This is a genomic window from Rahnella sp. EDr1-12, from assembly GCF_049206505.1.
In the GTDB taxonomy this organism is placed as follows: domain Bacteria; phylum Pseudomonadota; class Gammaproteobacteria; order Enterobacterales; family Enterobacteriaceae; genus Rahnella; species Rahnella rivi.
This window is the reverse complement of record NZ_JBLZNY010000009.1, coordinates 1-57,671: the sequence shown is the minus strand read 5'-3', so window position 1 is coordinate 57,671 and position 57,671 is coordinate 1. Positions and strand designations below refer to the sequence as shown.

The following is a 57,671-nucleotide window of genomic DNA, read 5'->3' as shown; positions in this document are numbered from 1 at the left end:
AAACAGGAGGAATAGAGAATGGCATCGTCCATACCCAGAAAATCTGCCAGACGATGTTCGAGCTCTTTATGGGTATCTTGTGTGCCGCAAATAAAACGCACCGAAGCCATGCCGAAACCGTGGCTGTCAAGACCGGCCTTGGCGGCCCGGATTAATTCAGGATGGTTCGCCAGCCCGAGATAGTTATTGGCGCAAAAATTAATGACCGGCTTTCCACCCGCGACCGAAACTTCGGGCTGCTGCGGAGTGGTCAGAATACGCTCTTCTTTAAACAGCCCTTCAACCCGCGCCTGATCGAGCTGATCTTCCAACTGGCGATAAAACGAAACAGACATACAGTATTCTCCTGAAATGACTCATTCACGGAATACATTACTAATCTGCATATGAAATAACGATGAAAACGCTCACAAAATCTTCATTTTGCAGCATACTTCACGCCTTACGCTCTGAAACATAAGAATGCGTGATATCGGACACCTTCCCAATGTGAGCTTGATAATGAAGTGTTATGATATTGCCAACTGTATAAATCACGCATGGTGCGTGATTTTAAAATGATTAAAGGTGAGTCCCATGATAATCGTCACTGGCGGCGCTGGTTTTATCGGCAGCAATATTATTAAATCGCTCAATGATATGGGATACCGCGATATTTTAGTGGTCGATAACCTGAAAGACGGTACCAAGTTCGTCAATCTGGTTGATCTGGATATTGCGGATTACTGCGACAAAGAAGATTTCATTGCCAGCATCGTCGCGGGTGATGATCTGGGTGATATCGACGCGATCTTCCATGAAGGCGCCTGCTCTTCCACCACCGAGTGGGACGGCAAATACATGATGGATAACAACTATCAGTATTCGAAAGATATCCTGCACTTCTGTCTGGACCGGAGCATTCCCTTCCTTTATGCCTCTTCCGCCGCCACTTACGGCAGCCAGAGCACCAGCTTTGTGGAAGAGCGTCAGTACGAGCAACCGCTGAACGTTTACGGCTACTCCAAATTCCTGTTTGACCAGTATGTTCGCGAAATTCTGCCGCATGCTGAATCGCAAATCTGTGGTTTCCGTTACTTCAACGTGTATGGCCCGCGTGAAGGCCATAAAGGCAGCATGGCCAGCGTTGCGTTCCATCTGAACAACCAAATCAACGCCGGTGAGAATCCAAAATTATTCTCCGGCAGCGAAGGCTTCAAACGCGATTTCATCTATGTCGGTGACGTGGCCGCAGTAAACCTGTGGTTCTGGCAGAACGGCGTATCCGGTATTTTCAACTGCGGGACTGGCCGTTCAGAATCTTTCCAGGCCGTGGCAGATGCCGTGGTGGCTTACCACAAGTCGGGCGATATCGAATACATTCCGTTCCCGGAAAAACTGAAAGGTCGTTATCAGTCCTTCACTCAGGCTGATATGACGGCTCTGCGTAAAGCAGGCTACGACAAACCGTTTAAAACGGTTGCCGAAGGTGTGACGGAATACATGAGCTGGCTCAACCGCACAGTCTAAGAACCGCACATTGAGGAATGGATTAACGGTATGAAAATACTGGTAATTGGGCCGTCATGGGTCGGTGACATGATGATGTCACAAAGTCTTTACCGCACCCTGAAACTGGCGCACCCGGATGCACAAATTGACGTGATGGCGCCTGCATGGTGCCGTCCGCTGCTCGACAGGATGCCAGAAGTGAATCGGGCATTGTCGATGCCGTTGGGTCATGGCGCTCTGGAACTGGGTGAGCGCCGCCGTCTGGGCCTTTCTCTGCGCAAAGAACAGTATCAACGCGCATACGTTTTACCCAACTCGTTTAAATCGGCGCTGGTTCCCTTTTTTGCGCGCATTCCTCAACGTACAGGCTGGCGCGGTGAAATGCGCTATGGTCTGCTGAATGACGTGCGCGTTCTGGATAAAGCAGCCTTTCCGCTGATGGTTCAGCGCTATGCCGCGCTGGCTTACGATGCTCCACGCATTAAAACAGCCGCCGATCTTCCGCAGCCCATTTTGTGGCCGAAATTGCAGGTTAGCGAAGCTGAAATCGCCGCCGTCACCGCCTCGTTCAATGTCGATAACGCCCGCCCGCTGATTGGATTCTGTCCAGGCGCGGAGTTTGGCCCGGCAAAACGCTGGCCGCATTATCATTATGCCGCGCTGGCGGAAAAGTTGATCCACGAAGGTAATCAGGTGGTGCTGTTTGGCTCGGCGAAAGACCACCCTGCCGGAGAACAAATCCGCCTTGCTCTGTCTGAGAGTGCGCAGCCTTTCTGCCTCAATCTCGCGGGAAAAACATCTCTGGATCAGGCCGTCGTCATGATTTCTGCCTGTCACGCCGTAGTCAGTAATGACTCCGGTCTGATGCACGTCGCGGCTGCGCTGGATAAACCGCTGGTGGCGCTCTACGGGCCAAGCAGCCCTGATTTCACGCCGCCTCTCAGCCGTCAGGCAAAAGTTATCCGTTTGATCACCGGCTATCATAAAGTCCGTAAAGGCGATGCTGAAGAAGGTTATCACCAGAGCCTGATTGATATTCAACCAGAGCAGGTTTATCAGGAATTAAATCAGTTACTGTGCACAAGGAAGGAGCAGTAATGCGGGTTCTCATCGTCAAAACCTCGTCAATGGGCGACGTATTGCACACGCTTCCTGCGTTAACGGATGCCATGAGGGCTATTCCTGGGATCCGCTTTGACTGGGTCGTGGAAGAGGGATTTGCACAGATCCCTGGCTGGCACCCTGCCGTAGACCGGGTGATCCCGGTCGCCATAAGACGCTGGCGTAAAAACTGGTTCGGTTCTGAAACCCGTCAGCAGCGCTGTGATTTCAAACGTGAAGTGCAGTCTCAGACCTATGACGCCGTGATCGACGCACAGGGCCTGATGAAAAGCGCGGCATTGGTCACCCGTGTCGCTAAAGGCGAAAAACACGGTCAGGACTGTAAAAGTGCCCGTGAACCTTTTGCCAGCTGGTTCTACAACCATCGCCATGAAATCGATAAAAAACAGCATGCGGTAGAACGTACCCGGGAGCTATTTGCAAAAAGTCTGGGCTATGAAAAACCTGCGACTCAGGGTGATTACGCCATTGCAGCACGATTCCTGTCACACCTTCCCGCCGATGCGCACGAGTATTTGGTGTTTCTCCATGCAACAACCCGCGCGGACAAACACTGGCCAGAATCACACTGGCGTAAACTGATTGAACTGCTGAGCGCGCAACACATCCGCATCAAGCTTCCCTGGGGAGCAGAGCACGAATATCAAAGAGCATTACGTCTGGCAGAGGGCTTTCCTGATGTCGAGGTTTTACCAAAACTGAGCCTGGAAAATGTGGCGGAGGTTTTAGCCGGTGCCAAAGCAGTCGTGTCTGTCGATACCGGGTTGAGCCATCTGACGGCTGCACTTGATCGGCCTAATATCACGCTCTACGGACCGACGGATCCGGGATTGATCGGCGGCTACGGGCAGAATCAGTTCATTCTCAAAGCACAGAACAATTCGCTGGAAAACCTGACGGCCGAGCGCGTATTTAAGCAACTGAATGAGATGATCTCCGCGGAAAAGGAAGCGAGCAAAGTATGAGCTACGTGATAATTTTTATCTTGCTGTGGCCATTCAAAATGCTAATGAAACCTTTTCATCGAAGCACTGGCCGCAATCTGGTTATCCAAACCGCCAAGATCGGGGATTTCGTTAATATCACCCCGCTGCTGAAGCATTTAAAAAAATCTGACGTGCTGATCAGTAAAACGGTGTTACCGCTTGCCGCGCACGATACGACGATTGAATCCATTTATCTGATTGAAGATTATAAAAAATCTTTATTCTCCAAGATCCGTCTGGCGTTTCATTTTCTGAATCGCTATGACCGCGTTTTTTTACTCCAGCCAAACAGCGTGAATGCTTTTTATGCCGCCTTCTGCAATGCCAGTTATAAAGCGTTTCTGATTGCCTACACCCGTAAGTGGTACCACGGCATTTTTTATCAGACGGCAGATGTGGTCAGGGTGCACCGAAAAACCGACTTCACTCTGGAAAGCTATCTGAAGCTGGCAGATCCTGTTCTCACCGCTGAAAGTTATAAAAAACATGCCACCTGGCCGCTTTATGTGCCGGAAGAAAACCTTCCTGAACTCGCTATAAAAGAAACGATAAGAATAGGCATCAGCATTTCAGCGGGAAATAAGGCAAAAACTATCCCAACCGACGTCTGGATAAAAATACTCGATTGCCTGAAGGGTCTGCCTTGTCAGTTTTATGTTTTTGGCCCTGAGAACGAACAGCCCTATCTCGACCAGTTGCTGAAAAAACGGAATGACAATAAAAACATCACCAGCCTGATAGGTAAGCTGAAATTGCATGAAGTGCCGTATGCCATTTCGCAGATGGATGTGTATATCGCCTCCGACTCGGGCAATATTTATATTGCCGATGCCGTCGACGTCCCGGTGGTGTGTCTCGCGGGCCCTTGTGATTTGGCCGAGCAACATCCAACCTTTGCTGCATTAATTTTATCGCCGGAAGATGAAAGCCTTTCGCCGGAATCCTTTATATTCTCTGCACCTTACACGTTCAGACACAGTGCGGAACAACTGTTTTCGCTGAGTGATTCACAGCTAAACCAGATACGTTCTTTTGTCGTCAGTAATACAAGTCAGGAACAGCACCATGCCTAATCAGGAATACCTGAGTTATCTTGAGCAGAAAGAAGAGCTCGTTAACAATTTAGGGTTTTCAGACTTGCCGGTTGTCCATATCGCGTTCGGTATTAATAACGCGTATGCGCGCGGCATGGGGATCACTGTGTTTTCAGTTATGGAAAATAATCCTGACTTAGCTTTCCACATCCACGTGTTTGGCAGTCCGCTTGATGAGAAGTCAAAATCATTACTTCTCGAACTGGCCGCAAATCGTCCTTTAGCCATCACCTGCAATGTTTTCAAAGAATCGGCTTTTACCGACTTGCCGCTGATAGGGCGTTACCCACAGGCGATTTATTATCGTTTGTTTATTCCCTATCTGCTTGCTGATGTGACATCAAAATTCATTTATCTCGATGCTGATACATTGTGTGTAGGCAGCTATAAAGAGCTGCATGAAAAAGATATAAGCCGTTACACACTGGCGGCGGTGAACGATACCGAAAGAGCTCGCAATAAACTTTGCCCCCATTTAGGGCTGACCAGCGGGAATTACTTCAACTCTGGATTTTTATATATCAACATCCCGATGTGGATTGAGAAGAAAACGACGGAGAGAATCATTCAGACGCTGGCAATTCATGGCACAGAACTCAGGTTTCCGGATCAGGATGCACTCAATATTGCTCTGGAGCATGAGGTATTACTCCTGCCTAAAAAATATAACCTGGTGTGCGATATCATCCTGAACAAAGTCGGTAAAAAAACACCGGTGCCTGAAGATGCAATCCTGATTCATTACACAGGTAAATGTAAACCATGGCATCGCTGGGGTATGGGCGAATTAGCCAGTCTCTATGATCAGTACTATGCAAAATCGCCATGGCATGACGTTCCACATGATATGCCTGTCTCTTACAAAGAGATGAAGCGTTATGCGCAGGCACTTTGGCATGAACATCAATATGTGAAAAGCTTAAGTTGGATGTTTAAATACATGAACACTAAAATCTTCAGGAAGCACTCTTCATGATCAGGAACTGGCTATCGGCGATTAAGCAGTCATCAGTTGATGATAAGCTTGCTGCTGTGTTCTTCTTATTTACGGCAATATCTGTTTCGTTTTTCATGTATTCCGGTGAAGTGACGCGTAACTTCTTTTATATCATTACTTACATCGCCATCATTTACTTCCTGTACATCACATTTAAAAAAGAAAAGAAAATCCATTTCTATATTTTCGCCTGGGCCGTGTTTATTTTAGGTGTCAGTAAATTACTTTGGGTTGCGTTAACCACCAATGAACAGTATCCGTTAATTGCCTACCATTATCAGATCAGTGGTAAACGCCTGATACTCGCCGCCTTTGTTCTGTACGCCATTGAGCACAATGTGAAAAAGTGGGAAATCTCCACGTTAACGATGCGCACCGGTGTGACCATCATGACGGTGCTTTTCATTATTATCGCCGTTACCCATATCGCGGTTTACCTGAAAACAGGCGACCGGATAAAAATTAACTCTGATGCCTCCACATCAGGAGCCTATACCTTCACCATTTTCTCATTACTGGTCATGTACAGTCTGAAATATTATGCACTTAAGCATTACAGACTACCGTGCCTGATTATTATGACGATGACTTTTGGTGTTCTTGCTGCAACAGAAACACGCTCAGCCATTATGCTGTTCACCTTATTCAGCGCAGTGAGTATTCTTTATGATTTCGCAAAGAGTTCGCATACCTCGAAAATAATTTACGGCTTTGCGATTGGCGGTTTAATTTTAGCTGCGGTGATTTCAGGTCACCCTTATTATAATCGTGTGGTAGAGCGTATCGATAATCTCCAGCACGAAGTGAATTCTTACAGTCAGGGGGATCGTAATACTTCCGTTGGTGCCCGTTTTTCAATGTGGCGTGCCGGCATAGAGGTATTTAAACAGCATCCGCTGGGCCAGTCGGCTGACAGCCGTAACGCGCTGGCGACCCAATATATTGATCAACATGAAGGTGGCAATCCGGAGGCAATCCGTAATTTATCCTTCCACCTACACAATGACATTCTCGACAGCCTTTCCCTGCAGGGGATTTTCGGCGGCATTATCATGGTGATGTTCTTCGCGGTGTTGCTACTTTATCCCTTTAAGCTGGTGCCAAAAGGTTACGAATTTTTACTGCTCTCCGTTCCGGTGATTTTTTTCAGTCAGGGCGATACCCAGTTCTACAACCGTGAATCGCCGTACTTTATTGTACTGGTGTTCGGTTACCTGCTGATGCTGAGAATGTGTGACCGCTCTTCGTCAGTAAAACAGTGATTTTTACGGGGAAGTGAACCACACTGATTCCCCGTTTATTGCCATTCTTATCAGTGGAAATTGTGGAAATGAACCCGACAACGGTGCCCGAAGACATCAGGCTTAGCGCGATCATCCCCTTGTACAATGCAGGAGAGATGTTCAGAAACTTTATGGATTCGCTCGTCGCGCAGACCCTTACCCGCCTGGAAATCATCATTGTGAACGATGGGTCAACGGATGGCTCAGATCTGGTCGCTCAGGAGTACGCGGAAAAATATTCACATATCACAGTGATCAGTCAACCTAACGGAGGGGTTTCCCTCGCACGTAACACCGGGCTCGCTGCCGCCAAAGGCCGCTATGTCACCTTTCCCGACGCAGATGACATTCTTAATCCTGATATGTATCAGACGCTGATCGACATGTGTGAACAGGATGATTTGGACGTCGCGCAGTGTAATGGCGAGCGTTATTTCGTCGGAACGAAAAAAGTAAAACCTATCATTCCTGCCGATCGATTATCCTCGACGCCTGTTTTGGATGGCGCCACCTGGCTGAAAACGGCACTGGCAACCAATCGCTATTTGCATGTGGTTTGGCTCGGTGTATATCGGCTGGCATTGATTAAAAAGCATCAGCTCTATTTTGAACCCGGTTTACATCATCAGGATATTCCCTGGACGACTGAGTTTATGTTTAACGCGCAACGCGTGCGGTACACGCAGACAGTGCTGTATCGTTATTATATTCATGGTCTGTCCATCAGTAATCAGAAACGCACCGGAATGAAAAATGTTGAATATCAGAGACATTATCTGAAGATTGCTAAAATGCTGGATGATCTGAACCGGCGATATAAAGACCGGGTAAAAATCTATGCCGAATTTCCGCGCCAGGTCACACGTGAAGCCTTAACGGTATGCCACTCTGTGCGTCGTGAGCCCGATCCGGCAGCGCAAAAGGCCATGATTGAGGATATTTATACCAGCGGAACGCGCCAGATTATGCTGCGCAATGCGCGTGGAATTAAGCAATGGTGGCAATTATTGTTGTGGCTGAAACGCCTCCACACGCTGCGTAAACGTCTTGCCTGAAATGTTTCAGAAAGGGATGATTCTTTTACGTCTGTAACTCCGTTATAACTCATTCATAAACGAAGTTATTTATCTTTCTATATCAGCCAGATAAATAGCTTCACAGCATCCTGTTCTTCACCTAGAATCAACTCACTATCTTCTAAATCAGATAATAGAATGCCTAACACTGAAGCCAAATATGCAGCGTTCACCCCCAGAAGAATTCTGCTGGTCAAACTCCGTCATCACGGAGATATGGTACTGACAACGCCGGTGATAAACAGGCTTCACCAGCATTATCCTGATGCTGAAATTGACGTGCTTTTGTATAAAGAAACACGGCCTATTCTGAGTGAACATCCTGCCATTTCAACGATTCATGTCATTGACAGAACATGGAAAAAACAAGGTATTCGGCATCAGCTGAAGCAGGAGTTTCTGTTACTTAAAGCGGTACGTTCCCGGCATTATGACCTGGTTATAAACCTCGCCGATCAGTGGCGCAGTTCACTGCTTTCGATGCTTTCAGGCGCGAAGGTCAGGCTGGGATTTGACTATAAAAAACGTCGCTCATTTATCTGGCGTGCCGGTCATACCGATTTAGTGACAACGGAAAACCACGGCAAATTGCATACCGTTGAGCAAAATATGTCGATCCTCACCGCGCTTGGCCTTTCTGTCGAAAATGCCCAAACGTCGATGCATTATTCAGAAAGTGACAAAGCATTTTGCCAGCAGCTGCTGGAAACAAATCAGGTGAGTGGCGAATACATTGTGATTCAGCCAACCTCTCGCTGGATTTTCAAATGCTGGGATGACGACAAATTTGCCAGCGTAATCGACGGTCTGAGTGATACCGGCATGGCTATCGTCATGACGTCCGGCCCCGATAAAAAAGAGCTGCAGATGGTGAGCAAGATCCAGGATCTGACCCATAACCCTCAGGTTATTTCCGTCGCCGGACAGTTATCGCTGACACAACTTGCCGCCATGATTGACGGCGCGAAACTGTTTATTGGGGTGGATTCGGCGCCAATGCATATGGCCGCTGCACTCAATACACCTTGTGTCGCTTTGTTCGGGCCAACGAAAATGCAGCACTGGCGTCCATGGGGCAACCATAACACCACGATTTGGGCGGGCGATTACGCGCCGCTGCCCACCCCTGACTCTATTGATACGAAAACCCAGCAGCGATATCTGCATGCTATCCCGGTCAGCGACGTGCTGGATGCCGCCCGGAGCTATCTGCATGGCTGATTTGAAAACTATCCGGCTGGCGATCGTCAGACAAAAATACCGCCCGGATGGTGGCGCGGAGCGTTTCATCTCCCGCGCACTGGAAGCGCTGGACGATCAAAACATCGAGCTCAATATCATCACCCGCCAGTGGGAAGGCAAACCTAATCCGAAATGGAAAATTCATCTGTGCAATCCGGCCAAACACAGCCGGGTGTCACGGGAGAAAGGCTTTGCAGCGGCCGCGCAAACATGCTGGAAAGCGGCTCAGTTTGATATTGTTCAAAGCCATGAACGTATACCGGGTTGCGATATTTTTCGCGCAGGCGATGGCGCGCACCGCGTCTGGCTTGAACAACGCGCGCGCATTATTTCTCCCGCCCAGCGTCTGCTGACACGCCTCAGTCCGTATCATAGCTATGTGCTCCGCGCCGAAGAAGCGATGTTTCATTCGGCGGAATTGAAAAAAATCATCTGCAATTCAGAGATGGTGAAACGTGACATCATGCGTTGCTACGGCGTTGATGCGTCACGTTTTAGCGTTATTTATAACGCCATTGATGCAGAAAAATTTACGCCTGCGACAGATGAACAACGTCGTGAATCGCGGGCGAAGATGGCGATCCCGGAACAGGCTGTCGCGCTGATTTATGTGGGCTCAGGCTTCGAGCGCAAAGGGCTCAAACCGGCTATTCAGGCCATTGCCTCCAGCGACCGCTATCTCATCGTCGTCGGTCAGGATAAGGCGCAGAAGAAATATGAATCTCTTGCGCGTCAGTTAGGGTGTTTTGAGCGAATTCGGTTTATGGGCGTTCAAAATAATGTGCTGCCCTATTACCACGCGGCCGATGGCATGATCCTGCCAACACTGTATGACCCGTTTCCTAACGTGATCCTTGAAGCGATGGCCTGTGGTCTGCCGGTGATCACCAGCCAGACCTGTGGCGGCGCGGAGTTCATCACCGAAGGGCAAGAGGGTTTTGTTTGCGATGCTTTGGATATCGTAAAACTGGCCGAATTTGTAAAAAGAATCCCTTCCCGCCTGGAAAATTCTCTGATGAGCCATGCGGCAAGAGAACGCATATTGCCTTATTCTCCAAAAAACCTTTCACAACAGCTGGTGGCGCTGTATCACTCGCTGCTTATCTGATGACGTTTACGCAGGCATGATGAGTCGATAGCACTTATCTGATACCATGTGCCTATCTAACCGCCGGGATTATGCTCACTCTATGAAATTGACTTTCCCTAACGCAATGCCTCCTAAAAAATGAATATTTTTTACAATATAATCATATATTTGATTCAGCCATTAATTTGGATCCGTTTACTGTTACGCAGCCGTAAATCACCGGCCTACCGTAAACGTTGGGCTGAACGTTATGGCTTTTGCAAAGGTAAAGTCGTCCCTGGCGGCATCATGCTGCATTCTGTCTCTGTGGGCGAAACCCTCGCTGCGATCCCTTTGGTTCGCGCTTTGCGCCATCGCTATCCTTCATTGCCGATCACCGTCACCACCATGACCCCGACAGGCTCTGAACGCGTTCAGTCCGCCTTTGGCAAAGGTGTGCATCACGTCTATTTACCTTACGATCTGGCAGGATCGGTCAACCGATTCCTCGATGAAGTGAACCCGAAGCTGGTCATCATCATGGAAACCGAATTGTGGCCAAACCTCATCAGCGCGCTGCACCGCCGTAAAATCCCGCTTGTCATTGCCAATGCCCGGCTTTCCGCGCGTTCTGCAAAGGGCTATCAAAAACTCGGCAAATTCATTCGTACTATTTTGCAACGCATCACACTGATTGCTGCGCAAAATCAGGAGGATGGCGAACGCTTTCTCTCGCTGGGGTTGAAACGCAATCAGCTCGCCGTCACCGGCAGCCTGAAATTTGATATTTCAGTCACTCCCGAACTGGCTGCCAAAGCCATCGCACTGCGCAGCCAGTGGGCATCGCGGCGTCAGGTGTGGATTGCCACCAGCACGCATGAAGGTGAAGAAACGCTGCTGCTGGAAGCGCATAAAGAATTACTGAAAAACCATCCGACGCTGCTGTTAATTCTGGTACCGCGCCATCCGGAACGTTTCCCGGTTGCCTGTGAACTCACCCGTAAAGCCGGGCTGACATTCACTCAGCGCAGCACTGGCGAAGTGCCGTCCTCAGGCACGCAGGTGGTGATTGGCGATACCATGGGCGAATTAATGTTGCTGTACGGCATCGCCGACCTGGCCTTTGTCGGCGGCAGCCTGGTGGAGCGCGGCGGGCATAATCCGCTGGAAGCCGCCGCACACGCAATTCCGGTTCTGATGGGGCCGCACACCATAAACTTCAAAGACATTTGCGCCAAACTGGCTCAGGACGATGGCCTGATCACCGTGACGGATACCGCATCGCTGGTGAAAGAGATTTCCACGCTGCTGACGGACGAAGATTATCGACTGTACTACGGGCGTCACGCCGTTGAAGTTCTGCACCAGAACCAGGGTGCGCTGCAACGACTGCTGCATTTACTGGAGCCTTATCTGCCTGTCCGGGGTCATTAATGGCTGACAAAAAGCGCTTATCTGTTGTACTGATTGCACGCAATGAAGCCGGTTTATTGCCGGAATGTCTGGAATCGGTGGCCTGGGCTGATGAGATTGTTCTGCTCGATTCCGGCAGTGAAGATGAAACAGTAGAGGTCGCACGCAGTTTCGGGGCTCTGGTCTTCCGGAACACTGAGTGGCCGGGTTTTGGTAAACAGCGACAGCTGGCACAAAGCCATGCCACCGGCGATTACATTTTGATGATCGATGCTGATGAGCGGGTATCTCCCGAGCTTCGTCAGTCGATTGAAAATGCTCTCAAGGATCCGCAGGAAAACACCGTTTACAGTCTCGGACGCAGCAATTTATTCCTCGGGAAATTTATGCGTCACAGCGGCTGGTATCCGGATCGCGTGAACCGTCTTTATCCGGCACATTTTCGTTATAACGATGATTTAGTTCATGAATCCCTTGAAACTGACGGGGCACGCGTCCTCCCGCTTCAGGGTGATCTGCTGCATCTGACATGCCGCGATTTCTTTGCCTTTCAGCGTAAACAGCTCGGCTATGCGCAAGCATGGGCTACCCAGCGTCATCAGCAAGGACGTCGCTGCAGTTTCTTCTCCGTAATATCCCATACGCTGGGCGCATTCGTGAAAACCTGGATCCTGCGCGCGGGTTTTCTGGATGGAAAGCAGGGTTTGATTCTGGCGGGCGTCAATGCCCAGTATACTTTCAATAAATATGCCGCCTTGTGGGCATTCAGCCAACCTCTGCAGAAGTGAGCCAGCATGACCACTAAAGCAATTTATCCCGGTACTTTTGACCCGATGACTAACGGGCATCTCGATATTGTCACCCGCGCGGCACTGATGTTCGATCACGTGATTCTGGCCATTGCCGCCAGCCCAAGCAAAAAACCCATGTTTACGCTCGATGAACGCGTTGCACTGGCAACCCAGGTCACCTCGCATCTGAATAATGTCGAAGTGATTGGATTCAGCGATTTGATGGCGAATTTTGCCAAAGCACAGGGGGCGAACGTGCTGGTACGTGGATTACGCGCGGTATCAGATTTTGAATATGAGATGCAACTCGCCAATATGAACCGGCACTTACTGCCGACGCTGGAAAGCGTGTTCATGATGCCATCGAAAGAATGGTCGTTTATCTCCTCTTCTCTGGTGAAGGAAGTGGCACGCCACGGTGGCGACATCACGCCTTTCCTGCCGCAAGAGGTCACTCAGGCACTGATGGAAAAAATCAGCGCCTGAAACCGGATCCTACCGCTGACAGCGCGGGCAGAAAAATGTGGTGCGTTGAGCATGCTTTTTACTCTCAATCAGCGTGCCACATACCCGGCAGGGTTCCCCCGCGCGGCCATAGACCTGGAGCTCCTGCGCGAAATACCCCGGTTTTCCATCAGACTGTAAAAAGTCTTTCAGCGTTGTTCCTCCCTGCTCAATTGAACGTAACAGAACAGCTTTGATTGTGCTGACCAGCAACGCCGTTTCTTCCCGTTTCAAAGAGTGCGCGGGTCTGTCCGGTGAGATGCCTGCAACAAAAAGGGATTCGCTGGCATAAATATTCCCGACACCGACCACCAGTTTGTTATCCATCAGCCAGGGCTTGATCGGCGATTTCCTGGTGCGTGACTTTTCAAACAGATAATCAGCGGTGAAATCCTCACTCAGCGGTTCCGGGCCAAGGTGGGCTAAAACGTTACTGCCAGCCAGATCGGCTGACCATAGCCATGCGCCAAAACGACGGGGATCGGTATAACGAAGCACATGGCCGGTATCCATCACCAGATCGACGTGATCGTGTTTGCCCGGCTCAGTCTCTTCCGGCAACACCCGTAAACTGCCAGACATTCCCAGATGAATGATGATCCAGCCCGTGTTGAGCTCAACCAGCAGGTATTTTGCGCGACGTTGAATGCTGAGAACGGGCTGATCGCTTAATGCCAGAATTTCCGCAGAGACGGGCCAGCGTAATCGCGCATTACGCACCACGGCGTGCATAATCGTGTGGCCTTTAAGATAGGGCTCAATCCCCCGGCGGCTGGTTTCAACTTCAGGTAATTCAGGCATATCCTCTCCCGTAACAGAATCGAAATCTGAGTGTGTCGCAGACAACCGTCTCAGGCAAACAAAAGACGCCCGGAACCCGGACCTCAAATTTCAGGCAATAAAAAACCCGGCCGGAGCCGGGTTTTATTAATCCACTAAAATTATTTAATTTTAGCTTCTTTGTAGATCACGTGTTGACGGACAACTGGATCGAATTTCTTCAGTTCCAATTTTTCCGGCTTAGTACGCTTGTTCTTCGTAGTGGTATAGAAGTGACCAGTACCAGCAGAAGAAACCAGCTTGATCTTCTCGCGAACACCTTTAGCCATGATTCAGTTCCTTAATACTTCTCACCGCGGGTACGCAGATCGGCCAAGACCGTCTCAATACCCTTCTTATCAATAACACGCATACCTTTAGCAGATACGCGCAGAGTTACAAAGCGCTTCTCAGCCTCAACCCAAAAACGGTGTGAGTGCAGGTTTGGCAGAAAACGGCGTTTGGTCGCGTTCATTGCGTGGGAACGGTTGTTACCGCTCACCGGGCGCTTGCCAGTAACTTGGCAGACTCGGGACATGTCTATATCTCCAAAAATCAAATCAGCTCGAGCTTCGTATAGGGTATGGCCGCCTCGTCAGGCTTTTAGAGCCCATCTCAGCAAACTCCACTGAGAACCGACTCACTGTCGTCGGGTAAAAACCATTTCATCAGGTATGAAACCTGCTGAGATAGGCTCTTAACGCCAAACCCAAGATTCTCAAAGGTGGCGTAGTATACGCTCTGTAGCGTAAGTGCTCAAGTCCCGAACAGCTAAAGATCCCAAAGGATCTTTAAAAAACGACGCTAAATCCAACCGCGTTCGGCAAAAGACACCGTTTCTCCGTGACCTACAACCAAATGGTCGAGAACACGAATTTCCAGCAGTTGGCACGCACGAATAATTTGTTCAGTCACTTTTCTGTCCATCAGACTGGGTTCAGCCCGACCGGACGGATGATTATGCGCCAGAATTAACGCTGCCGCATTAACCTTCATCGCACCGCGAACAATTTCGCGGGGATACACTTCTACGTGCCCAATAGTACCAGCAAACATCTCCTCATGGCGAATAACCCGATGCTGGTTGTCGAGAAAAAGTACCAGAAAGACCTCTCTTTCACGAAAAACCAGCAAATTCTGCAGATACTCCCGAATAACCGACGGGCTGAGCATGGCATTTTCCGCACTGAGATGACGCAGATAGGCACGGCGGGATAACTCAGACACCGCAACAAGCTGGGCATATTTTGCCACGCCCATGCCTTTAATACGTGACATCGCGTTAAAATCCGCCATCAGTAACTGATGGAGTGAGCCAAACTCATCGAGCAGATTTTTAGCGAGCTCCATCACATGCTGCCCGCGCGATCCGATGCGCAAATAAATCGCCAGCAGTTCCTGATCTGTCAGCCCTTTGGCACCCTGCTCTAATAACTTTTCCCGTGGTTTCACCGTATCCGGCCAGCCGTTGTGCGATTTCGTCATCCTGACTCCTTTTTCGCGGCGATTGTGCCACAGCCCCGACCATCAGGCTTTTCGGCGTCTTCAGCTTGCGAGGCATCGCGCAGAAATCTTATTCAACCTCGTTCGGGTGTCGCCAATAGCTGTCATCATTGTGCGTTATGCTAAAATGTCGCTTCTTCAGGCTTTCAATCAATCGGACAATGATGATGACGGGACTTTCCGGCAAACATATTGTGCTCGGTATCAGCGGTGGTATCGCTGCCTATAAAGCACCAGAACTGGTACGTCGCTTACGCGAGCGTGGCGCGGAAGTACGCGTAGTGATGACAGATGCGGCTAAATCTTTTGTGACGCCACTGAGCCTGCAGGCGGTTTCCGGCTATCCGGTGTCTGATGACCTGCTTGATCCGGCAGCCGAAGCGGCGATGGGTCACATCGAATTAGGTAAATGGGCTGATTTAGTGCTGATCGCGCCCGCTACGGCCGATTTACTGGCACGCATGGCCGCCGGTATGGCTAATGACCTGCTGACCACGGTTTGCCTGGCAACCGCGGCACCCATTGCAGTGCTTCCGGCGATGAATCAGCAGATGTATCGCGCGACCGTCACGCAGGAGAATCTGCAACGGCTTGCAGCAAGAGGCACCTTGTTATGGGGCCCTGACAGCGGAAGCCAGGCCTGTGGTGATATTGGCCCGGGACGAATGCTCGATCCCCTGGTCATTGTCGATATGGCAATCAACCATTTCTCCGTACGCCAGGATCTGGCGCACTTGAACATTATGGTGACGGCAGGCCCGACGCGTGAAGCGCTGGATCCGGTTCGCTTCATCAGTAATCACAGTTCAGGAAAAATGGGTTTTGCGATTGCGAAAGCCGCCGCCAATCGCGGTGCGAATGTCACACTTATCGCCGGCCCGGTGACGCAACCGACACCCGCGAATGTCCGGCGTATAGATGTGGAAAGCGCACTGGAGATGCAACACGCGGTGCAGCTTTCTGCCAGTTCACAGCATATTTTTATCTCCTGTGCCGCGGTTGCAGACTACCGTGCTGAACTGATTGCTGATGAGAAAATCAAAAAGCAAGGTGATGAAATCACATTCAAAATGATTAAAAACCCTGACATTGTTGCCGGCGTGGCGGCGATGACAGAAAACCGGCCGTATGTCGTGGGGTTTGCCGCCGAAACCCAGAATGTGGAAGAATACGCGCGGCAAAAAAGGATCCGTAAGAATCTGGATCTGATTTGCGCCAACGATGTTTCACTTGCCGGGCAAGGTTTTAATACCGATAGCAATGCCCTGCATCTTTTTTGGCAGGACGGGGATAAAATCTTACCGCTTAGCGATAAATCCCTGCTTGGCCAACGTTTATTAGAAGAGATTGTCAGCCGTTATGATGAAAAAAATCGACATTAAAATTCTCGACCCGCGCATCGGTTCGACTTTCCCTTTACCGGCTTACGCCACGCCAGGGTCTGCAGGTCTGGATTTACGCGCCTGTCTGGATGCTTCTGTTGAACTCAAACCCGGCGAAACCACGCTGCTGCCAACCGGTCTGGCAATTCACATTGGTGATGCAAACCTGGCAGCGGTGATCCTGCCGCGCTCTGGTTTGGGGCATAAACATGGCGTGGTGCTGGGCAATTTAGTGGGTCTGATTGACTCCGATTATCAGGGACAGTTGATGGTTTCCGTCTGGAACCGTGGGCAAACAACGTTCGTGATTGAACCGGGCGAGCGAATCGCACAAATGGTCTTTGTGCCTGTGGTTCAGGCTGAATTCAATCTGGTGGAAGATTTCAACGCCAGTGAACGCGGTGAAGGTGGTTTTGGCCACTCCGGCCGTCAATAAGAACCTGTTCAGCACCGCAGATTTTGACGCGATATTGAACAGATCCTTATCACTATCAGACCGTAACAACACCAAGGGAACGAAAAAAGCCGCAGGATCATAGCGATTCATGCGGCAGTTGTGCGGTTTCTCCATGATTTTAGCCGTTTTTTAGCAAGGGTCTATTCAGACATGGCAGAGAAAGAAACGACAAAAAGGAACCGGCGCGAAGAGATTTTGCAGGCGTTAGCGCAAATGCTTCAGTCCAGTGATGGCAGCCAGCGGATCACGACCGCGAAACTCGCTGCCAGCGTAGGTGTTTCGGAAGCAGCTCTTTATCGTCATTTTCCCAGTAAAACGCGGATGTTTGACAGCTTAATCGAGTTTATTGAAGACAGCCTGATCTCGCGTATCAATCTCATCTTGCAGGATGAAAAGGATACGTTGAACCGGATCCGTCTGATTTTGCTGCTGGTTCTGGGTTTTGCAGAACGCAATCCGGGCCTGACACGCATCATGACCGGACATGCTTTGATGTTTGAACAGGACCGCCTGCAGGGCCGCATCAATCAGCTCTTTGAGCGAATTGAAGCCCAGTTGCGTCAGGTACTGCGGGAAAAGAAAATGCGTGAAGGCAGCGGTTTCACCTATGATGAAACGCTGCTCGCCAGCCAGTTGCTGGCTTACTGTGAAGGGATGTTATCGCGGTTTGTGCGCTCAGAGTTTAAGTACCGTCCCACGCAGGATTTTGATACGCGCTGGCCGCTCATCTCGGCTCAGTTGCAATAACGTCGCGTCGAAATAATGTGTCAGATGTTAAAAAGGGCCTTTCGGCCCTTTTTTTATTTTTGGCGAATCTTAAACGCCGTACGTCTGCTGATATGCACGCACAGCCGCCAGATGGTCAGCCATTTCGGTTTTTTCTTCCAGATAGTCGATGAGATCTGCCAGCGTAATAATAGAAATCACTTTGCAATGGTAGTCGCGTTCAACTTCCTGAATGGCAGAGATATCAGCGCGTCCGCGTTCCTGACGATCCAGGGAAATCAGAACCCCGGCGAGCGTCGCGTGGTTCGCATTGATGATTTCCATAGACTCACGAATGGCCGTTCCCGCCGTGATCACGTCATCAACCAGCATGACGCGCCCTTGCAGCGGGCTGCCTACCAGTAAACCGCCTTCGCCGTGATCTTTGGCTTCTTTACGGTTGAAGCAATAAGGCACATCGCGCTCATGATGCTCAGCCAGCGCAACGGCAGTGGTCGTAGCGATCGGGATACCTTTGTAAGCCGGGCCAAACACTAAATCGAAATCAATTTTTGAATCCATCAATGCTTCGGCATAAAAACGTCCCAGTAACGCCAGATCGCGTCCGGTATTAAACAGACCGGCATTGAAGAAGTAAGGGCTGATGCGCCCGGACTTCAGGGTGAACTCGCCGAATTTCAAAACCTGCTTGTTCAGTGCGAACTCAATAAATTGGCGCTGATAGGCTTTCATTGATGGTCTCCTCGTTAATCTCGTATTTCTGACATTGTCAGCCCGCAGGCCATAAAAAAGGCGACTTCTCAGTCGCCTTAAAAAATCATTCCGCCAGTGCCGCTTTCTGCGCCTGGAAGATGGTGTCGATTCCCTCTCGCGCGAGGGCCAATAAATTGAGTAACTCTTCGTGGCTGAACGGCTCGCCTTCGGCAGTGCCCTGCACTTCGATCATGCGGCCATCTTCCATCATCACCACGTTCATGTCGGTTTCAGCAGCGGAGTCCTCTACATACTCAAGGTCGCACAGCGCTTCACCCTTAACAATACCGACAGAAACCGCCGCGACCATGCCTTTCATCGGATTGGCTTTAAGTTTACCCGCAGCGACCAGCGCATTCAGCGCATCGGCCAGCGCAACACAAGCACCCGAGATAGACGCGGTACGCGTACCGCCGTCAGCCTGTAAAACATCACAGTCGAGGGTGATGGTGAATTCACCGAGTTTTTTTAAATCCACTGCGGCACGAAGAGAACGTGCGATCAGACGCTGGATTTCGAGAGTACGACCACCCTGCTTGCCTTTAGCGGCTTCACGCGGATTACGGGTATGAGTAGAACGCGGCAGCATCCCGTATTCTGCAGTGATCCAGCCCTGACCCTGGCCTTTCAGAAAACGCGGAACGCCTTCTTCTACCGTTGCGGTACACAGCACTTTAGTTTCACCAAACTCCACCAGCACGGAACCTTCAGCGTGTTTAGTGTAATGGCGGGTCAGTGTTACGGGGCGCACTTGTTGTGCATTTCGGCCTGCTGGACGCATGGGATAGTACTCCGGGTCGCAAATCATGTTTGGCTGCGCATTATACGGACTTCATGAGGTAATGCCTATCATGACCCGTCCACCGAGGCTATAATCCCTCCATCTTTACATTAACAGGTACGCATACATGATTCGTAGTATGACCGCTTATGCACGACGCGAAATTAAGGGTGACTGGGGCAGCGCAGCGTGGGAACTCCGCTCGGTAAACCAACGTTATCTGGAAACTTATATCCGTCTTCCGGAGCAATTCCGCAGCCTGGAGCCGGTCGTTCGCGAACGCATTCGTGCCCGTCTGACCCGTGGTAAAGTCGAATGTAATCTGCGTTTTGACCTCGATCCGGGTGCACAAAGCTCATTGCAGCTGAACGAAAAACTGGCTAAACAGCTGGTAGAAGCCGCGCAGTGGGTAAAAATGCAAAGTGACGAAGGTGAAATTAATCCGCTGGAAGTTCTGCGCTGGCCAGGCGTAATGCTGGCCGAAGAACAAGATCTGGACGCTATCAGCACCGAGTTGCTGCAGGCACTGGAAACCGCTCTGGATGATTTCATCAGCGCCCGTGAAAGCGAAGGTGCCGCTCTGAAAGTGATGATCGAACAGCGTCTTGACGGTGTCAGCGCAGAAGTGCTGAAGGTCCGCGCCCATATGCCTAATATTCTGCAATGGCAGCGTGAGCGTCTGGTCAGCAAGCTGGAAGATGCGCAGGTACAACTGGAAAACACACGACTGGAGCAAGAGTTAGTGCTGATGGCTCAGCGTGTTGATGTTGCCGAAGAGCTGGACCGGCTTGAAGCGCATGTCAAAGAAACACATAAAATCATGAAGAAAGAAGAAGCCGTTGGCCGTCGACTTGATTTCATGATGCAGGAATTTAACCGCGAGTCGAACACGCTGGCGTCAAAATCAATTAATGCCGATGTCACCACATCAGCCATCGAGCTGAAAGTGTTGATCGAGCAGATGCGCGAACAGATTCAGAACATCGAGTAATTTATTTGTACCGATGTAATAAAAACGCCTCAGGTCATCACAACCCGAGGCGTTTTTTTATGTGTCAGCGGTGAGGGGGATTATTTTTCCCAGCGTTTGAGCAGTACGCAGGCATTCACGCCGCCGAAACCAAAACCGTTCGACAAAGCATAGGTAATGCCATGTTTCTGCGCAGTATTACCGATGATATTCAGACCGGCAGCTGCTTCATCTTTGTTTTCCAGATTCAACGTTGGCGGAACAATCTGGTCACGGATAGCCAGAATCGTGAAGATAGTTTCCAGCCCCCCCGCTGCGCCCAATAAATGACCGGTCGCTGATTTAGTCGAGGTCACGGCCAGTTTACCGTCAGTCCCGAACAGGGTTTTAATCGCGTTGATTTCACCCAGATCGCCGACCGGTGTGGATGTGGCGTGAGCATTCAGATGCTGTACGTCTGAAGGCTGAATACCCGCCTGACGCAACGCAATTTTCATCGCGCGACCTGCGCCATTCCCGTCTTCTGCACCCGAAGTCATGTGATAAGCATCACCGCTGGTGCCGTAACCGACGATCTCAGCCAGGATAGTCGCACCACGGGCTTTTGCGTGTTCCAGCTCTTCGATGACCAGCATACCGGCGCCTTCACCCATGATGAAACCATCACGGCCACTGTCGAACGGACGGGATGCTTTCTCAGGATGATCGGTATGACCCGCTGACATCGCTTTCGCGGCAGCAAAACCACCCAGGCTGACAGTATCGATCGCCGCTTCAGCGCCACCGCACAATGCAACATCCGCCTCATCGTTACGAATCAAACGCACTGCATCGCCGATCGCCTGAACGCCTGCCGCACATGCGGTTACCGGAGCACCAATAGGGCCTTTAAACTGATGTTTAATGGAAACCTGACCGGCTGCCAGATTCACCAGGAATGAAGGAATGGTGAACGGAGACAAACGCTTAGCGCCACGACTGTCGTTGGTACGAACGGCATGGGCGATGGCCGGAAATCCGCCGATACCAGAACCGATGACGGTCGCGGTACGTTCCTGCTGCTCAGCGGTTTCAGCTTTCCAGCCCGCATGAGTGATCGCCATTTCGGCTGCGGCCATGGCAAACAGAATGAAGCGGTCCATTTTTTTCTGGTCTTTCGGCACGACAAACAGGTCCGGATCGAAACCAGACTCAGGGTCCTGTTCTTTAGTTTGCACCTGACCGCCGATTTTCACGCTCAGCGTTTCAACAATCTCATCCGGCAATACACGGATACCAGACTGACCGGCCAGCAGGCGCTTCCAGATAGTTTCGATATCACAGCCCAGAGGACTCACAGCCCCCATGCCGGTAATCACTACTCGACGATGAGTCATAAAATGTTCCTTCCTGTCCGTTAATGCATACGTTTTTGCAGGGGTTTTGATTCGTCCGGCAGAAACAGGGTCTTTAAAAGCTGACAGTATGTGACGAATTACGGTTTTGTAAACCCGTAACCCGAAAATTTTGTCTTCGTTATTTCGCCAGGCTTCGTAAAACCAGGCTGGTAATAGCGGTTACGCGTTCTTCCAACTGCTCGGGGGTTTTCTGTTCCAGCAGCAGCGGATGTGAGAACGGCGTCGTCACGGTAGTGATCGCCATACAGACTTCATCCAGCGGCGTTTTACGCTCAAACTCCCCGGATTCGCGACCGTCCGTGACAATTTTCTCAATGATGCTGTACATCGTAGCGCGATGATTTAACGTCGATTTCCACTGTTGAGCAGAGGCTATCGCAGCAAGATCATGCAGCTTTCTGTCCTGAAAGAAGAGATCAAGACTACGCGTAAGCAGTGTTCTAAAAAGGGATCGCAGGCGCAGAGTGGCACTTTGGTCACTTTGTGCAATCAGCAACAACGCATGATCAATTTGTCCGACACGTTGAGAACAAATCGCCTCGCCAATGGCCTGTTTAGACTCAAAAAATTTATAAATATAAGCACTTGAGACACCGATGGATTTTGCCAGATCGGCCACCGACGTTTTGGCATAACCGTAAAGCCGGAAATGCTCAAATGCTGCATTGATGATCTGCTCACGCCGTTCATGTTCGGCAGGTCCACGCTGAGTTAACGCAACCGGAATATCGGGTTTCATAAACTCCTCCGGATAGGTAAAGCAATTAAACGATGTGTGAGTGGGTAACGATTATACATATTCGTCACTATTTAGCAGAAGATATTTCCTGACAGGTTAAAAGGAAGTCGTGGGCCTGAGAGAGGGAGAGTGGCCTGTAAACAAGTCAGCAATGACGATTTTTCTAATCTAAAATTATTCCTGCCTCACTAAAATCCTTATACACCGAATGATTGAACACCTTTTCACATTAGTTTTTGTAATTTTAAAAACGATACAAAAGAAAAAATCAGTCGAGAGGAATTTAAAACCTGATTACTCTACGCGGCTACTGTTTCCTCATTTCTGATCCGTCCGGCGCACACTCATGTTACTCACTGTTCTTTATATTATTGGTATCACCGCAGAAGCCATGACCGGTGCTTTAGCTGCCGGACGTCGCAAGATGGACTCTTTTGGCGTCATCATTATCGCCTCTGCCACCGCCATTGGCGGAGGTTCAGTACGTGACATGCTGCTGGGGCATTATCCACTCGGCTGGGTAAAACATCCTGAATACATAATCATTGTTGCCTTTGCAGCCCTCCTGACAACCTGGCTTGCGCCATTAATGCAGCATCTGCGAAAGCTCTTTCTAGTGCTGGATGCGCTGGGTCTGGTGGTGTTCTCTATTATCGGGACACAGGTCGCGCTTGATATGGGCCATGGCGCTATTATCGCTTCCGTGTGTGCGGTGATAACCGGTGTATTCGGGGGTGTATTGCGGGACATGATGTGTAACCAGATCCCGCTAGTGTTTCAGAAAGAGATTTACGCAGGGATTTCATTCGCCTCGGCATGGGTTTATATCGGTCTGCAGTATTTCGCTATGCCGCATAACCTGGTGATCATCATTACCCTGCTGGTGGGTTTTGTCGCCCGTCTGATTGCGTTGCGATTTCGCCTCGGATTGCCCGTCTTTAATTATCCGCATTCGGATCACGACTAAGTTCCCGGCACGTTGCCCGTCACTGAAACGCGGGCACCTTTGCCTGCCTTAACGCTTCCGTTAATGCCATGACCTGCGGATGATGTATGAAGTCCGCGATTTGCCCGGTGCGTTTTTGTCCGATACCTGCGGCCGTTTCCCAGTCTTGTGGCGTCATTTCCTGAAGATGATTCCAGGAAGGCTGTTGCCCGGCAAATTTCACGGCAAAAGAGGGGAAACCCAACGCGGAAAGCCAGTGCCTGAAGCTTTTATTCCGCGCCAGCTGAATTTGCGCCATCAACTTCTTCGCCTGTTTAATGCCTATCCCCGGTACAGCTGACATCACGTCTTCATTCAGACCTAGCCAGTCGGTCAAAGAGTTGAGAGGAACGCCCTCAAGCAGTTTTTGCCAGGTGGCTCCCCCGAAGCCGGCCATATCCAGCGATTCCGGGCCACTTAACCAGATTAGCCGTGAGAGAAACTGCTGTTTGCAGCCTGGCTCTGGCGTAAAACAGGAAAGTGCCCCGTAGGATTCAGGATCTGGCAATACCCTTTCTGTGCGCTCGCGTACCCGCCACACCACATCATCCAGCCGTGGGATCCCCTGCCCGGCCAGTGAAACCGCCACCTGATCTCCTGCGATGACATCCCATTGCTTAAACCGGGAGATGGAACCCACATTCACTTTGCTTACCCACTTATCATCGAGCCTGAGTGGTTTCAGGTTCAGAATCACCGTCACCTTTCCACTTCGTCCGATGGTTGTGCTAACCCCGGCAACTTCCGTGAGTGCTTTGGCAGGCGGATATTTCCATGCAACCGCCCAGGTAGCAGGTTTATTTTGCCAATATTTACCTGCGGGTTCTTCTTCCTGCCGGATAACGACACCGTCGGTAGCGAACGGGAGAGGTTGGGTAAACCAGTTTTGCCGCCATTTATCGACATCATCCACCGAATGCACCGGAATCGTGAACTGGCCAACGACCGGGAATCCGAGCAGGCCTAACTGCCCAAGATGATCGGTCATCGTGGCCGGGCCGTTTGGCCATGACCAGATAAACACGCCCACTTGCGACAGCAGCTCAGTGCCAGCGGTGCGCATCATGGCTCCCGCGACTTTGGATCTCGCATTCATGCCTCCCACAACACTCTGCTGATGACCGGTCATCTTCAGATAAAGTTCGCCCTGCAAAATCAGCTCGGGGCGGGTATCCGGGATTTTGAGGGGGATTGACGGTATTAAAGGCACTTTGGCTGTCCAGTTTTGACCTTTTGCCCCGTCCCCACGGCTTAACAGCGCAGCAAGCTGCCCGTGCCGGTAGACGAGTGAGATGGCAATTCCGTCAACTTTAGGCTGCACCCAGAGATTTTTACGCCCGCGCATCCAGCCTGAAATCGCTTGCTTATCCCGCAGTTTATTAAGGCCGGTATGAGCTACCGGATGGGGATAAAGATCATTCACACCAACAGGTACTCCCGCGTCTTCTGAAGACTGACCGGCACATTGCAGCCACAAACGCTGTTTTTGGCGCAAATTATCGTAAACCGCATCTTCAACCGGGCTGCTGCCGGACTGGTGATAATCTTTGTCCCATTGCGCGAGTTGCGCCGTCAGTTGCCGGGTTTCCTCTGTCAGTTGCGCTGATGACCATGCTGGGCAATCCTGCGGCAGCTCATTGTTGGCGGGTACATAAAATGGCAGAAAGAACAGGCTGATAAGAAATACGATCCGGCGCATAGGCACCTCCTTGTGGCAGCCAGTAGACGCCAGTGTTTTCTTCGCTGCCAGCGCCACTTTTCCTCTTTGCGTGATGCCTTCCTGCTTATTTACTTGGTTGCAGCAACAGTAAGAAATTTTGGAATGTGGCGCGGAAATCTGGCAGGAAGGGCTGTTTTCTGTCGTGAAGTTGCGATGAAATACGACTGGACGCTGCACCGGATGCGGCGAGCGTGTATACTGTGCGGGAGATCACTCTTCGCATACTTCCTATCAACCCATTCAGTTGAAACGTCATCATCATGGTTCAAGGCACGCTATATATCATCTCCGCTCCCAGTGGAGCAGGTAAATCAAGTCTGATTCAGGCTTTACTTAAAACGCAACCGCTCTACGACACGCAGGTTTCTATTTCACACACCACCCGTTCAGAACGTCCGGGCGAGAAACATGGCGAGCACTATTTCTTTGTCTCTAAAGAAGAATTTCTTGAGATGATTGAAAGTGATGACTTTTTAGAGCATGCCGAAGTTTTTGGTAATTACTACGGAACTTCACGTGTCACCATTGAGCAAGTGCTGGCCTCTGGCGTGGATGTTTTTCTGGATATCGACTGGCAAGGTGCGCAGCAAATCCGTGCAAAAATGCCGCAGGCTCGCAGTATTTTCGTGTTGCCGCCGTCGAAAGATGAACTTGACCGACGCCTCCGTGGCCGTGGTCAGGACAGTGAAGAAGTGATCGCAAAACGTATGGCGCAAGCGGTGGCAGAAATGACACACTTTGCTGAATACGATTATTTAATCGTGAATGACGATTTTGATCTGGCGCTGTCGGATTTAAAAACCATTATTCGCGCCGAACGTCTTCGTCTGAGCCGTCAAAAACTCCGTCATGACGGATTAATCACCAAACTATTGGCAGACTGAAGTCACTTTCAGTATTATGCCCAGTCTTTCGTCCCCCTGTGGAGTAGCACATATATGGCACGCGTAACTGTTCAAGACGCTGTAGAGAAAATTGGTAACCGTTTTGACCTGGTGTTGGTGGCTGCTCGTCGCGCACGCCAGCTGCAATCTGGTGGTAAAGATCCACTGGTCGCTGAAGAAAACGACAAGGTCACCGTTATCGCTCTGCGCGAAATCGAAGAAGGCCTGATCACGAATAAGATCCTTGATGTTCGCGATCGTCAGGAACAGCAAGAGCAGGAAGCCGCAGAGATTCAGGCAGTCACTGCCATCGCTGAAGGTCGTCGTTAATTAACGAAACGGATCTCACTTGTATATCTTTGAAAGCCTGAATCAACTGATTCAAAAATACCTGCCGGAGGAGCAAATTAAGCGCCTCGTGCAGGCTTACCTCGTGGCGCGGGACGCGCATGAGGGGCAGACACGTTCCAGCGGTGAGCCTTATATTACTCACCCGGTCGCCGTGGCATGTATTTTGGCTGAAATGAGGCTCGATCACGAGACTCTGATGGCGGCGTTATTACACGACGTTATCGAAGACACGCCTGCAACCTACCAGGATATGGAACAACTGTTTGGCAAAAGCGTTGCTGAACTGGTTGAAGGCGTTTCAAAGTTAGACAAGCTGAAATTCCGCGATAAGAAAGAAGCACAGGCGGAAAACTTCCGCAAAATGGTCATGGCGATGGTGCAAGACATCCGCGTCATTTTGATCAAACTGGCTGACCGTACCCACAACATGCGCACACTGGGCTCTTTACGCCCGGACAAACGTCGCCGCATTGCCCGTGAAACGCTGGAAATCTACAGCCCGCTGGCACACCGTTTGGGTATCCATCATTTGAAAACCGAGCTCGAAGAGCTGGGCTTCGAAGCACTCTATCCGAACCGTTATCGCGTGATTAAAGAAGTGGTGAAAGCCGCGCGTGGTAACCGTAAAGAGATGATTCAGAAAATCCTCTCTGAGATAGAAGGCCGTTTGACCGAAGCCGGTATTCAGTGTCGTGTCAGCGGTCGCGAGAAGCACCTGTATTCGATCTACTGCAAAATGCACCTGAAGGAACAGCGTTTCCATTCCATTATGGATATCTACGCCTTCCGGGTGATCGTTAAAGAACTCGATACCTGCTATCGCGTGTTAGGCCAGGCGCACAGTCTGTACAAACCGCGTCCAGGCCGGGTTAAAGATTACATCGCTATCCCCAAGGCCAACGGCTATCAATCTTTGCATACTTCTCTTATCGGCCCGCACGGCGTGCCGGTGGAAGTACAAATCCGTACCGAAGATATGGATCAGATGGCAGAAATGGGGGTTGCGGCTCACTGGGCTTATAAAGAGAACAGTGAAACCAGCACAACGGCACAAATTCGTGCCCAGCGCTGGTTACAAAGTTTGCTCGAACTGCAACAAAGTGCGGGCAACTCGTTTGAATTTATCGAGAGCGTGAAATCGGATCTGTTCCCGGACGAGATTTACGTCTTTACGCCGGAAGGCCGCATCGTCGAACTGCCTGCAGGTGCTACGCCGGTCGACTTTGCTTACGCCGTGCATACCGATATCGGTCATGCCTGCGTGGGCGCGCGCGTTGATCGCCAGCCTTATCCGCTCTCACAGCCGCTCACCAGCGGCCAGACCATCGAAATCATCACCGCACCGGGTGCCCGACCGAATGCGGCCTGGCTGAACTTTGTTGTCAGCTCGCGGGCCCGCGCCAAAATTCGGCAGATGCTCAAGAACCTTAAGCGTGATGACTCTGTTTCGCTGGGTCGTCGTCTGCTGAATCATGCACTGGGTGCCGGTAAGAAACTGTCAGATATTCCGCCTGAAAACATCAAAAACGAGCTGGACCGTATGAAGCTCGCCGCGATGGATGATTTACTGGCTGAAATCGGTCTGGGCAACGCCATGAGTGTTGTGGTCGCCAAAAATCTGATGGGTGACCAGTCTTCAATGGCAACTTCAGGCACGCGCAATCTGCCTATCAAAGGTGCAGATGGCGTACTGATTACGTTCGCGAAATGCTGTCGTCCAATCCCAGGTGATCCGATTATTGCTCATATCAGTCCGGGCAAAGGTCTGGTTATTCACCATGAATCCTGCCGTAATATCCGTGGTTATCAGAAAGAACCTGAGAAATTCATGGCTGTTGACTGGGATGATCATCAGGAAACCGATCAGGAATTTATCGCTGAAATCAAAGTCGATATGTTCAATCATCAGGGCGCACTGGCGAACCTGACCGCCGCGATTAACGCCGCGCAGTCAAACATTCAAAGCCTGAGCACTGAAGAAAAAGACGGCCGTGTCTACAGCGCCTTTATCCGCCTGACGACCCGCGATCGCGTTCATCTGGCGAATATCATGCGTAAAATTCGTATCATGCCGGACGTTATCAAAGTTACCCGCAACCGAAACTGATTGTTATGACTCCAGAACGTTATGCACGTATTCGTGAAATGCTGACGGCTCGCCAGCCAGACCTGACGGTCTGCATGGAACAGGTGCATAAACCGCATAACGTTTCGGCGGTCATTCGCACCGCAGATGCCGTCGGTGTTCATGAGATCCACGCCGTCTGGCCTACAACGCGAATGAAAACGCTGGTTTCTTCTGCGGCAGGCAGTAACAGCTGGGTTCAGGTCAAAACTCACAAAACTATTCAGGATGCTGTCGCCAAAATGAAGGCGCAGGGCATGCAAATCTTAGCCACAAACCTGTCTGAAAAAGCCGTCGATTTCCGTGCAATTGATTACACCCGCCCGACCTGCATTCTGCTTGGCCAGGAAAAAACCGGTATCACGCCTGAAGCATTAGCACTGGCAGACAGCGACATCATTATTCCGATGATCGGTATGGTGCAATCTCTAAACGTGTCTGTCGCCTCGGCGCTTATTCTGTACGAAGCCCAGCGCCAGCGTGAAAACGCAGGGCTTTACCGCCGCGAAACCAGCCTGCTCAGCGAAAAAGAACAACAGCGTTTGCTATTTGAAGGGGGTTATCCGGTTCTGTCGAATGTGGCGAAGCGAAAAAAACTTCCACGCCCTTTCATTGACGATCAGGGGCAAATTGTTGCCGATGATGAATGGTGGTCAGCGATGCAAATGACGGTCAAAAAAAGATGAAAGGCCGCCTGCTCGACGCCATCCCGCTCACGTCACTTTCTGGCGTCGGAGCCAGTCAGGCAGATAAACTCGCTAAGCTCGGCCTTGAAACTATTCAGGATTTACTGCTCCACCTTCCCCTGCGTTATGAAGATCGCACCCGCCTGTATGCCATAAACGATTTACTGCCCGGCCTGTTTGCCACCATTGAAGGCGAAGTATTGCGCTGCGATATCAGCTTTGGTCGCCGCAGAATGCTGACGTGTCAGATTAGCGACGGCACCGGCATGGTGACGTTACGCTTTTTCAACTTTAACGCTGCGATGAAAAACAGTCTGGCGACAGGCCGTCGGGTCACTGCGTATGGTGAAATCAAACGCGGCACGATCGGCGCAGAAATCATTCATCCGGAATACCGCATTCAGGGCGAGAACAGCGAAGTCGTTTTACAGGAGTCGCTGACACCGGTTTATCCCACTACAGAAGGTATCCGTCAGGCGACGCTGCGTAAGCTGACCGATCAGGCGCTGGAATTGCTTGATACCGTGCCTATCGCCGAATTGTTGCCCGAAGAACTGAGCCGTTCGCTGATATCACTTCCTCAGGCGCTGCATTTGCTGCATCGCCCGCCGCCGGATATACAGCTGGCTGATCTTGAGAAAGGCCATCATCCGGCACAGCGCCGACTGATTATGGAAGAGTTACTGGCGCATAACCTCAGCATGCTGGCGGTTCGCGCGGGTACGCAAAGTTATAAAGCGATGCCGTTACATCACGACGATCGCCTGAAAAAACAGTTCCTCGCCTCACTGCCGTTCAGCCCAACCGGGGCGCAAGAACGTGTTGTGACGGAAATTGAGCAGGATCTGGCAAAGAGTTATCCGATGATGCGTCTGGTTCAGGGCGATGTGGGTTCTGGTAAAACGCTGGTGGCGGCTCTCGCGGCACTTTGCGCTATCGCTCAGGGCCAGCAGGTCGGATTAATGGCACCGACAGAATTGCTGGCTGAACAGCACGCCAATAACTTCCGCCAGTGGTTCGAACCGCTGGGGATTCAGGTAGGCTGGCTGGCGGGCAAGCAAAAGGGCAAAGCCCGGCAGGCGCAGCAGGATGCGATTGCCAGCGGTCAGGTTTCCATGGTGGTCGGGACTCACGCCATCTTCCAGGAGCAGGTACTGTTTTCTTCCCTTTCGCTGGTGATCATTGATGAACAACACCGATTTGGGGTGCATCAGCGTCTGGCGCTGTGGGAAAAGGGATTACAGCAGGGCTTCCATCCGCATCAGCTGATCATGACGGCAACGCCTATCCCGCGAACGCTGGCGATGACGGCCTATGCGGATCTCGATACCTCCGTGATCGACGAACTGCCGCCGGGCCGTACGCCGGTGACCACCGTCGCCATTCCTGACACCCGCCGCAGTGACATTATCAGCCGCGTCAAAAGTGCCTGCGAGCAGGAAAATCGTCAGGCCTATTGGGTTTGTACGCTGATCGAAGAATCAGAAATGCTTGAAGCTCAGGCGGCAGAAGCGACCTGGGAAGGGCTGAAAGAAGCACTTCCGGCGCTCAATATCGGGCTGGTGCATGGCCGAATGAAAGCGCAGGAAAAGCAGGCCGTCATGCAGGCCTTTAAAAAAGGCGAAGTGCAGCTTCTGGTGGCGACCACCGTCATTGAAGTCGGCGTTGACGTGCCGAATGCCAGCCTGATGATCATCGAAAACCCGGAGCGACTGGGTCTGGCGCAGCTGCATCAGCTGCGCGGCCGCGTTGGTCGTGGCGCAGTCGCATCCCATTGTGTTCTGCTATACAAAACGCCGCTCAGCAAGACTGCGCAGAAGCGTTTACAGGTTCTGCGTGACAGCAACGACGGCTTTGTGATTGCACAGCAAGATTTAGAAATCCGTGGTCCGGGAGAATTACTGGGCACGCGCCAGACGGGCAGCGCAGAGTTCAAAGTGGCCGATCTGCTGCGCGATCAGGCGATGATCCCGGATGTGCAGCGCATCGCGCGCTATCTCCAGCAGCAATTCCCCGACCATGCTAAAGCACTGATTGAACGCTGGCTGCCGGAGCGCGTTCGTTACACCAACGCCTGACTTTCCCCTCAGAAAACATAATTAAAAATGATGTTTTCGAAGAATACATTCCTCCGGGTTTTGTTCAAAACGGCCCGCACTCTCTTTCTTCACGGGTTATTTGATGACCTTCACAGACTGGCACAAAGTCGGTAACCGGTTTCATACCCCGCATCTACACTGATGATAATTAAGGCAACCCTGTGTGATTTCTTCATCATAAGGCCATTATCATTATGAGCATCAGTCAGTCACTCTTTCAGTTTATAGAACAAAAAATCAGTCCGTTCGCGGCCCGGTTATCTTCTCAGCGGCACGTTATGGCCGTGCGTGACGGCTTTATTTCAGCAATGCCGTTTATGATTGTCGGATCGTTTTTACTCGTTTTCGTGCATCCTCCTTTTTCGCCGGAATCATCATGGGGGTTCGCCCGCAGCTGGCTGGCGTTGTCAGCGAAATATGAAGTTCAGATACTCACGCCGTTCAATATGACCATGGGCATCATGTCGATCTACATCGCCGCCTCCATTGCTTACAATCTGGCGAGAAGCTACAAACTGGACCCGTTTATGACGGCCATGTTGTCGCTCATGTCTTTCCTGCTGGTGGCGGCGCCACAGGTCGATGAAAAGATGTCAACGGTAGCTCTGGGCGGCGTGGGGATTTTCACCGCGATACTGGTGGCCATTTACGTTACCGAACTGACGCGGTTGCTGAAAAAATACAATATCGGCATACGGCTGCCCGAGCAGGTTCCCTCGAACATCAAGCATTCGTTTGATCTGTTAATCCCCATTATTGCCGTCGTGATTACGCTTTTCCCCATCAGCTTACTGGTGCAGTCCGGGTTTGATATGTTGCTGCCACAGGCGATTATGGCACTGTTCGAACCTCTGATTTCTGCCGCTGACTCCCTGCCTGCCGTGCTTCTCGCGGTGCTGATTTGTCATTTGCTATGGTTTGCTGGAATCCACGGTTCTGCGATTGTTTCGGGCATGTTACAGGCTTTCTGGTTAACCAATCTCGGCCTCAATCAGACCGCTCTGGCCGCCGGATTGCCGATGACACATATTATGACCGAGGCATTCTGGAATTTTCTGATCGTCATTGGTGGCTCCGGCGCAACGATGGGGCTGGTGTTACTGTTCTGCCGCAGTAAATCAGCGCATTTGCGCACCATGGGGAAACTGAGCCTGGTTCCCAGCTGTTTCAACATTAATGAACCGGTGATCTTCGGCACGCCGATCGTCATGAATCCGGTATTTTTCATTCCTTTCCTTCTGGCGCCGATGATCAATGCCGTGGTCGCCTATCTGGCTGTTTCAACCAACCTTCTGCCGCACATGATGTCTCTGGTTCCCTGGACATCTCCGGCACCGATTGGTGCGGCGTGGGCGATGGGCTGGGATTTCAAAGTTTCAATTCTGGTCATCATGCTGATGGCGCTTTCCATGGTGATTTACTATCCATTCTTTAAAGTCTACGAGAAGCAGTTACTGACGCAGGAGAAAGCCGCGGAAGAGGAAAAAGTCTATACGGAGCAGGCAGACGCCCTGAATTAAGCCACGTTGAAAAGAGAAGATGGGCGCGGAAACAGTCGTTTCTGCGCCCTTATTTTTTTACAGAATCGCCGGGAAGACAGGCAACATCAGGAACAGCTTAATGACGATGGCATTGGCGATATCCAGGAAGAACGCCCCCACCATAGGGACAACCAGAAAAGCCAGGTGCGAAGGGCCAAACTGATTAGTGATTGCCTGCATATTGGCAATCGCCGTCGGCGTGGCGCCCAGGCCAAACCCACAATGCCCTGCCGCCAGAACGGCGGCATCATAATTTTTGCCCATGACCCGGTAAGTGACAAAAATGGCGTAAAGCGCCATCGCAACAGTTTGCACCAGCAGAATTGCCATCATCGGTAACGCCAGCGACGCCATTTCCCACAGTTTCAGGCTCATCAGGGCCATTGCCAGGAACAACGACAAACTGACATTACCGAGCACGGACACTGCACGATCGAAGACGCGATAAAAACCCAGCCACGCCAGAAGATTGCTGAGGATCACGCCGACAAACAGGACGCAAACAAAGGTCGGGATTTCAAAGGCAGACCCCTGCAGCAATAACGAAATATGGCTGCCAGCGGTAAGGCAGATGGCAATCAGCGCGATAGTTTCCACCAGCACCAGTGGCGTGATCATGCGGCCAATGGACGGTTTTTCAAATGCGCTGGGATCGGCCGCGTCATCCTGAGAACCGTTCGGTGTGGAAGAGTGACTGACCAGATAGCGGGCAACCGGCCCGCCAATAATACCGCCGAGCACCAATCCGAAGGTCGCGCAGGCCATTGCCACTTCGGTCGCGCTTTCGAAACCATAGCGTTCGACGAAAACCTTGCTCCAGGCAGCGCCGGTGCCATGTCCGCCGGAAAGCGTGATAGAACCGGCCAGAAGGCCCATCAGCGGGTCCATACCCAGCATTTTTGCCATTCCTATGCCGATGACGTTCTGCAGCAACAGCAATCCGACGACAACAAATATCAGCAGCATCAGGTTCTTCCCCCCTGAACGGAGGCTGGCCAGATTGGCGTTAAGGCCGATGGTCGCGAAAAATGCCAGCATCAGGGGTTCTTTTAACGAGATATTAAATCCGATTTCCCAGCCCATGACCCGGTTGGCTAGCAGGAGCATCACGGCAACCAGTAAACCGCCCGCAACGGGTTCAGGAATGGTGTATTTCTTGAGAAGTTTGACCGACTGGACGCATTTGCGTCCTAAAAGGAGAACCAGCGTGGCAGCCACCAGCGTGCCGTAGGTATCGAGCTGAATCATTAAAGAACTCCATTTTGTATTAAATCCAATAAAATCATCTAATTATATGAATATCAGTAATTTCTTTTTTCCCAGAAACTGAATTAGAAGTCATAAAACCGGCATCAGGCAAGAAAAACAGCGCATATAAGCCAACTTAACTCAAATACATGGTTTTAAATTGCCATAAGCAAACGATTGCTTTTGTGGTCATTTTCAATAAAAATGCCCGCTTTGCCGCTTATTGGAATGCCACAACATGAGTACGCAAACCTCAGAACAAGAAACACAGCAACCTGAACTCTCCCGCCCGCCCAAAAGTGAACTGATTTACCGGCTCGAAGACCGGCCGCCGCTCCCGCAGACACTATTTGCCGCCTGCCAGCATTTGCTGGCGATGTTTGTTGCGGTCATTACTCCGGCATTATTGATTTGCCAGGCGCTGGGATTACCCGCGCAGGACACCCAGCACATCATCAGCATGTCGCTGTTTGCCTCTGGTCTGGCGTCCATTTTGCAGATTAAAACCTGGGGGCCGGTGGGTTCGGGCTTACTCTCGATTCAGGGAACAAGTTTTAACTTTGTGTCTCCGTTGATTATGGGTGGACTGGCGCTGAAAAATGGTGGCGCGGATGTGCCGACCATGATGGCCGCTCTGTTCGGTACGCTGATGCTGGCGTCCTGTACTGAGATCATTCTGTCCCGCTTCCTGCATCTGGCGCGCCGTGTGATCACCCCGCTGGTTTCCGGGATTGTGGTGATGATTATCGGTCTGTCGTTAATTCAGGTGGGGCTGACCTCGATTGGTGGCGGATACGCCGCAATGAGCGACCACACCTTTGGCGCACCGAAAAATCTGATGCTGGCTGCGGTTGTTCTGGTGGTCATTATTCTGCTGAACCGCCAGCGTAACCCGTACCTGCGGGTCGCTTCACTGGTCATCGCGATGGCGGTGGGCTATCTGGCGGCGTGGATGATGGGAATGCTGCCGACTGTTGCGCCAGCGACGCAAACCAGCTGGATCACCTTCCCGACGCCGCTGTACTACGGACTGGGAATTGACTGGAATCTGCTGATCCCGCTGATGCTAATCTTTATGGTCACGTCGCTGGAAACCATCGGGGATATCACTGCCACATCTGACGTGTCAGAGCAGCCGGTCAGCGGACCGCTGTACATGAAACGAATTAAGGGCGGCGTACTGGCAAACGGTCTGAACTCGATGCTTTCGGCGGTATTTAATACATTCCCGAATTCCTGTTTCGGACAAAACAATGGCGTGATTCAGCTGACCGGCGTTGCCAGCCGTTACGTAGGTTTTGTGGTGGCGCTGATGCTGATCGTACTGGGGCTTTTCCCTGCGGTCGCCGGATTCGTACAACACATTCCAGAGCCGGTTCTGGGTGGCGCGACTATCGTGATGTTTGGCACCATTGCCGCGTCCGGGGTACGCATAGTGTCTCGTGAACGCCTGAACCGCCGCGCGATCATGATCATGGCGCTGTCTCTGGCCGTCGGCATGGGCGTTTCTCAGCAGCCGCTGATCCTGCAGTTTGCACCAGACTGGATTAAGACGCTGTTGTCCTCCGGGATTGCCGCAGGCGGGATTACGGCGATTGTTCTGAATCTGGTTTTCCCTCACGAAAAGTCATAACCGACATTAAGATGAATGTCACCGCGGCAGGGAGTCTGGAACCCCTGCCGCTTTTTATTGTCTCCAGTCTGCTAAGCTGTTGAGAAATTTCGCTGTTTACGGCATAAACAGAGAACCTTTATCCCTAATTCACGCTACAGGCCCCAGACGATGAAATTTATCGGTAAAATTTTGCTGACGTTCGTTCTGCTTCTGGTACTGGCGATTGTGCTGGTTTACGTCCTATTACAAACCCGCTGGGCCGCTGGCAGGGTCAGCAGCTGGGTCACGGATAACAGTGATTACCGGTTCGCCGTCGAAAAAATAGATCATGACTGGTCCACGCCAGGACGAATTACGCTAACCCATGTCATTTTCGGACAAAAAAATCAGCCTGAGACGCTCAGTGCTGGCGAAGTTGATCTGGATTTGAGCTGGCGTCAGATAACAGAACCGCGCTTTTTCGACCGCGTGGTTCTGGTTGATGGCCGCCTGAACGTCAGTCCTTCCGCCATGAATTTACCGTTGCAGGCGAACACACTTCAGCTGAGTAAAATGGCGCTGACCGGTAACGCGGCGGGACTGGAGATTCAGGGCCAGCAAATCAACGCCGGTATTTCACCGTGGCAACCGAAACCACACCAGCTGCTGGGCGATAAAGCCGATTTCCAGCTGAGTGCCGCGACGCTGACCGTCAACGGGCTGCCAGCCGAACACGTCCTGATTCAGGGTAACCTGAACAATAAAAACCTGACGCTCGCGAATTTCGGCGGCGATCTGGCGCGGGGCCAGCTTACGGGTAAGGCCAGCCAGGCGGCGGACGGCAGCTGGAATATCGAAAATCTGCGTCTGAGCAATGTACGCCTGCAAACCTCAAAATCACTTTCTGCATTTTTCGATGATTTCCAGACCCTGCCAAAAGTCACCATTCAGCGGATGGACCTGATCGACGCCCGTCTGCAAGGCACTGACTGGGCATTCAGCGATGTGGATCTTTCCGTTGAGGATGTGACGCTGGAAAAAGGCGACTGGCAAAGTGATGACGGTGAGATCACGCTGAACGCGACTGACATGATTAACGGCAATCTGCACATTCAGGATCCGATCATTAATCTCGACCTGTCGCCTCAGGGCATTTCGATCAAGCAGGCCACCGCGCGCTGGGAGCGCAGTTTACTGCGGACCACAGGTAACTGGCTGCGGGCGAATAAGCGGCTGCAACTCGATGAGTTTTCCATCGCCGGGCTGGAATACACGTTGCCGCAAAACTGGAAACAGCTCTGGCTTCAGCCGCTGCCGGATTCACTGGCAGAAATCTCGGTGGGCCGGTTTATTGCCAACCGGAACCTGATTATCGATATCAATCCGCAGTTTCCTTTCCAGCTGACGTCGCTCGACGGCCTCGGCAATAATCTGCTGCTGGCACGTAATCACCAGTGGGGAATGTGGGACGGAAAACTCAATCTGAACGCCAGCGAAGCCACGTTCAACCGAAATGATGTGCGTCGCCCTTCCATCATGCTGGAAGCCAACGACCGTCAGGTGACTATTTCAGAGCTGAGTGCTTTCACCAAGGAAGGGCTGCTGGAAGCGACCGGGACCGTGGATCAGCAACCGCAGCGCCAGTTCTCAGTAAAAGTGACTGGCCGCGCCGTACCCATTAATCAGTTGGAAAACTGGGGCTGGCCGCATCTGGCCCTCGACGGTAACGCGAATATGCAGCTCAACCTGCAAGGAAAAATGCCTGCCGGCGTGGATTATAAACCGACGCTGAACGGCACACTTCAGGTTAACGCCACCGGAGGTCAGGTCATCGATCAGAAGATGGTCAACGGGCTGGTGAATGGGTCTGCGACGCCATAGGGTATGGTTGCGGCACTGATAAGAAAAAGGCACCGCCATCGCGGTGCCTTTTTTGTGCCCGAAAACTCAGTTGATTTCCGGTTCCAGCGGTGCACCGGGCGCGGCGGGCAGTACCAGATAAGTCCCTTCAAACACGGCACCTTCGGCTTCATCGCCGTACAAATTCACTTCGAGCTGCACGCGGGCTTTGCGTCCACGCGCCAGTCTGTCCAGATCGCCGCTGACGGAACCGAGATCAGCCACCGCACGCGGTCTGCCGGTCACCGGTGAACTGTAGCGGATGTGTGCATCCGCCAGCACGATGGTCCCGCCCAGATGACGTTCGCGCAACAGCAGCCAAATCAGCCCCCAGCCGGTCAGCGTTGCCAGCGAGAACAAACTGCCCGCAAACAACGTGTGGTGCGGGTTCTGATTACCGTTCTCTGGCATCGTCGTCACAAATCTCTGGCCGGTGTACTGACTGATGCGCACGCCCATTTTTTCACTGAGCGGGATGTGATCGTACCAGGCTTGTTGCAGTTGCCCGCACCAGTCGGGTCGATGGAGAATGTCATCCAGCGTTTCAACCGGTTTGATCATCAGGAAATGGCGCACCGGCGTGGTTTGCGGCGTGGTAATTTCGCCCTGATTCACAAACCCGAGCTTGGCAAAGAACTCGACCGCATCTTCACGGGCGCTACACACCACGCGTTTAACGCCTTCCTGACGCGCCACAGACTCCAGGGTCATCGCAACCAGCGTTCCCAGCCCTTTATCCTGCACTTCCGGGTCAACCGCCAGGAAGCGGATAGAGGCCTCGTTGTCGGCATTGATATATAAACGGCCTACTGCGACCGGTTCGCCCTGCTCATCAACGACCATCTGATGATGCGCGATGGAATCATACGCATCACGCTCTGAACCTTCGGGCTGATGCAACGGCTTGCGCAGCATTTCCCAGCGGAATCGGTAATAGGCGGCCAGCTCTTTTTCGGTCGTCGGTACTCTCAGATGATACATAGATGCTTTCTCTCCGGCGTTTATGCCTTTTCGATCAGACGTGTAGCCAGAAGGTCACCGGCCCGTCGTTCACCAGCGCCACTTTCATGTCCGCAGCAAAGCGCCCGGTTTCGGTCGCGATGCCTTCTTCACGGCACTGCCCGCAGAAATACTGATATAAGCGGTCGGCTTCCTGCGGCTCTGCGCCGCGGGAAAAACCGGGGCGCATACCCTTTGAGGTGTCTGCCGCCAGCGTAAACTGCGACACGACCAGCAAACTTCCGCCCGCCTGCTGAACGTTGAGATTCATTTTGTCGTTTTCGTCACCGAATATCCGGTACCCGATCACCCGTTCACAAAGGCGCCTGGCTTTTTGCTCATCATCGCCCTGTTCAACACCCAGCAAGACCAACAGTCCCGGCCCGATCTCGCCGCAGACCTCGCCATCAATAGTGACGCTGGCATTCAAAACCCGCTGAATTAACGCAATCATATAAATCCTTCAGACTGATTATTCTGCTGCTACATCTTGAGCAGACTGCAATTTTCTCAGGGAACGAAACTCGCCGAGCGTGACGGTAATTTCCGCGCCCAAAAGCACGATACACCAGCTGACATAGACCCAAAGAAATAAAATCGGGATCACAGCCAGTACGCCATAAATCAGTTGATATGACGGGAAAAGCTGGATGTATAAGGCAAAGATTTTCTTACTCAATTCAAACAGCGCACCGGAAAAGAGCGCGCCAATCATCGCATCTTTGGCCGGAACCCGGACCGTGGGCACCACCTGATACAGCAGCCAGAAGGATATCCACGAGATCAGCAAGGGCAGAATGCGCAGGGCATGGTCGATCACCGAATGGACGCCACTGATGTTCAGCCAGTTCAGCGAGAGCAAATAGGAGCTGATCGCCACACTGGCAACCAGCAGGATCGGCCCGAGCGTCAGCACCATCCAGTAAACCGCAAAAGAGAACACGATCGGGCGCTTGGTTTTGCTGTCCCAAATTTTGTTCAGCACGCTGTCTACCGAGGCTATCAAAAGCAGCGCCGTGACGATTAAGCCACAGGTGCCTACGGCAGTCATTTTGCTGGAGTTCGCCACAAACTGTTCGAGATAGCGCTGAATGGTGTTGCCGGTCGCCGGCATAAAGTTTGAAAAAATAAAGGTCTTTAGCTGCGCACTGATATCCGAAAAGACCGGGAATAAGGCAAACAGTGAGAAGACCACCGCAATCAGTGGCACAAGCGAAAGTAAGGAAACATAGGCTAAATGGCCCGCCAGAAGCGTCAGGCCATCCTTATCTGAACGCCGCAGAAGCAGACGCGTAAATTTCCAGCATGATTTCAGGTAGTGGCTCAGCGCCCTTTTCTGCATTTGAGCATCCTTCAGGAAAAGTACTTCGGTACTGTCTGGTTATCTTCCACCCACACGGATTCGATGCCAGCCTCCCGCGCTGCCTCGATATTCTCTTTCACGTCATCGAAGAACACAGCGTCGCCCGCTGTAACGCCTTCCTGTTCCAGAACATGCTGGAAAATACCCGGTTCAGGCTTACGCATACCAATGTTTTGCGAGAGATAGATGGCGTCAGTATTGGCTTCTATTTCCGGGTAGTTATGCGGCCAGAAATCGAGGTGCAAACGGTTAGTGTTGGACAACACCACTACGCGATGCCCTTTCTCACGCAGCGATTTAAAGATTTCGATCACTTCAGGCCGCAATCCAACAAAGACTGACTGCCAGCCCAAACTGAATTGTTCGAAACTCAGCGCGATACCCATCTCATGACAAAGCTCGGCGGCAAAGTCTTCGTCGCTAATTTCTCCCCGCTCATGCTTTTGGAAGGCTTCTCCCATCGAGAATCGCTCGGTCAGCGTGGCAAGCGGTGTTCCGCTGAAATTGCTCCAGACGCCAAGGACACGTTTGAAATCAATATCAATAATGACGTTTCCCATATCAAAAATGTACAGCATTGCACGCTCCTGATTTCAAAGATGACTGTTAACTTTAGCGGTAAAACGTACAGGTGAACAGTGACAGAAGGAGGGGATGTTACGCAGGAGCAGAAAAAAAACATAAAAAAAACAGGGTACCAAAGGCACCCTGTTTCTGTGTAACGGCGTACGTGAAAGAAGATTACGCTTCTTTAGGACCACGCATTGCACGTTTACGATCGTTCTCGGTCAGGTGACGTTTACGAATACGCACAGACTGAGGAGTCACTTCGACCAGTTCGTCATCATCGATGAATTCCAGAGCTTGCTCCAGAGACATTTTGATTGCAGGAACCAGAGTCGTTGCTTCGTCAGTACCGGACGCACGCATGTTGGTCAGTTTCTTACCGGTCAGACAGTTCACAGTCAGGTCGTTAGAACGTGAGTGAATACCGATGATCTGGCCTTCATACACTTCTGCGCCGTGGCCCAGGAACAATTTACCGCGGTCTTGCAGGCTGTACAGTGCGAACGCAACTGCTTTACCCTGACCGTTAGAAATCAGCACGCCGTTCTGACGCTGGCCGATTTCGCCCTGACGAACGTCATCGTAGTGGCTGAACGTGGAGTACAGCAGACCGGTGCCTGAAGTCATGGTCATGAATTCAGTACGGAAGCCGATCAGGCCACGTGCAGGGATCAGGTAATCAAGACGGATACGACCTTTACCGTCTGGGATCATGTCTTTGACATCGCCTTTACGCTCACCCATGGCCTGCATAACAGAACCCTGGTGTTGCTCTTCGATATCCAGTGTCACGTTCTCGAATGGCTCTTGCATGCGGCCATCGATTTTACGGTTGATTACTTTAGGACGGGAAACCGCCAGCTCGAAACCTTCACGACGCATGTTTTCGATCAGAACCGACAGGTGAAGTTCACCACGGCCTGAAACACGGAATGCATCAGCATCTTCAGTTTCGTCAACACGCAGTGCCACGTTGTGCACCAGTTCTTTGTTCAGACGATCAAGGATCTGACGTGAAGTCACATACTTGCCTTCTTTACCACAGAACGGAGAGGTGTTTACGCAGAAATACATGGTTACGGTTGGTTCATCAACGCTCAGCGCTGGCAGAGCTTCAACATTCGCCGGATCACAGATTGTGTCGGAGATGTTCAGTTCACCAAGGCCAGTGATCGCGATGATGTCGCCCGCTTCAGCAACGGTGGCTTCGATACGCTCAAGACCCATGTGGGTCAGAACTTTACCGACTTTACCGTTACGGGTTTTGCCTTCGCTGTCGATGACAGTGATTTGTTGGTTTGGCTTAACGGTACCGCGTTTGATGCGGCCGATGCCGATGACGCCAACATAGTTGTTGTAGTCCAGCTGAGAGATTTGCATCTGGAACGGTGCATCCATCTCAACTTGTGGCGGAGATACGTGGTCAACGATCGCCTGGTACAACGGGGTCATGTCTTCGGCCATATCGTTATGGTCGTTACCCGCGATACCCATCAGTGCTGATGCATAGATGATTGGGAAATCGAGTTGTTCGTCGGTTGCGTCCAGGTTTACGAACAGGTCGAAGACCTGATCAACAACCCAGTCAGGACGCGCGCCAGGGCGGTCAACCTTGTTGATTACCACGATCGGTTTCAGACCATTAGCGAATGCTTTTTTGGTCACGAAACGGGTTTGCGGCATTGGGCCATCCATTGCATCCACAACCAGCAGCACCGAGTCGACCATTGACATCACACGCTCAACCTCACCGCCGAAATCGGCGTGTCCTGGGGTATCCACGATGTTGATGCGGTAGTCTTTCCAATTAATGGCGGTGTTTTTTGCGAGGATGGTAATCCCACGCTCTTTCTCCAAATCGTTGGAGTCCATTACGCGTTCAGTGGCTTCTACACGCTCTCCGAAAGTACCGGATTGTTGCAGCAGCTTGTCGACCAGGGTGGTTTTACCATGGTCAACGTGGGCAATAATGGCGATGTTACGCAAATTTTCGATCACAGCTTTGCCTCAGGCATTAGAAATAGCGCGCTATTGTACACGTATTAAGCGAGGTTCTAAACAAGATCACAAGGATCTTGTTGAAACAACTTAAGGATGGTTACTTTGTGATCCCTTTCACGGTGCAAAAAGAACACTGAACCAATATGACGCACCTTTTTGGTGCCTTGCATCTCACGATTAGCACCATTGTAGTGCATTAACTCCGTTATGGTGCATACTTATTGAGTGCAAGAGCCCTGTAAAATGGCGCTGTTTGGATTTTCTCAAAGTTGGCACACTTTTCGCTAATAGTTTTTAGGGTAAAAAGTTTTTACAGGGTGAAAAGAGTCTGACCAGACAAATGATAGTGCGGTTTAGGCTACACGCCAGTTCAAGTAAAGCTGTTATTTCCAACTAAAGACCAAAAATGGTTATTCGTTCCACGACGATAATGAGAAATTCGGGAGAACTAGTATGTCCGCTGAACACGTTTTGACGATGCTGAATGAGCATGAAGTGAAATTCGTAGATTTGCGTTTCACTGATACCAAAGGCAAAGAACAGCACGTCACCATTCCTGCACACCAGGTTAGCGCTGACTTCTTCGAAGAAGGCAAAATGTTTGATGGCTCTTCAATCGGTGGCTGGAAAGGCATTAACGAATCTGACATGGTTCTGATGCCAGATGCCAGCACTGCTGTTCTTGACCCATTCTATGAAGAAACCACGCTGATCATCCGTTGCGACATCCTTGAGCCGACAACGCTGCAAGGTTATGACCGTGACCCACGTTCTACCGCAAAACGTGCAGAAGATTTCCTGCGCTCTTCCGGTATCGCGGACACCGTACTGTTCGGGCCAGAGCCAGAATTCTTCCTGTTTGATGATGTGCGCTTCGGCAGCAGCATCTCCGGTTCCCACGTCGCTATCGATGATATCGAAGGCGCATGGAACTCCAGCACCAAATACGAAGGCGGCAACAAAGGCCACCGTCCTGCAGTGAAAGGCGGTTACTTCCCGGTTCCTCCGGTCGACTCCTCACAGGATCTGCGTTCTACCATGTGTCTGACCATGGAAGAAATGGGTCTGGTTGTTGAAGCTCACCACCACGAAGTGGCAACTGCTGGCCAGAACGAAGTGGCAACCCGCTTCAACACCCTGACCAAAAAAGCGGACGAAATCCAAATCTACAAATACGTGGTGCACAACGTGGCTCACGCATTTGGCAAAACAGCGACCTTCATGCCAAAACCAATGTTTGGCGATAACGGTTCCGGTATGCACTGCCACATGTCTTTGTCCAAGAACGGTAACAACCTGTTCGCTGGCGACAAATACGGCGGCCTGTCTGAAATGGCACTGTTCTACATCGGCGGTATCATCAAGCACGCTAAAGCAATCAACGCCTACGCTAACCCGACAACCAACTCCTACAAGCGTTTGGTCCCGGGCTACGAAGCGCCAGTTATGCTGGCTTACTCTGCGCGTAACCGTTCTGCCTCTATCCGTATTCCACACGTATCAAGCCCTAAAGCGATGCGTATCGAAGCGCGTTTCCCTGATCCAGCGGCTAACCCATACCTGGCGTTCGCAGCACTGATGATGGCTGGCCTGGACGGCATCATCAACAAGATCCACCCTGGCGATGCGATGGACAAAAACCTGTATGACCTGCCACCGGAAGAAGAAGCAGAAATTCCAAAAGTTGCAGGTTCACTGGAAGAAGCGCTGAACGCACTGAACGAAGACCGCGAGTTCCTGACCCGTGGCGGCGTGTTCACTGACGACGCTATCGAAGCGTATATCGATCTGCGTAAAGAAGAAATGGACCGCGTGCGTATGACTCCGCATCCGGTTGAATTCGAACTGTATTACAGCGTTTAAGCCTTTAACTCAGCGTTCGTCTTCAGGACGGACGCTGAGCGTAATACCCGACTGAAGGCCCGGTAGTGAGAAAACCTTCAGCGTCAAAATCAAGTCAGACGATTTAATTTGTTGCCGTGGAAACTTTCAGCCCATCTCCGGATGGGCTTTTTTCTCCACACTCTTTCCTGCTTAACCCCTCAGCCCCGTGATTTCGCCGGGTAACGAGATAAAATGCACCGATCAGGTGCGGGAGACTGCGGTATGGCAACTGGCAAACTGCCCGATGCTGGGCAGATCCTGAATTCCTTAATCAACAGCGTTCTGTTATTGGACGACGATTTGGCTGTGCATTACGCCAATCCGGCGGCTCAGCAATTACTGGCGCAAAGTTCCCGCAAACTTTTTGGCACACCGTTGCCTGAGCTGGTGGGATATTTTTCCCTGAATATCGAGTTGATGCGTGAAAGTCTGACTGCCGGACAGGGCTTTACAGACAGCGAAGTGACTCTGGTCGTGGATGGCCGCGCGCACGTGTTGTCACTGACCGCGCAGATGCTGCCGGAAGGCTTCATTTTGGTCGAACTGGCTCCGATGGATAATCAGCGTAAGCTGAGCCAGGAACAATTGCAGCACGCTCAACAGGTTGCCGCGCGTGATTTGATCCGCGGTCTGGCACATGAAATTAAAAACCCGCTCGGCGGTTTGCGTGGTGCAGCGCAGTTACTTTCAAGAGCGCTCCCCGATCCGGCGCTGCTGGAATACACCAAAGTCATTATTGAGCAGGCAGACCGCCTGCGTAATCTGGTCGACCGTTTGCTCGGGCCACAGCGCCCAAGCCAGCACGTTACGCAAAGTATTCATCAGGTTGCAGAGCGTGTGTGTCAGCTGGTATCGATGGAAAAGCCAGATAACGTTCAACTGGTGAGGGACTATGACCCAAGCCTGCCGGAACTGGCGCACGACCCCGATCAGATAGAACAGATTTTGTTAAACATCACCCGCAATGCCCTGCAGGCACTCGGGGAGGAAGGCGGCACAATTACACTGCGTACGCGCACTGCCTTCCAGATCACGTTACATGGTGTGCGTTATCGTCTGGCGGCCCGCATCGATATTGAAGATGACGGCCCCGGCGTACCGGGCCATTTGCAGGACACCCTTTTTTACCCCATGGTCAGTGGCCGCGAGGGGGGCACCGGTTTGGGCCTGTCCATCGCGCGCAGTTTGATTGATCAGCATTCGGGTAAAGTTGAATTTAACAGTTGGCCAGGTCATACCGAATTCTCGGTTTTCCTGCCTATTCGCCAGTGAGGTTCTTATGCAACGAGGGATAGTCTGGATCGTCGATGACGATAGCTCCATCCGCTGGGTTCTTGAACGTGCGCTCACTGGAGCCGGTTTAACCTGCACCACGTTTGACAGCGGTAATGAAGTGCTGGAAGCCATTGCGACTCAAACCCCTGACGTGTTGTTATCCGATATCCGCATGCCTGGGATGGACGGTTTAGCGCTGCTTAAGCAGATTAAACAACGCCATCCGATGCTTCCGGTCATCATAATGACAGCCCATTCCGATCTGGATGCTGCGGTCAGCGCCTATCAGCAAGGCGCGTTTGATTATCTGCCAAAACCGTTCGACATTGACGAGGCCGTGGCGCTGGTAGAGCGCGCCATCAGTCATTATCAGGAACAACAACAACCGGCCCGAACTCAGCCAGCCAGCGGCCCGACAGCTGACATTATTGGCGAAGCGCCAGCCATGCAGGACGTGTTCCGCATCATCGGCCGTTTGTCCCGCTCTTCAATCAGCGTGCTGATTAATGGCGAATCCGGTACCGGTAAAGAGCTGGTGGCTCATGCCTTGCATCGTCACAGTCCTCGCGCTAAAGCGCCTTTTATCGCGCTGAATATGGCGGCAATCCCGAAAGACCTGATCGAGTCCGAACTGTTCGGCCACGAAAAAGGGGCATTTACCGGAGCGAATACCGTTCGTCAGGGGCGTTTCGAGCAGGCCGACAATGGCACGCTGTTCCTGGATGAAATCGGTGATATGCCGCTCGATGTGCAAACCCGTCTTCTGCGCGTGCTGGCAGACGGTCAGTTCTACCGCGTAGGCGGCTATGCACCAGTGAAAGTGGACGTGCGAATCATTGCGGCGACCCACCAGAATCTGGAGCTTAGGGTTCAGGAAGGAAAATTCCGTGAGGATTTATTCCATCGCCTGAACGTTATCCGCGTCCATCTGCCACCGCTGCGTGAACGTCGTGAAGACATTCCGCGTCTGGCGCGTTACTTCCTGCAAGTGGCGGCAAAAGAACTGGGCGTGGAAGCAAAAAATCTGCATCCGGAAACCGAAACGGCGCTGACACGCCTGCCGTGGCAAGGTAACGTGCGCCAGCTGGAAAACACTTGTCGCTGGCTGACGGTGATGGCGGCGGGCCAGGAAGTTCTGATTCAGGATTTGCCGAGTGAATTGTTTGAGACTTCTGCGCCGGAAGCAGGCGGACAGAGTTTGCCGGACAGCTGGGCAACGCTGCTGGCACAGTGGGCGGATCGCGCACTGCGCTCCGGTCATCAAAACCTGCTGTCGGAAGCACAACCTGAAATGGAGCGGACATTACTGACTACGGCGTTGCGCCATACTCAGGGGCATAAACAGGAAGCTGCACGGTTGCTGGGCTGGGGACGAAACACCCTCACCCGCAAACTAAAAGAACTGGGCATGGAATAATCCTTTCCAGCGCCAGACAGCAAAACAGCCGCTCATGCGGCTGTTTTGCTTTGTTTTGCATTGATGCGAATAGATTTGCAGCGAAGAATCAGATAACGCGGGAGAATTGCTGCTGGCGTACCTGCCGGCGCAGATAAATATCAAAACACATGCAGATATTACGGATCAGCAAACGTCCGCGCGGCGTGACCTGAATGTGTGTCGCACTTACCTCGACAAGCCCGTCTTCCGCAAGCGGCGTCAGCAGCGCCAGATCGTCGGCAAAATAATCGGTAAAGCGGATAGCATAACGCTGTTCGATATCAGCGAAACTCAGCTCGAAATGGCAGATCAGCGATTTAATAACATCGCGGCGCAGACAGTCGTCATCGGTCATTTCCAGACCGCGCCACAGTGCGTTCCCCTGCTCTTCAACTCTGGCGTAATACGTTTTGAGGTCTTTCTCGTTCTGCGCGTAGGTGTCGCCCAACATGCTGATGGCCGACACGCCCATACCCAGTAAATCGCTGTCGCCCTGCGTGGTATATCCCTGGAAATTACGGTGTAGTTTGCCTTCGCGCTGAGCAATCGCCAGTTCGTCATCAGGGCGCGCAAAGTGATCCATCCCGATAAACCGGTAACCGGACGCCGTCAGTGAACTTATGGTTTCCTGCAGGATTTTCAGTTTCTCTTCAGCACCGGGTAAGTCGGCATCTTTGATTTTGCGTTGTGCCGCGAACAGCTTCGGCATGTGAGCGTAGTTGAATACGCTGAGACGGTCCGGATTGAGCGCCGCCACACGTTGCAGGGTATAAGCAAAACTTTCGGCGGTTTGTTTTGGCAAACCGTAGATCAGATCGATATTGGTTGAGTTGAAACCGAGCGCCCTGGCGCGTTCAATCAGCGCAAAGATGAACTCTTCATCCTGCTCGCGGTTAACCAGACGCTGCACTTCTTTGTTGAAATCCTGCACGCCCATGCTCAGGCGATTGAAGCCTTCGTTGCGCAGATGGTCCAGCACATCCAGCTCGATTTCGCGCGGATCAATCTCCAGCGACATCTCAGCATCAGGCAGGACAGTAAAATGTTGACGCAGAAGGCTCATCAGACGGCTTATCTGGGCTTTGTTGAGATAAGTGGGAGTACCACCGCCCCAATGGAGCTGACTCACGTGACGGCCCTTAAAGAGCGGCGCACGGTGGCGGATCTCTTTCTCGAGCACATTCAGATATTCTTCGGCTTTATGCTGCTGGCGGGTGACCAGTTTATTGCAGCCGCAGAAGTAGCAGAGCTTATGACAGAAAGGAATGTGGACATACAACGAGAGGGAACGATCCGGATAACGGGCAGCGGCTTTTTCAAAGGCTGCATCGTTGTAGCTTTCGCTGAATTCAAGTGCGGTTGGGTAGGATGTGTACCGCGGGCCAGAGTAGTTGTACTTCTGGATCAGCGCTAAATCCCAAACGGTTGTCTGTTCTGACATGGTGACTCACTCCTTCCGGCGTCGGATGCTGCCGGTTCGCCTTACCGGCAGGCTGTTGGCCTGCCGTGCAAAGGTCGCTCTGCGCAAACGTGCTTTGGTTTTCGATAACCGTCGTAGTTTACCGAATAACCAAAGCAGATAACATGCAAAGAGTAAGGCTATTGCCGGAATGACCCAGCTCATGGCTTAGAAACCTTCTTTTGGATTCCCGCGCTTGAGCAACTGCATCATGTCTTCGTTCTTTTCTTCTTCTTCTTCGTCATCTTCATCATCGCCAAGTTCGATACCCAGCAGTTCCATCAGAACGTCGATGCGATCCAGAGTCTGATCAACATAAGCCTGATCTTCAGCGCTCAGGGCTTTACCGTCATCGATAAGATCCAGCAAAGCATCCAGACGTTGATCATTTTCCAGTAATGTCAGTTCTTCTTCAGGGGTCATTTTTGGTTTTGCATCTTGCACTGGCTGCGCCGCTTTCTTCGCTTTAGGTGCATTGTTCATGACGGTTTCAACGATCAGGGGCACGGCTTTTTTACTGCCAATGCGCGGATCGGTTTTCTTCGCGGCTGCACCACTTTGATTTTGGTTGGCATCCGGGTTCGCACGGGAACCAGCCTTACGGCCGCGGCGGCGGTTGTCACGTTTGCGTTCGCGCGCTTCAATATCGAGCTCGACGCGATTCTTTTTTCTCTTCGGTTTGGCTGTCGCGGTATTGGCGCGCGGGGCTTTCGCTGGCTGTTTCATGGATTCTGCTCTTAGGTGTGTACATTTAGTATAGATTTGCGGCGGAATCTAGCAGAAAGCGACCAAAGAAAAAAGGCAGCAAGTGGACCTTGCTGCCTTTTTCTTTCCTTCCTGCGAAGGATATTCAACAAACACTTTCCCTGTATAGCCTCAACGTCCCGGTTTTTCCTTTGCCTTTCAGGGCTTCCGGCCCCGTTCATCCTTAAAGCGCCATGCATTTCCAGTATTCCCTGAAGGCGTAAATCATCCGTGTTTCCATTCTTGCCTTCATCGCGTAAGAAAGACTTTACCCTATCGCCGCAAAGGCTCAAGATACCGCCCTGCCGTCTCACGTCTTCAGCCGATGCTCTGATGTTATCGAATTGAATTTAAAGTGAATTAAAATATACGGCGACTTAATTAGCGAAATAACCCGCATTATGAATAGCAAATGTCTTACATCATGAAGGCCATTTTCCCCCGCCTTCATCTCTGTGGTCCCTTCGCATCATCATTCGGATTGTAAAAAACACTGAACGTATCGCGGCGCTGTTGCAGTTATAATCTCCAGTCAGCCAGATACACAAGCCTCACGGAGACGCACGTTTTGACCAGCCAAACTTACAACTATCATATGACCCATTTCGTCATGAGCGCCCCGGATATCCGGCATCTGCCGAGTGACGCAGGCATTGAAGTCGCATTTGCTGGTCGCTCAAACGCCGGCAAATCCAGTGCATTGAATACGCTGACCCAGCAGAAAAGCCTGGCACGTATCAGTAAAACCCCTGGTCGTACGCAATTAATTAACCTGTTTGAGGTGGAGCCAGGTATTCGTCTGGTCGACCTTCCGGGTTATGGCTATGCCCAGGTTCCGGAAGAGATGAAACGCAAATGGCAGCGCTCACTGGGTGAGTATCTGCAAATGCGTAATTCGCTGAAAGGGCTGGTCGTGCTGATGGATATCCGTCACCCGCTGAAAGATCTCGATCAGCAAATGATTCAGTGGGCCGTGGATGTCGGTACGCCGGTGATGCTGCTGCTGACTAAGGCCGATAAACTGGCTTCGGGCGCACGTCAGGCGCAGATCAAAATGGTACGCGAAGCAGTGAAAGAATTTATGGGGGACATTCAGGTTGAAGCGTTCTCTTCACCCAAAAAAATGGGTGTGGATAAACTCAGTGATAAACTGAACACCTGGTTTAATGAAATCCCGCCAGAAGTAGTGGAAGACGAATTGTCAGGCGAGTAAGTCGCAGGCAGGATCGTAAGTAAAGAACATGACGGGTGGCCTGCAGGTCGCCCGTTTTTTTATGTGCTTTTTTTAACATGGCTGCCCAAACCCCAAAAAATGCGGGATAACGCAGTGAAAAGCACAATAAAAAACGCCCCAGACATAAATGCCTGGGGCGGCTAAAATATTCAGCCAAATCCGATTACGTGAAGTAAAAGGTCTGAAAGATAGAACATCTTACCTCTGTACCCTACAAGAGGAACTTTACCCTATTTCATGACGGGGAAAAAGAACTTTTTGTAGTTTACTTACACAAAAACTGCGGATTATGCGATCACCTTCATGGTCTGAGGCCATAATCCTGTAGCTTAATTACAATAAAAGCTTAATAACTATTCACTTAGTGAGCCTGATCCCAGTTCTCACCCGTACCGACATCCACTTTCAATGGAACGGCCAGTTCCATGCTCGCTTCCATCAGGCTACGAATTTTCTCACTGGCTGCCGCAACGTCGTCATTGTGCACTTCAAAGACCAGTTCATCATGTACCTGCATGATAATGCGGGCGCGCGGAGCATCCGGCTGTTTCAGCCAGTCACCGACGCTTATCATGGCGCGTTTGATAATATCAGCCGCAGTTCCCTGCATCGGGGCGTTGATCGCGGCACGCTCGGCACCTTTACGGCGCATTGCGTTGCTGGACTTAATGTCCGGCAGATACAGCCTGCGACCATCCAGCGTTTCAACGTAGCCCTGTTCAGAAGCCTGCGTGCGGGTACGTTCCATGTATTCGAGCACGCCCGGATAGCGCTCAAAATACAAATCCATATAACGCTGGGACTCTTTACGCGGAATGTTCAGCTGACGGGAAAGACCGAACGCGCTCATACCGTAGATCAGCCCGAAGTTAATCGCCTTCGCGCTGCGGCGTTGCTCGCCGGTCACACTTTCCAGCGGCGTACCGAAGACTTCAGCAGCTGTCGCCCGGTGGATATCTTTTCCTTCGGCAAATGCTGTCAGCAAACCTGCATCTTTCGACAGATGCGCCATGATCCTAAGTTCGATTTGCGAGTAGTCGGCAGCGAGAATGCAGTAATCTTTCGGAGCGATAAACGCCTGACGAATACGTCGGCCTTCGTCGTTACGCACCGGAATGTTTTGCAGGTTTGGATCACTGGAAGACAGACGCCCGGTGGCCGTCACAGCCTGATGGTAAGACGTGTGTACACGTCCAGACTGAGGGTTGATCATCAACGGCAGTTTGTCGGTATAAGTCGATTTGAGCTTCGCCAGGCCGCGATATTCCAGAATGACTTTTGGCAATGGGTAATCCAGCGCCAGTTCAGCTAACACTTCTTCGTTCGTCGAAGGCGCGCCACCCGGTGTTTTCTTCAGAATCGGCAATTTCTGTTTTTCATACAGAATGGCCTGCAGCTGCTTGGTCGAGGACAAGTTGAAAGGCTCTTCGGCCAGTTCATGCGCCCTGGTTTCCAATTCATTCAGGCGGATGGCCAGCTCTTTAGAGTGCGCGGCTAAAATGTTCTGGTCGATCAGAACGCCGGTGCGTTCGATATGCGACAGAACAGGGACCAGCGGCATCTCAATATCGGTGAAGACTTTCTTCAGCGATTCGCTTTCCTGGATGCGCGGCCACAACGTCTGGTGCAACTGCAAGGTGACGTCAGCATCTTCCGCTGCATACGGGGCGGCTTGTTCAAGAGCGATCTGGTTGAAGGTGAGCTGGTTTTTACCCTTTCCGGCGATCTCTTCAAAACCGACCGTTTTATGGCCGAGATAACGATCCGCAAGACTGTCCATATCATGACGGCCTGACACACTGTCGAGTACGTATGACTCAAGCATGGTATCGAACGCGATCCCTTTCATCTCAATGTCATAACGCAACAGAATACCGCGGTCGAACTTCAGATTTTGTCCGACTTTCAGCTGCTTTTCATCTTCCAGTAAAGGCTTGAGCTGTTTCAGAACGTCAGCGCGATCTAATTGCACCGGCGCGTCAAGATAGTCGTGGGCCACGGGAAGATACGCCGCTTTACCCGCTTGCGTTGCAAAAGATAAACCAATCAGATTCGCTGTCAGCGTATCCAGGCCATCCGTTTCCGTATCAAACGCGAAAACATCAGAAGCTTTCAGGTAGCCAATCCATTCATCAAGCGTTGCCTGATCCAGAATGGTGACATAACCGTCCTGTGTTAGCTGATTACGCTCGACGGGTTCTGAAGCCAGCGTCTCTTCAGCTGCGGCACCTTTCTTACCGGATGTCGTCGCTTTTGCCGCTGACTTTTTACCGCTCAACCAGGTACCCGATTCAACATCTGCCAGCCAGCGCTTGAACTCATAACGACCAAAGAGCTGATGAAGTTCATCTGCATTCGGCTCATTAACGGTCAGCTCAGCGCATGTGACGTCCAGCTCAACGTCAGTTTTGATGGTCGCCAGTTTATAGGAGAGATAAGCAACGTCTTTATTGTCGGCAAGTTTAGCAGCCATGGTTTTGGAACCACGGAAACTCAATGTAGAAATTTTATCGAGATCGGCATACAGCGCATCAAGACCACCGATGCCTTGCAACAGCGCCTGCGCCGTTTTCTCACCCACGCCGGGAACACCGGGGATGTTGTCCGAGGAGTCACCCATCAATGCCAGGAAATCGATGATCAGTTCAGGAGGGACGCCGTATTTTTCAACGACTTCATCCGGCCCAAGGATCGCATTGTTCATGGTATTAATCAGCGTCACGCCGGGCGTGACCAATTGCGCCATGTCTTTATCACCGGTGCTGATCAGTACCGCATGTCCGGCCTTTTCAGCTTCGAGAGCCAGTGTGCCAATCACGTCGTCCGCTTCCACGCCAGATACCACCAGTAATGGCAGCCCCATGGCTTTAACCATCTGGTGCAATGGTTCAATCTGCGAACGGAGATCGTCAGGCATTGGCGGGCGGTGAGATTTGTACTGATCAAAGAGCTCATCACGGAAGGTTTTGCCTTTCGCGTCAAACACCACAGCAACGTGGCTTGGGGTGTATTGCAGCAATAAGCTACGCAACATGTTAAGCACGCCGTACATCGCGCCGGTTGGCTCACCCACAGAGTTTGTCAGCGGGGGGAACGCATGGTAAGCGCGGTAGAGGTAGGACGAACCGTCTACCAGTATCAATGGGTTTTCTGCTATCTGGGCCATAACTCTTCTTTATTCGTGATCAGACATACGCTAAGGATGCCATAGCCAGCGAGAAAGACGAACCTTACGAGGGAAATTCATTGCGATAATGCGGGGGATCTCGAAGGATCTTCCTGTGGATAACTTTGTGAATAGTTTTGATGAGAAATTATTAATGAGATGTATTGAGAAAAAAATTTACCATTTTACTCACTGCTTTCATCAGGTTATCTGATTTTTTCATGAAACATTCATGTAATAGAAGCTTAATAGCTATTGTGGATAGTAATATTTGTGAGACGACATCATACAAATAAAATCAATTATATTTCAGATTTTTTATTTGGCCAGGCCGTAAATTCGAAAGGATATAATGCCAGCCGAATGGCTGGCATTGAGAAGACGATATCTTATTTTTTGGTGGCTAGGAAATTGATAACATCTGAATATTGTTTGACATACATATCCATTGAGCTGGTATCAAGGCCATCATTTTTAACCATATATTTGCCATTCACAAATACAGATGGGACACCTTGCAGGCCTAAATCAGCGGCGGCTTTTTCCTGCTGTACGACGAGAGATTTCACCACAAAACTATTCAGTGCGGCATCGTAATCTTCGCCTTTCACGCCAGCCTGAATAAAGACTTTGCGGATATCATCGGCATTCTGAACGGACTGTTGTTTTTGTACGGCATCAAACATCAGTGGGCTGACTTTATCTTCAACGCCCAACGCGATTGCCACAGCCCATGCCTGAGTTAATTGCTTACCTAACGGGCCCAGGAATTCCACATGGTATTTGGTGTATTTAACGTCTTTTGGCAGGTTCTTACGGATGCTGTCAGACACATGCCAAACTTGTTCAAATTGATAACAGTGCGGGCAATAAAATGAGAAGAACTCGAGTACCTGCGGCTCATTAGCAACGGTTTTATCTAAAGTAACGTACTGTGCACCATCAGAAAATTGTGCCGCAGACACACTGAAGGCCATAACCATACCAACCAGTGCCAGGAATATCTTTTTCATATAAAGCCTATCTCCAATTAATTAAACTTCGAACATTAAACGTGACTTAATACATTGGCATCAACTGCAAAGGAGGTGCCTTTAGTTTCTTAATTTGCTCGTTAAAAGCAGCAATCTGGCCTCGCCAAAAGTCTTCATCCGTCATCCACGGAAAACTTTTAGGGAATGCAGGGTCTTCCCAGCGGCGCGCGACCCAGGCCAGATAATAAACCATGCGCATCGCGCGCAGCGGTTCAATGAGTGCCAGCTCGCGAGAGTCAAAATCGGCGAATTCTTCATACGCTTCGAGCAATACATCCAGCTGAAGGCGCTGCTCACTTTGATCCCCGTGCAACAACATCCAGAGATCCTGTATCGCCGGGCCATTGCGGGCATCATCCATATCGACAAACAGCGGCCCATCACGCCAGAGAATGTTCCCCGGGTGGCAATCGCCGTGCAAACGCAAAGGTTTCCAGTCCGTATGCCAATATGTTTGTGTGGTATTGATCAGATTATCTGTCGCCAGCAAGAAAGGCTCGCGCAGACTCTTCGGGATCAGAGGGCATTGTGCGAGAACTTCACGCGGCTGTACGAGATATTCATCCAGCCCCATTGTCGGACGAGCAGTAAAAAGGCTCTCACTGCCCACCTGATGAATACGTCCCAGGAAACGCCCAACCCACTCAAGCTGATCAAGGTTATCTATTTCATACTGCCGACCACCTACGCTGGGAAACACGGTAAACATGTAACCCTGATGGTGATGCAACGTATTTTCATTGATAGAAAGCGGGGCAACGGCCGGTATTTCAGCTTCGGACATATCATGTGAAAAAAGATGCTCTTCATGGATCTGTTCCTCACTCCAGCGTTCCGGACGATAGAACTTCACCACATAGCGTTTTCTGTCTTCACAGAGAAACTGATATACCCGATTTTCATAGCTGTTTAATGCAGTGAGCCCGGACTCTGCGCGCAGACCGACACTCTCGAGTGCATCAAGGATAAGATCCGGCGACAATGCCTGAAAATTGAAAGCTGAACTATTCATAACTTCATTCGGATTGGCCGCACAGAAAAATGATAATGGGAAATAGTATCACCTATTTTTCGTGGTTCGCATGAAGTTCACATAAGTTTACATCAATCTTTAATCACACCACGGGCTCGCAGAAGCGCCGTTTTAAAGTCATCCTCATAGTCTTTCTTCAGACCGGGAATTTCCGCAGAGCTTTCTGTTCCACGCATTTTCAGGTGATAAATCAATGTGTCATCACTCAGTTCCGCCAATGGGCCCTGATAACCGCATTCACCCGCCAGCTTCTGGATAAACTCCATCAGGTTAAGATCACTGTCTTCTTTCCAGGCTGGGTGCAGTAATTCAATCAGCTCATTGACGCGATGTTCTTTCATGAGGTTTCTTCCTTTATTTGTTGAGTCCCTAAAAATAACAGGGTTATTTCTTCAGGGGAAGGACAAGCTGACATGACAAAGTTAAATCTGCTTGCGTTGAAAATTTGACGTTACAATGGCCGGAATACAAAGATTTTGGCAGGTGAATATTATGGATCGCAGCAGCATTACCGGCGTTATTTTAGCGGGCGGACGCTCGAGCAGGATGGGGGAGGATAAGGGATTGGTTGAGGTAAAAGGTCAGCCTTTGTTCGAAATCATAGCTGACAGGCTCTCTCCACAGGTGGGTAATATACTGATCAGTTGTAACCAAAATGCGGATCGCTACGGCAAAAAATTTCAGACTGTCCCAGACCTCACACAGGATTTCTCCGGTCCACTTGCCGGTATGCTGGCCGCTTTAACGGTAAGTCAGACAGAATGGGTGCTGTTCGTACCTTGTGACGTCCCGGGATTCCCCATTAACTTAGCCGAAACGTTTTTGTCCGAGTTATCAGGCTGTCAGGCCCTCTATGCACGAGATCCGGAACGGGAGCATCCGACACTTTGCCTGCTCAACCGCAATCTTATTCCAGCCTTGAAATCCTATCTTGAAAATGGCGACCGTAAGCTCATGATCTTCTTCCATAACGTCGGTGCCAAATCAGTTATGTTTAATCATGCTGCAGATTTTTCCAACCTCAATTGCCCGCAAGATGTTTTGCGTTGGCAGAGCGAATCACGATGAACAATCGTGAAATACCACTGCTCGGAATAGTGGCTTACAGTGGCACGGGCAAAACGACATTATTGAAACAACTCATTCCGCATCTTCGCCAACGAGGCATTCGTGTAGGCCTTATCAAACACACTCATCACGACGTTGACGTTGATACGCCAGGAAAAGACAGCTTCGAACTGAGAAAGGCTGGCGCAGATCAAACTATGGTCGCAAGCAGTGACAGATGGGCATTAATGACAGAGACAGCGCATCAGGAACCTCTTGATCTCAGGTACCTTGCGACACGTTTCGACAGTAAAAGTCTCGATATGATTTTGGTTGAGGGATTCAAACACGAGAGGATAGATAAAATTGTGTTGTACAGGGAAGAAAGCGGCATGCATTTAGAGCAGTTGATTGATTCTTATGTCATTGCGGTTGCCAGCAATCAATTACCGGCTCTGAATTTGGAATCAATCAGGGTGCTGGATCTCAATAAGATCGAAGAAATAGAGTGTTTTATTGTCGAATGGCTGGAAAAACAAGCTAATTAGCAGGTTTTACTTTCCTGCTTTCCCTAAATTCCACATAGCAAAAAGCCCTGTACGTCAGTACAGGGCTTTCCACTTGTTTGATGCCTGGCAGTTCCCTACTCTCGCATGGGGAGACCCCACACTACCATCGGCGCTACGGCGTTTCACTTCTG

The 57,671-nt window shown here is 51.1% G+C and carries 53 protein-coding genes (1 of these 53 running past the window's edge); 31 read left to right on the top strand and 22 right to left on the bottom strand.

Translation table 11 applies throughout. From position 1 onward, the window contains the following. Positions 1 to 335, bottom strand: the beginning of a protein-coding gene (gene kbl / locus ACO0U8_RS22625; protein ID WP_217203036.1) for a glycine C-acetyltransferase. Its footprint begins 862 nt before the window's first position; the window shows 335 of its 1,197 coding nt (coding positions 1-335); the start codon lies at positions 333 to 335; its stop codon lies off the left edge, out of view. A gap of 241 nt (positions 336 to 576) precedes the next feature. On the opposite strand from kbl, the gene rfaD reads away from it, so the two are divergent. From rfaD to coaD, 12 genes are all read left to right on the top strand, one after another. Next, positions 577 to 1,509, top strand: coding sequence for an ADP-glyceromanno-heptose 6-epimerase (rfaD, locus tag ACO0U8_RS22620; RefSeq protein WP_112165143.1), 933 nt, complete (start codon positions 577 to 579; stop codon positions 1,507 to 1,509). Positions 1,510 to 1,539: 30 nt separating this feature from the next. Beyond that, positions 1,540 to 2,589 (top strand): ADP-heptose--LPS heptosyltransferase RfaF, encoded by a 1,050-nt coding sequence (gene rfaF, locus ACO0U8_RS22615; protein ID WP_217203037.1) that lies wholly within the window; start codon positions 1,540 to 1,542, stop codon positions 2,587 to 2,589. Then, on the top strand, positions 2,589 to 3,578 hold the full coding sequence (gene rfaC, locus ACO0U8_RS22610) for a lipopolysaccharide heptosyltransferase RfaC (RefSeq protein ID WP_183850471.1): 990 nt from the start codon (positions 2,589 to 2,591) through the stop codon (positions 3,576 to 3,578). The genes rfaF and rfaC overlap by 1 nt, the downstream gene beginning before the upstream one ends. Beyond that, entirely contained in the window at positions 3,575 to 4,672 is a 1,098-nt protein-coding gene (locus ACO0U8_RS22605; protein ID WP_217203038.1) for a glycosyltransferase family 9 protein, read from the top strand. Before rfaC ends, ACO0U8_RS22605 begins: the two co-directional genes overlap by 4 nt. Then, complete coding sequence (locus ACO0U8_RS22600) at positions 4,665 to 5,669, top strand: glycosyltransferase family 8 protein (RefSeq protein ID WP_056774486.1); 1,005 nt, start codon at positions 4,665 to 4,667, stop codon at positions 5,667 to 5,669. The genes ACO0U8_RS22605 and ACO0U8_RS22600 overlap by 8 nt, the downstream gene beginning before the upstream one ends. Continuing rightward, positions 5,666 to 6,952: an O-antigen ligase family protein gene (locus ACO0U8_RS22595; RefSeq protein WP_217203039.1), complete on the top strand. Its 1,287-nt coding sequence runs from the start codon at positions 5,666 to 5,668 to the stop codon at positions 6,950 to 6,952. Before ACO0U8_RS22600 ends, ACO0U8_RS22595 begins: the two co-directional genes overlap by 4 nt. A gap of 68 nt (positions 6,953 to 7,020) precedes the next feature. Further along, positions 7,021 to 8,028 carry a glycosyltransferase gene (locus ACO0U8_RS22590; RefSeq protein WP_414071797.1) on the top strand — a complete coding sequence of 336 codons (1,008 nt, stop codon included), beginning with the start codon at positions 7,021 to 7,023 and terminating at the stop codon, positions 8,026 to 8,028. Positions 8,029 to 8,187: 159 nt separating this feature from the next. Continuing rightward, entirely contained in the window at positions 8,188 to 9,270 is a 1,083-nt protein-coding gene (gene rfaQ / locus ACO0U8_RS22585; RefSeq protein ID WP_421671660.1) for a putative lipopolysaccharide heptosyltransferase III, read from the top strand. 1 nt (position 9,271) lies between these two features. Then, the gene (locus ACO0U8_RS22580) at positions 9,272 to 10,399 is read left to right on the top strand and encodes a glycosyltransferase family 4 protein (RefSeq protein ID WP_421671668.1); all 1,128 of its coding nucleotides are present in this window, start codon (positions 9,272 to 9,274) and stop codon (positions 10,397 to 10,399) included. Between the two features lie 120 nt (positions 10,400 to 10,519). Next, positions 10,520 to 11,794, top strand: coding sequence for a lipid IV(A) 3-deoxy-D-manno-octulosonic acid transferase (gene waaA / locus ACO0U8_RS22575; protein ID WP_056774466.1), 1,275 nt, complete (start codon positions 10,520 to 10,522; stop codon positions 11,792 to 11,794). Beyond that, positions 11,794 to 12,561 (top strand): glycosyltransferase family 2 protein, encoded by a 768-nt coding sequence (locus ACO0U8_RS22570; protein WP_421671659.1) that lies wholly within the window; start codon positions 11,794 to 11,796, stop codon positions 12,559 to 12,561. The genes waaA and ACO0U8_RS22570 overlap by 1 nt, the downstream gene beginning before the upstream one ends. Before the next feature lie 6 nt (positions 12,562 to 12,567). Beyond that, entirely contained in the window at positions 12,568 to 13,050 is a 483-nt protein-coding gene (coaD, locus tag ACO0U8_RS22565) for a pantetheine-phosphate adenylyltransferase (RefSeq protein WP_122097100.1), read from the top strand. Positions 13,051 to 13,059: 9 nt separating this feature from the next. Here the strand turns inward: coaD and mutM are convergent, their stop codons facing one another. The 4 genes from mutM to radC all read right to left on the bottom strand — a co-directional run bounded on the left by mutM (position 13,060) and on the right by radC (position 15,372). After that, entirely contained in the window at positions 13,060 to 13,869 is an 810-nt protein-coding gene (mutM, locus tag ACO0U8_RS22560) for a bifunctional DNA-formamidopyrimidine glycosylase/DNA-(apurinic or apyrimidinic site) lyase (RefSeq protein WP_421671658.1), read from the bottom strand. A gap of 140 nt (positions 13,870 to 14,009) precedes the next feature. Then, positions 14,010 to 14,177, bottom strand: coding sequence for a 50S ribosomal protein L33 (gene rpmG / locus ACO0U8_RS22555; protein ID WP_004392084.1), 168 nt, complete (start codon positions 14,175 to 14,177; stop codon positions 14,010 to 14,012). Positions 14,178 to 14,188: 11 nt separating this feature from the next. Next, the gene (gene rpmB, locus ACO0U8_RS22550; RefSeq protein WP_004953342.1) at positions 14,189 to 14,425 is read right to left on the bottom strand and encodes a 50S ribosomal protein L28; all 237 of its coding nucleotides are present in this window, start codon (positions 14,423 to 14,425) and stop codon (positions 14,189 to 14,191) included. A gap of 266 nt (positions 14,426 to 14,691) precedes the next feature. Beyond that, positions 14,692 to 15,372, bottom strand: a complete 681-nt coding sequence (radC, locus tag ACO0U8_RS22545) for a RadC family protein (protein ID WP_056774448.1) — start codon at positions 15,370 to 15,372, stop codon at positions 14,692 to 14,694. Between the two features lie 182 nt (positions 15,373 to 15,554). Between radC and coaBC the strand changes: the two genes are divergently transcribed. The 3 genes from coaBC (at position 15,555) to slmA (ending at position 17,976) form a co-directional block, all read left to right on the top strand. Then, positions 15,555 to 16,772 carry a bifunctional phosphopantothenoylcysteine decarboxylase/phosphopantothenate--cysteine ligase CoaBC gene (gene coaBC, locus ACO0U8_RS22540; RefSeq protein WP_421671667.1) on the top strand — a complete coding sequence of 406 codons (1,218 nt, stop codon included), beginning with the start codon at positions 15,555 to 15,557 and terminating at the stop codon, positions 16,770 to 16,772. Continuing rightward, positions 16,750 to 17,208, top strand: coding sequence for a dUTP diphosphatase (gene dut / locus ACO0U8_RS22535; RefSeq protein ID WP_056774445.1), 459 nt, complete (start codon positions 16,750 to 16,752; stop codon positions 17,206 to 17,208). Before coaBC ends, dut begins: the two co-directional genes overlap by 23 nt. Before the next feature lie 171 nt (positions 17,209 to 17,379). Beyond that, on the top strand, positions 17,380 to 17,976 hold the full coding sequence (gene slmA, locus ACO0U8_RS22530; RefSeq protein WP_056774442.1) for a nucleoid occlusion factor SlmA: 597 nt from the start codon (positions 17,380 to 17,382) through the stop codon (positions 17,974 to 17,976). 69 nt (positions 17,977 to 18,045) lie between these two features. Here the strand turns inward: slmA and pyrE are convergent, their stop codons facing one another. Both pyrE and rph read right to left on the bottom strand, forming a co-directional pair. Further along, positions 18,046 to 18,687: an orotate phosphoribosyltransferase gene (gene pyrE, locus ACO0U8_RS22525; RefSeq protein ID WP_056774439.1), complete on the bottom strand. Its 642-nt coding sequence runs from the start codon at positions 18,685 to 18,687 to the stop codon at positions 18,046 to 18,048. Positions 18,688 to 18,772: 85 nt separating this feature from the next. Next, entirely contained in the window at positions 18,773 to 19,489 is a 717-nt protein-coding gene (gene rph / locus ACO0U8_RS22520; protein WP_056777524.1) for a ribonuclease PH, read from the bottom strand. Positions 19,490 to 19,616: 127 nt separating this feature from the next. Between rph and ACO0U8_RS22515 the strand changes: the two genes are divergently transcribed. Then, positions 19,617 to 20,480 (top strand): YicC/YloC family endoribonuclease, encoded by an 864-nt coding sequence (locus ACO0U8_RS22515; RefSeq protein WP_122097101.1) that lies wholly within the window; start codon positions 19,617 to 19,619, stop codon positions 20,478 to 20,480. An 80-nt stretch (positions 20,481 to 20,560) separates the two neighbouring features. Here ACO0U8_RS22515 and fabF read toward each other — a convergent pair whose 3' ends face one another. Beyond that, positions 20,561 to 21,835, bottom strand: coding sequence for a beta-ketoacyl-ACP synthase II (gene fabF / locus ACO0U8_RS22510; RefSeq protein WP_056777531.1), 1,275 nt, complete (start codon positions 21,833 to 21,835; stop codon positions 20,561 to 20,563). Between the two features lie 139 nt (positions 21,836 to 21,974). Next, the gene (locus tag ACO0U8_RS22505) at positions 21,975 to 22,595 is read right to left on the bottom strand and encodes a TetR/AcrR family transcriptional regulator (RefSeq protein ID WP_056777535.1); all 621 of its coding nucleotides are present in this window, start codon (positions 22,593 to 22,595) and stop codon (positions 21,975 to 21,977) included. A gap of 346 nt (positions 22,596 to 22,941) precedes the next feature. Between ACO0U8_RS22505 and ACO0U8_RS22500 the strand changes: the two genes are divergently transcribed. Continuing rightward, positions 22,942 to 23,562 carry a trimeric intracellular cation channel family protein gene (locus ACO0U8_RS22500; RefSeq protein WP_056777538.1) on the top strand — a complete coding sequence of 207 codons (621 nt, stop codon included), beginning with the start codon at positions 22,942 to 22,944 and terminating at the stop codon, positions 23,560 to 23,562. Positions 23,563 to 23,581: 19 nt separating this feature from the next. On the opposite strand, the gene ligB is transcribed toward ACO0U8_RS22500, so the two are convergent. Further along, the gene (gene ligB / locus ACO0U8_RS22495; protein WP_421671657.1) at positions 23,582 to 25,279 is read right to left on the bottom strand and encodes an NAD-dependent DNA ligase LigB; all 1,698 of its coding nucleotides are present in this window, start codon (positions 25,277 to 25,279) and stop codon (positions 23,582 to 23,584) included. 281 nt (positions 25,280 to 25,560) lie between these two features. On the opposite strand from ligB, the gene gmk reads away from it, so the two are divergent. From gmk to ACO0U8_RS22465, 6 genes are all read left to right on the top strand, one after another. Beyond that, entirely contained in the window at positions 25,561 to 26,184 is a 624-nt protein-coding gene (gmk, locus tag ACO0U8_RS22490) for a guanylate kinase (protein ID WP_056777546.1), read from the top strand. Between the two features lie 54 nt (positions 26,185 to 26,238). Next, entirely contained in the window at positions 26,239 to 26,514 is a 276-nt protein-coding gene (gene rpoZ / locus ACO0U8_RS22485; protein ID WP_056777549.1) for a DNA-directed RNA polymerase subunit omega, read from the top strand. 19 nt (positions 26,515 to 26,533) lie between these two features. Further along, positions 26,534 to 28,642: a bifunctional GTP diphosphokinase/guanosine-3',5'-bis pyrophosphate 3'-pyrophosphohydrolase gene (gene spoT / locus ACO0U8_RS22480; RefSeq protein ID WP_056777553.1), complete on the top strand. Its 2,109-nt coding sequence runs from the start codon at positions 26,534 to 26,536 to the stop codon at positions 28,640 to 28,642. Between the two features lie 5 nt (positions 28,643 to 28,647). Beyond that, complete coding sequence (gene trmH, locus ACO0U8_RS22475; protein WP_056777558.1) at positions 28,648 to 29,346, top strand: tRNA (guanosine(18)-2'-O)-methyltransferase TrmH; 699 nt, start codon at positions 28,648 to 28,650, stop codon at positions 29,344 to 29,346. Beyond that, positions 29,343 to 31,424: an ATP-dependent DNA helicase RecG gene (recG, locus tag ACO0U8_RS22470; RefSeq protein ID WP_122097103.1), complete on the top strand. Its 2,082-nt coding sequence runs from the start codon at positions 29,343 to 29,345 to the stop codon at positions 31,422 to 31,424. The genes trmH and recG overlap by 4 nt, the downstream gene beginning before the upstream one ends. Positions 31,425 to 31,639: 215 nt before the next feature. Further along, a complete protein-coding gene (locus ACO0U8_RS22465) occupies positions 31,640 to 32,965 on the top strand; it encodes a PTS sugar transporter subunit IIC (RefSeq protein ID WP_183850496.1) in 1,326 nt (441 codons plus the stop codon). Positions 32,966 to 33,022: 57 nt separating this feature from the next. Here ACO0U8_RS22465 and gltS read toward each other — a convergent pair whose 3' ends face one another. Next, entirely contained in the window at positions 33,023 to 34,234 is a 1,212-nt protein-coding gene (gene gltS / locus ACO0U8_RS22460; RefSeq protein ID WP_421671656.1) for a sodium/glutamate symporter, read from the bottom strand. A gap of 238 nt (positions 34,235 to 34,472) precedes the next feature. On the opposite strand from gltS, the gene ACO0U8_RS22455 reads away from it, so the two are divergent. Further along, positions 34,473 to 35,867 (top strand): nucleobase:cation symporter-2 family protein, encoded by a 1,395-nt coding sequence (locus ACO0U8_RS22455; RefSeq protein WP_421671655.1) that lies wholly within the window; start codon positions 34,473 to 34,475, stop codon positions 35,865 to 35,867. A 150-nt stretch (positions 35,868 to 36,017) separates the two neighbouring features. Beyond that, positions 36,018 to 37,709 carry an AsmA family protein gene (locus tag ACO0U8_RS22450; RefSeq protein WP_421671654.1) on the top strand — a complete coding sequence of 564 codons (1,692 nt, stop codon included), beginning with the start codon at positions 36,018 to 36,020 and terminating at the stop codon, positions 37,707 to 37,709. 66 nt (positions 37,710 to 37,775) lie between these two features. On the opposite strand, the gene fabY is transcribed toward ACO0U8_RS22450, so the two are convergent. The 5 genes from fabY to typA all read right to left on the bottom strand — a co-directional run bounded on the left by fabY (position 37,776) and on the right by typA (position 42,654). After that, complete coding sequence (gene fabY / locus ACO0U8_RS22445) at positions 37,776 to 38,708, bottom strand: fatty acid biosynthesis protein FabY (protein ID WP_056777576.1); 933 nt, start codon at positions 38,706 to 38,708, stop codon at positions 37,776 to 37,778. Between the two features lie 34 nt (positions 38,709 to 38,742). Next, entirely contained in the window at positions 38,743 to 39,180 is a 438-nt protein-coding gene (gene dtd, locus ACO0U8_RS22440) for a D-aminoacyl-tRNA deacylase (protein ID WP_421671653.1), read from the bottom strand. 18 nt (positions 39,181 to 39,198) lie between these two features. Continuing rightward, a complete protein-coding gene (locus ACO0U8_RS22435; RefSeq protein ID WP_056777582.1) occupies positions 39,199 to 40,068 on the bottom strand; it encodes a virulence factor BrkB family protein in 870 nt (289 codons plus the stop codon). Between the two features lie 11 nt (positions 40,069 to 40,079). Next, entirely contained in the window at positions 40,080 to 40,667 is a 588-nt protein-coding gene (gene yihX, locus ACO0U8_RS22430; protein WP_122097108.1) for a glucose-1-phosphatase, read from the bottom strand. A 163-nt stretch (positions 40,668 to 40,830) separates the two neighbouring features. Further along, positions 40,831 to 42,654: a ribosome-dependent GTPase TypA gene (gene typA / locus ACO0U8_RS22425; protein WP_056777589.1), complete on the bottom strand. Its 1,824-nt coding sequence runs from the start codon at positions 42,652 to 42,654 to the stop codon at positions 40,831 to 40,833. A 456-nt stretch (positions 42,655 to 43,110) separates the two neighbouring features. Here typA and glnA point away from each other — a divergent pair, with 456 nt between their 5' ends. The 3 genes from glnA to glnG all read left to right on the top strand — a co-directional run bounded on the left by glnA (position 43,111) and on the right by glnG (position 47,233). After that, on the top strand, positions 43,111 to 44,520 hold the full coding sequence (glnA, locus tag ACO0U8_RS22420) for a glutamate--ammonia ligase (RefSeq protein WP_056777594.1): 1,410 nt from the start codon (positions 43,111 to 43,113) through the stop codon (positions 44,518 to 44,520). Positions 44,521 to 44,763: 243 nt separating this feature from the next. Next, positions 44,764 to 45,813, top strand: coding sequence for a nitrogen regulation protein NR(II) (gene glnL, locus ACO0U8_RS22415; protein ID WP_056777597.1), 1,050 nt, complete (start codon positions 44,764 to 44,766; stop codon positions 45,811 to 45,813). A gap of 7 nt (positions 45,814 to 45,820) precedes the next feature. Continuing rightward, positions 45,821 to 47,233, top strand: coding sequence for a nitrogen regulation protein NR(I) (gene glnG / locus ACO0U8_RS22410; RefSeq protein ID WP_056777602.1), 1,413 nt, complete (start codon positions 45,821 to 45,823; stop codon positions 47,231 to 47,233). A gap of 88 nt (positions 47,234 to 47,321) precedes the next feature. On the opposite strand, the gene hemN is transcribed toward glnG, so the two are convergent. Then, positions 47,322 to 48,695 carry an oxygen-independent coproporphyrinogen III oxidase gene (hemN, locus tag ACO0U8_RS22405; RefSeq protein WP_421671652.1) on the bottom strand — a complete coding sequence of 458 codons (1,374 nt, stop codon included), beginning with the start codon at positions 48,693 to 48,695 and terminating at the stop codon, positions 47,322 to 47,324. A 186-nt stretch (positions 48,696 to 48,881) separates the two neighbouring features. Continuing rightward, the gene (gene yihI, locus ACO0U8_RS22400) at positions 48,882 to 49,439 is read right to left on the bottom strand and encodes a Der GTPase-activating protein YihI (protein WP_136375025.1); all 558 of its coding nucleotides are present in this window, start codon (positions 49,437 to 49,439) and stop codon (positions 48,882 to 48,884) included. A gap of 586 nt (positions 49,440 to 50,025) precedes the next feature. On the opposite strand from yihI, the gene yihA reads away from it, so the two are divergent. After that, positions 50,026 to 50,670, top strand: a complete 645-nt coding sequence (yihA, locus tag ACO0U8_RS22395) for a ribosome biogenesis GTP-binding protein YihA/YsxC (protein WP_056777618.1) — start codon at positions 50,026 to 50,028, stop codon at positions 50,668 to 50,670. Between the two features lie 382 nt (positions 50,671 to 51,052). Here the strand turns inward: yihA and polA are convergent, their stop codons facing one another. The 4 genes from polA to ACO0U8_RS22375 form a co-directional block, all read right to left on the bottom strand. Beyond that, a complete protein-coding gene (gene polA / locus ACO0U8_RS22390; protein WP_421671651.1) occupies positions 51,053 to 53,857 on the bottom strand; it encodes a DNA polymerase I in 2,805 nt (934 codons plus the stop codon). Between the two features lie 389 nt (positions 53,858 to 54,246). After that, entirely contained in the window at positions 54,247 to 54,870 is a 624-nt protein-coding gene (gene dsbA / locus ACO0U8_RS22385; protein WP_056777623.1) for a thiol:disulfide interchange protein DsbA, read from the bottom strand. A 46-nt stretch (positions 54,871 to 54,916) separates the two neighbouring features. Next, positions 54,917 to 55,903, bottom strand: coding sequence for a serine/threonine protein kinase (locus tag ACO0U8_RS22380; protein ID WP_056777627.1), 987 nt, complete (start codon positions 55,901 to 55,903; stop codon positions 54,917 to 54,919). A 92-nt stretch (positions 55,904 to 55,995) separates the two neighbouring features. Then, entirely contained in the window at positions 55,996 to 56,265 is a 270-nt protein-coding gene (locus ACO0U8_RS22375; RefSeq protein WP_122097113.1) for a YihD family protein, read from the bottom strand. A 151-nt stretch (positions 56,266 to 56,416) separates the two neighbouring features. On the opposite strand from ACO0U8_RS22375, the gene mobA reads away from it, so the two are divergent. After that, positions 56,417 to 56,992, top strand: a complete 576-nt coding sequence (mobA, locus tag ACO0U8_RS22370; protein ID WP_217203049.1) for a molybdenum cofactor guanylyltransferase MobA — start codon at positions 56,417 to 56,419, stop codon at positions 56,990 to 56,992. Further along, complete coding sequence (mobB, locus tag ACO0U8_RS22365) at positions 56,989 to 57,519, top strand: molybdopterin-guanine dinucleotide biosynthesis protein MobB (RefSeq protein ID WP_217203050.1); 531 nt, start codon at positions 56,989 to 56,991, stop codon at positions 57,517 to 57,519. Before mobA ends, mobB begins: the two co-directional genes overlap by 4 nt. Positions 57,520 to 57,671: the final 152 nt, after the last annotated feature.

Bases quoted from the DNA above. Each gene is read 5' to 3' on its own strand.
- rfaD (WP_112165143.1), top strand. From the start codon at position 577: ATGATAATCGTCACTGGCGGCGCTGGTTTTATCGGCAGCAATATTATT.
- rfaF (WP_217203037.1), top strand. From the start codon at position 1,540: ATGAAAATACTGGTAATTGGGCCGTCATGGGTCGGTGACATGATGATG.
- rfaC (WP_183850471.1), top strand. From the start codon at position 2,589: ATGCGGGTTCTCATCGTCAAAACCTCGTCAATGGGCGACGTATTGCAC.
- ACO0U8_RS22605 (WP_217203038.1), top strand. From the start codon at position 3,575: ATGAGCTACGTGATAATTTTTATCTTGCTGTGGCCATTCAAAATGCTA.
- ACO0U8_RS22600 (WP_056774486.1), top strand. From the start codon at position 4,665: ATGCCTAATCAGGAATACCTGAGTTATCTTGAGCAGAAAGAAGAGCTC.
- ACO0U8_RS22595 (WP_217203039.1), top strand. From the start codon at position 5,666: ATGATCAGGAACTGGCTATCGGCGATTAAGCAGTCATCAGTTGATGAT.
- ACO0U8_RS22590 (WP_414071797.1), top strand. From the start codon at position 7,021: ATGAACCCGACAACGGTGCCCGAAGACATCAGGCTTAGCGCGATCATC.
- rfaQ (WP_421671660.1), top strand. From the start codon at position 8,188: ATGCCTAACACTGAAGCCAAATATGCAGCGTTCACCCCCAGAAGAATT.
- waaA (WP_056774466.1), top strand. From the start codon at position 10,520: ATGAATATTTTTTACAATATAATCATATATTTGATTCAGCCATTAATT.
- ACO0U8_RS22570 (WP_421671659.1), top strand. From the start codon at position 11,794: ATGGCTGACAAAAAGCGCTTATCTGTTGTACTGATTGCACGCAATGAA.
- coaD (WP_122097100.1), top strand. From the start codon at position 12,568: ATGACCACTAAAGCAATTTATCCCGGTACTTTTGACCCGATGACTAAC.
- mutM (WP_421671658.1), bottom strand. From the start codon at position 13,869: ATGCCTGAATTACCTGAAGTTGAAACCAGCCGCCGGGGGATTGAGCCC.
- rpmG (WP_004392084.1), bottom strand. From the start codon at position 14,177: ATGGCTAAAGGTGTTCGCGAGAAGATCAAGCTGGTTTCTTCTGCTGGT.
- rpmB (WP_004953342.1), bottom strand. From the start codon at position 14,425: ATGTCCCGAGTCTGCCAAGTTACTGGCAAGCGCCCGGTGAGCGGTAAC.
- radC (WP_056774448.1), bottom strand. From the start codon at position 15,372: ATGACGAAATCGCACAACGGCTGGCCGGATACGGTGAAACCACGGGAA.
- coaBC (WP_421671667.1), top strand. From the start codon at position 15,555: ATGATGACGGGACTTTCCGGCAAACATATTGTGCTCGGTATCAGCGGT.
- dut (WP_056774445.1), top strand. From the start codon at position 16,750: ATGATGAAAAAAATCGACATTAAAATTCTCGACCCGCGCATCGGTTCG.
- slmA (WP_056774442.1), top strand. From the start codon at position 17,380: ATGGCAGAGAAAGAAACGACAAAAAGGAACCGGCGCGAAGAGATTTTG.
- pyrE (WP_056774439.1), bottom strand. From the start codon at position 18,687: ATGAAAGCCTATCAGCGCCAATTTATTGAGTTCGCACTGAACAAGCAG.
- rph (WP_056777524.1), bottom strand. From the start codon at position 19,489: ATGCGTCCAGCAGGCCGAAATGCACAACAAGTGCGCCCCGTAACACTG.
- ACO0U8_RS22515 (WP_122097101.1), top strand. From the start codon at position 19,617: ATGATTCGTAGTATGACCGCTTATGCACGACGCGAAATTAAGGGTGAC.
- fabF (WP_056777531.1), bottom strand. From the start codon at position 21,835: ATGACTCATCGTCGAGTAGTGATTACCGGCATGGGGGCTGTGAGTCCT.
- ACO0U8_RS22505 (WP_056777535.1), bottom strand. From the start codon at position 22,595: ATGAAACCCGATATTCCGGTTGCGTTAACTCAGCGTGGACCTGCCGAA.
- ACO0U8_RS22500 (WP_056777538.1), top strand. From the start codon at position 22,942: ATGTTACTCACTGTTCTTTATATTATTGGTATCACCGCAGAAGCCATG.
- ligB (WP_421671657.1), bottom strand. From the start codon at position 25,279: ATGCGCCGGATCGTATTTCTTATCAGCCTGTTCTTTCTGCCATTTTAT.
- gmk (WP_056777546.1), top strand. From the start codon at position 25,561: ATGGTTCAAGGCACGCTATATATCATCTCCGCTCCCAGTGGAGCAGGT.
- rpoZ (WP_056777549.1), top strand. From the start codon at position 26,239: ATGGCACGCGTAACTGTTCAAGACGCTGTAGAGAAAATTGGTAACCGT.
- trmH (WP_056777558.1), top strand. From the start codon at position 28,648: ATGACTCCAGAACGTTATGCACGTATTCGTGAAATGCTGACGGCTCGC.
- recG (WP_122097103.1), top strand. From the start codon at position 29,343: ATGAAAGGCCGCCTGCTCGACGCCATCCCGCTCACGTCACTTTCTGGC.
- ACO0U8_RS22465 (WP_183850496.1), top strand. From the start codon at position 31,640: ATGAGCATCAGTCAGTCACTCTTTCAGTTTATAGAACAAAAAATCAGT.
- gltS (WP_421671656.1), bottom strand. From the start codon at position 34,234: ATGATTCAGCTCGATACCTACGGCACGCTGGTGGCTGCCACGCTGGTT.
- ACO0U8_RS22455 (WP_421671655.1), top strand. From the start codon at position 34,473: ATGAGTACGCAAACCTCAGAACAAGAAACACAGCAACCTGAACTCTCC.
- ACO0U8_RS22450 (WP_421671654.1), top strand. From the start codon at position 36,018: ATGAAATTTATCGGTAAAATTTTGCTGACGTTCGTTCTGCTTCTGGTA.
- fabY (WP_056777576.1), bottom strand. From the start codon at position 38,708: ATGTATCATCTGAGAGTACCGACGACCGAAAAAGAGCTGGCCGCCTAT.
- dtd (WP_421671653.1), bottom strand. From the start codon at position 39,180: ATGATTGCGTTAATTCAGCGGGTTTTGAATGCCAGCGTCACTATTGAT.
- ACO0U8_RS22435 (WP_056777582.1), bottom strand. From the start codon at position 40,068: ATGCAGAAAAGGGCGCTGAGCCACTACCTGAAATCATGCTGGAAATTT.
- yihX (WP_122097108.1), bottom strand. From the start codon at position 40,667: ATGCTGTACATTTTTGATATGGGAAACGTCATTATTGATATTGATTTC.
- glnA (WP_056777594.1), top strand. From the start codon at position 43,111: ATGTCCGCTGAACACGTTTTGACGATGCTGAATGAGCATGAAGTGAAA.
- glnL (WP_056777597.1), top strand. From the start codon at position 44,764: ATGGCAACTGGCAAACTGCCCGATGCTGGGCAGATCCTGAATTCCTTA.
- glnG (WP_056777602.1), top strand. From the start codon at position 45,821: ATGCAACGAGGGATAGTCTGGATCGTCGATGACGATAGCTCCATCCGC.
- hemN (WP_421671652.1), bottom strand. From the start codon at position 48,695: ATGTCAGAACAGACAACCGTTTGGGATTTAGCGCTGATCCAGAAGTAC.
- yihI (WP_136375025.1), bottom strand. From the start codon at position 49,439: ATGAAACAGCCAGCGAAAGCCCCGCGCGCCAATACCGCGACAGCCAAA.
- polA (WP_421671651.1), bottom strand. From the start codon at position 53,857: ATGGCCCAGATAGCAGAAAACCCATTGATACTGGTAGACGGTTCGTCC.
- dsbA (WP_056777623.1), bottom strand. From the start codon at position 54,870: ATGAAAAAGATATTCCTGGCACTGGTTGGTATGGTTATGGCCTTCAGT.
- ACO0U8_RS22380 (WP_056777627.1), bottom strand. From the start codon at position 55,903: ATGAATAGTTCAGCTTTCAATTTTCAGGCATTGTCGCCGGATCTTATC.
- ACO0U8_RS22375 (WP_122097113.1), bottom strand. From the start codon at position 56,265: ATGAAAGAACATCGCGTCAATGAGCTGATTGAATTACTGCACCCAGCC.
- mobA (WP_217203049.1), top strand. From the start codon at position 56,417: ATGGATCGCAGCAGCATTACCGGCGTTATTTTAGCGGGCGGACGCTCG.
- mobB (WP_217203050.1), top strand. From the start codon at position 56,989: ATGAACAATCGTGAAATACCACTGCTCGGAATAGTGGCTTACAGTGGC.